This is a genomic window from Streptomyces sp. NPDC091272, assembly GCF_044757485.1.
GTDB lineage: Bacteria > Actinomycetota > Actinomycetes > Streptomycetales > Streptomycetaceae > Streptomyces.
Genome location: NZ_JBIVVC010000021.1, coordinates 1 through 46121 on the forward strand (window position 1 = coordinate 1; position 46121 = coordinate 46121).

General features: G+C 71.7%; 35 protein-coding genes and 2 pseudogenes. 26 read left to right on the plus strand and 11 right to left on the minus strand.

Annotation, left to right across the window (positions count from 1 at the left end; genetic code table 11):
• Positions 1–59: 59 nt before the first annotated feature.
• A complete protein-coding gene (locus tag ACIQM4_RS34090; protein WP_401599441.1) occupies positions 60–449 on the minus strand; it encodes a hypothetical protein in 390 nt (129 codons plus the stop codon).
• A 340-nt stretch (positions 450–789) separates the two neighbouring features.
• Between ACIQM4_RS34090 and ACIQM4_RS34095 the strand changes: the two genes are divergently transcribed.
• The 4 genes from ACIQM4_RS34095 to ACIQM4_RS34110 all read left to right on the plus strand — a co-directional run bounded on the left by ACIQM4_RS34095 (position 790) and on the right by ACIQM4_RS34110 (position 14069).
• Positions 790–11697, plus strand: a complete 10908-nt coding sequence (locus ACIQM4_RS34095) for an amino acid adenylation domain-containing protein (RefSeq protein ID WP_401599398.1) — start codon at positions 790–792, stop codon at positions 11695–11697.
• Positions 11698–11854: 157 nt separating this feature from the next.
• A complete protein-coding gene (locus ACIQM4_RS34100) occupies positions 11855–12061 on the plus strand; it encodes an MbtH family protein (RefSeq protein WP_401599399.1) in 207 nt (68 codons plus the stop codon).
• 95 nt (positions 12062–12156) lie between these two features.
• Positions 12157–13230 carry an ATP-binding cassette domain-containing protein gene (locus ACIQM4_RS34105; RefSeq protein WP_401599400.1) on the plus strand — a complete coding sequence of 358 codons (1074 nt, stop codon included), beginning with the start codon at positions 12157–12159 and terminating at the stop codon, positions 13228–13230.
• Between the two features lie 59 nt (positions 13231–13289).
• On the plus strand, positions 13290–14069 hold the full coding sequence (locus ACIQM4_RS34110) for an ABC transporter permease (RefSeq protein ID WP_401599443.1): 780 nt from the start codon (positions 13290–13292) through the stop codon (positions 14067–14069).
• On the opposite strand, the gene ACIQM4_RS34115 is transcribed toward ACIQM4_RS34110, so the two are convergent.
• Complete coding sequence (locus ACIQM4_RS34115) at positions 14056–15006, minus strand: nucleoside hydrolase (protein ID WP_401599402.1); 951 nt, start codon at positions 15004–15006, stop codon at positions 14056–14058. The two genes, ACIQM4_RS34110 and ACIQM4_RS34115, sit on opposite strands and share 14 nt — an antisense overlap.
• Positions 15007–15256: 250 nt before the next feature.
• Between ACIQM4_RS34115 and ACIQM4_RS34120 the strand changes: the two genes are divergently transcribed.
• Positions 15257–18205: an AAA family ATPase gene (locus ACIQM4_RS34120; RefSeq protein ID WP_401599404.1), complete on the plus strand. Its 2949-nt coding sequence runs from the start codon at positions 15257–15259 to the stop codon at positions 18203–18205.
• A 41-nt stretch (positions 18206–18246) separates the two neighbouring features.
• On the opposite strand, the gene ACIQM4_RS34125 is transcribed toward ACIQM4_RS34120, so the two are convergent.
• Entirely contained in the window at positions 18247–19698 is a 1452-nt protein-coding gene (locus tag ACIQM4_RS34125; protein ID WP_401599405.1) for a hypothetical protein, read from the minus strand.
• 94 nt (positions 19699–19792) lie between these two features.
• Complete coding sequence (gene queC / locus ACIQM4_RS34130; RefSeq protein WP_401599407.1) at positions 19793–20512, minus strand: 7-cyano-7-deazaguanine synthase QueC; 720 nt, start codon at positions 20510–20512, stop codon at positions 19793–19795.
• Between the two features lie 560 nt (positions 20513–21072).
• On the opposite strand from queC, the gene ACIQM4_RS34135 reads away from it, so the two are divergent.
• The 8 genes and pseudogenes from ACIQM4_RS34135 (at position 21073) to ACIQM4_RS34170 (ending at position 28363) form a co-directional block, all read left to right on the plus strand.
• Positions 21073–21438, plus strand: coding sequence for a 6-pyruvoyl trahydropterin synthase family protein (locus ACIQM4_RS34135; RefSeq protein WP_401599409.1), 366 nt, complete (start codon positions 21073–21075; stop codon positions 21436–21438).
• 122 nt (positions 21439–21560) lie between these two features.
• Positions 21561–22214: pseudogene (locus ACIQM4_RS34140) on the plus strand (7-carboxy-7-deazaguanine synthase QueE); the annotation flags it as partial.
• Positions 22211–22873 carry a GTP cyclohydrolase I gene (gene folE, locus ACIQM4_RS34145; RefSeq protein WP_401599410.1) on the plus strand — a complete coding sequence of 221 codons (663 nt, stop codon included), beginning with the start codon at positions 22211–22213 and terminating at the stop codon, positions 22871–22873. The pseudogene ACIQM4_RS34140 and the gene folE, both read left to right, overlap by 4 nt.
• A gap of 88 nt (positions 22874–22961) precedes the next feature.
• Entirely contained in the window at positions 22962–24344 is a 1383-nt protein-coding gene (gene purB / locus ACIQM4_RS34150) for an adenylosuccinate lyase (protein WP_401599412.1), read from the plus strand.
• On the plus strand, positions 24329–25399 hold the full coding sequence (locus tag ACIQM4_RS34155; protein WP_401599413.1) for an adenylosuccinate synthetase: 1071 nt from the start codon (positions 24329–24331) through the stop codon (positions 25397–25399). Before purB ends, ACIQM4_RS34155 begins: the two co-directional genes overlap by 16 nt.
• Complete coding sequence (locus ACIQM4_RS34160; protein ID WP_401599414.1) at positions 25396–25923, plus strand: phosphoribosyltransferase; 528 nt, start codon at positions 25396–25398, stop codon at positions 25921–25923. Before ACIQM4_RS34155 ends, ACIQM4_RS34160 begins: the two co-directional genes overlap by 4 nt.
• A 71-nt stretch (positions 25924–25994) precedes the next feature.
• Positions 25995–26750, plus strand: coding sequence for an HAD family hydrolase (locus ACIQM4_RS34165; protein WP_401599416.1), 756 nt, complete (start codon positions 25995–25997; stop codon positions 26748–26750).
• Between the two features lie 59 nt (positions 26751–26809).
• On the plus strand, positions 26810–28363 hold the full coding sequence (locus ACIQM4_RS34170; protein WP_401599417.1) for a histidine decarboxylase: 1554 nt from the start codon (positions 26810–26812) through the stop codon (positions 28361–28363).
• A gap of 57 nt (positions 28364–28420) precedes the next feature.
• Here ACIQM4_RS34170 and ACIQM4_RS34175 read toward each other — a convergent pair whose 3' ends face one another.
• Complete coding sequence (locus ACIQM4_RS34175) at positions 28421–29374, minus strand: alpha/beta fold hydrolase (protein ID WP_401599419.1); 954 nt, start codon at positions 29372–29374, stop codon at positions 28421–28423.
• Positions 29375–29462: 88 nt separating this feature from the next.
• On the opposite strand from ACIQM4_RS34175, the gene ACIQM4_RS34180 reads away from it, so the two are divergent.
• Positions 29463–30050, plus strand: a complete 588-nt coding sequence (locus ACIQM4_RS34180; protein WP_401599420.1) for a TetR/AcrR family transcriptional regulator — start codon at positions 29463–29465, stop codon at positions 30048–30050.
• 97 nt (positions 30051–30147) lie between these two features.
• Here the strand turns inward: ACIQM4_RS34180 and ACIQM4_RS34185 are convergent, their stop codons facing one another.
• From ACIQM4_RS34185 to ACIQM4_RS34195, 3 genes and pseudogenes are all read right to left on the minus strand, one after another.
• The gene (locus ACIQM4_RS34185; RefSeq protein WP_401599445.1) at positions 30148–31035 is read right to left on the minus strand and encodes a nucleotidyl transferase AbiEii/AbiGii toxin family protein; all 888 of its coding nucleotides are present in this window, start codon (positions 31033–31035) and stop codon (positions 30148–30150) included.
• 131 nt (positions 31036–31166) lie between these two features.
• Positions 31167–31853: a hypothetical protein gene (locus tag ACIQM4_RS34190; RefSeq protein WP_401599421.1), complete on the minus strand. Its 687-nt coding sequence runs from the start codon at positions 31851–31853 to the stop codon at positions 31167–31169.
• Positions 31854–31908: 55 nt separating this feature from the next.
• Positions 31909–32240, minus strand: a pseudogene (locus ACIQM4_RS34195) (transcriptional regulator); the annotation flags it as partial.
• A 170-nt stretch (positions 32241–32410) separates the two neighbouring features.
• Between ACIQM4_RS34195 and ACIQM4_RS34200 the strand changes: the two are divergent.
• From ACIQM4_RS34200 to ACIQM4_RS34210, 3 genes are all read left to right on the plus strand, one after another.
• Entirely contained in the window at positions 32411–32791 is a 381-nt protein-coding gene (locus ACIQM4_RS34200) for an alcohol dehydrogenase catalytic domain-containing protein (protein ID WP_401599422.1), read from the plus strand.
• Between the two features lie 125 nt (positions 32792–32916).
• Entirely contained in the window at positions 32917–33399 is a 483-nt protein-coding gene (locus tag ACIQM4_RS34205) for a zinc-binding dehydrogenase (protein WP_401599446.1), read from the plus strand.
• 52 nt (positions 33400–33451) lie between these two features.
• Positions 33452–34075, plus strand: a complete 624-nt coding sequence (locus ACIQM4_RS34210) for a DUF402 domain-containing protein (RefSeq protein WP_401599424.1) — start codon at positions 33452–33454, stop codon at positions 34073–34075.
• Positions 34076–34305: 230 nt separating this feature from the next.
• Here the strand turns inward: ACIQM4_RS34210 and ACIQM4_RS34215 are convergent, their stop codons facing one another.
• Both ACIQM4_RS34215 and ACIQM4_RS34220 read right to left on the minus strand, forming a co-directional pair.
• Positions 34306–35469, minus strand: coding sequence for a BTAD domain-containing putative transcriptional regulator (locus ACIQM4_RS34215; protein WP_401599425.1), 1164 nt, complete (start codon positions 35467–35469; stop codon positions 34306–34308).
• Between the two features lie 487 nt (positions 35470–35956).
• Entirely contained in the window at positions 35957–36370 is a 414-nt protein-coding gene (locus ACIQM4_RS34220; protein WP_401599426.1) for a MarR family winged helix-turn-helix transcriptional regulator, read from the minus strand.
• A gap of 112 nt (positions 36371–36482) precedes the next feature.
• Between ACIQM4_RS34220 and ACIQM4_RS34225 the strand changes: the two genes are divergently transcribed.
• The 9 genes from ACIQM4_RS34225 (at position 36483) to ACIQM4_RS34265 (ending at position 45587) form a co-directional block, all read left to right on the plus strand.
• A complete protein-coding gene (locus tag ACIQM4_RS34225) occupies positions 36483–37943 on the plus strand; it encodes an MFS transporter (protein WP_401599428.1) in 1461 nt (486 codons plus the stop codon).
• A gap of 564 nt (positions 37944–38507) precedes the next feature.
• A complete protein-coding gene (locus ACIQM4_RS34230; RefSeq protein WP_401599430.1) occupies positions 38508–38828 on the plus strand; it encodes a hypothetical protein in 321 nt (106 codons plus the stop codon).
• 22 nt (positions 38829–38850) lie between these two features.
• Positions 38851–40062: an acyl-CoA dehydrogenase family protein gene (locus ACIQM4_RS34235; protein WP_401599432.1), complete on the plus strand. Its 1212-nt coding sequence runs from the start codon at positions 38851–38853 to the stop codon at positions 40060–40062.
• The gene (locus tag ACIQM4_RS34240; protein WP_401599433.1) at positions 40059–40952 is read left to right on the plus strand and encodes a hypothetical protein; all 894 of its coding nucleotides are present in this window, start codon (positions 40059–40061) and stop codon (positions 40950–40952) included. The genes ACIQM4_RS34235 and ACIQM4_RS34240 overlap by 4 nt, the downstream gene beginning before the upstream one ends.
• Entirely contained in the window at positions 40949–41938 is a 990-nt protein-coding gene (locus ACIQM4_RS34245; protein WP_401599434.1) for a HesA/MoeB/ThiF family protein, read from the plus strand. The genes ACIQM4_RS34240 and ACIQM4_RS34245 overlap by 4 nt, the downstream gene beginning before the upstream one ends.
• Before the next feature lie 89 nt (positions 41939–42027).
• Positions 42028–43068 (plus strand): TauD/TfdA family dioxygenase, encoded by a 1041-nt coding sequence (locus ACIQM4_RS34250; RefSeq protein ID WP_401599435.1) that lies wholly within the window; start codon positions 42028–42030, stop codon positions 43066–43068.
• A 79-nt stretch (positions 43069–43147) separates the two neighbouring features.
• Positions 43148–43402: a phosphopantetheine-binding protein gene (locus ACIQM4_RS34255; protein WP_401599437.1), complete on the plus strand. Its 255-nt coding sequence runs from the start codon at positions 43148–43150 to the stop codon at positions 43400–43402.
• A complete protein-coding gene (locus ACIQM4_RS34260) occupies positions 43399–44613 on the plus strand; it encodes a beta-ketoacyl-[acyl-carrier-protein] synthase family protein (protein ID WP_401599438.1) in 1215 nt (404 codons plus the stop codon). The genes ACIQM4_RS34255 and ACIQM4_RS34260 overlap by 4 nt, the downstream gene beginning before the upstream one ends.
• On the plus strand, positions 44610–45587 hold the full coding sequence (locus ACIQM4_RS34265; RefSeq protein ID WP_401599439.1) for a beta-ketoacyl-ACP synthase III: 978 nt from the start codon (positions 44610–44612) through the stop codon (positions 45585–45587). Before ACIQM4_RS34260 ends, ACIQM4_RS34265 begins: the two co-directional genes overlap by 4 nt.
• A gap of 426 nt (positions 45588–46013) precedes the next feature.
• Here the strand turns inward: ACIQM4_RS34265 and ACIQM4_RS34270 are convergent.
• Positions 46014–46121: 2-oxo acid dehydrogenase subunit E2 (locus ACIQM4_RS34270; protein ID WP_401599296.1), on the minus strand; the 108-nt coding region annotated here is incomplete at its 5' end.

Genomic DNA, 46121 nt, shown 5'->3' on the forward strand with positions numbered 1-46121 from the left:
CCAGACGGTTCAGACGGCGTACGGGGCGCTCCCCGAGCCTGGTGGCACGTGCACGACCGTCAGGGGCGGACGTCGCACGCCGACAGCAGGCACAGATTGAAGCCCTGTGTGTTGCTCGGGCCCTGGCTGCCTGCTGTCCCGCTGCCCACGGTGCAGCGGGACAGCAGGCACAGGTTGCCGCCCTGTACCCCGCGGTAGTTCCAGAGCGCCTGACGGGCGGGGGGCGCTTGACGGTCCGGGAGTGCCTGGCGGCCGGTGGGTGCCTGGCGGTCCGGGGGTGCCTGGCGGACGGTGACTGCCTGCCGGTCCGGGGAGTTGGCCGCGGCAGAGGTCGTCGGCCTTGTTCCGGCCGGGTCCGTCGGCGCCGCGCCGGCCGTCGCCGCACCCGATATGAGCACCATTCCGGCCGCCGCCGTCACGGCGCCGAGGCGAGCGGTGAGTCGAAGCATCTTCACGTTGTCTCCTGATCTCGCTGGACAAGGCTGTTCGGACTGGCATTCGGCGCCGTGTCACCGGCGGATTGGTCATGAGGAGGAGCAACTCGTTCCTCCCATTGTGCAGTTGTGAATCTCCCATATCTGCGTGTGTTGTGGGTCACACGAGCAATCCGGGGCGTGAGTGTCTTCGAACCCCTTGTGTACACAGCGATTTGCTGAGGAACGAGCCAGAGGGGAGACCGGGCATGGCCGAAAGGCGTGCACAGCCTTTGCACCCGGAACCGAAGCCGAATCAGGCGGACGTACCGGACCCCTCGGCCGTCCGGAGGATCCATCACCGAGGTGAACACGCGTGACCCACGCCCCGTCCGGAAGCGACCAGCCGCAGACCCTCGCCCTGACCGCGGCTCAACAGGGCCTGTGGTTCGCGCAGCAGCTCGACCCCGGCAACCCGTCGTACAACGTGGCGGAGTTCGCCGAGATACCGGGGCCGGTGGACGTCGGTCTCCTGCGGGCGGCGGTGTGTCAGGCTGCGGCGGAGATGGAGGCGTTGCGGCTCACTTTCGGTGAGCGGGACGGCCGGCCGTTCCAGAGCGTGGCACCTGAGTGCGACATCGAGGTGCCCCTGGTCGACCTGACGGGGTGCCCGGATCCGCGCGGCGAAGCCCTCGGCCGCATGAACGCCCAGCTCGCGGTCGCGGCGGACCTCACCACCGGGCCCCTGATCCACATGACCCTCTACCGGCTGGCGCCCGACCGGCACCTCTTCCACCAGCAGGTGCACCACCTGGCCCTCGACGGCTACGGCGCAGCGCTGGCACTGAACCGGATAGCGGACCTGTACACGCGAGGCTCGGTGCGCGCGGCCGACGACGCGGCGCTGCCCCGGGCGGACGTCCCGTCGCCGTCCGCCCGTGACCTGCCCCTGGCGCCCCTGGTGGCCGAGGACATCGCCTACCGGTCCTCCGCGCAGAGCCAGGAGGACCGGAGCTACTGGGCGCACCAGCTCGCCGGCGTCCCGGCCGCGGTCGGCGTCACCGAGGCCCCCGCGCGACCCGGACACGGATTCCTGGCGGTACGTCACTTCCTCGGTGCCGCGGAGAGCGACCGGCTGCGCGCTGCGGCGAAACGCGCCGGGGTGGCCTGGCCGACCCTGTTCATGGCGGCCCAGGCCGTCTACCTGCACCGGGTACGCGGACTCGGTGAAGTCGTCCTCGGGCTCCCGGTCACCGCCCGGCGCACCCCGCTCGCCCGCGCGACTCCCGCGATGCTCTCGCAGGTACTGCCCCTACGGGTGGCGGTCTCGCCCTCCGACACGGTGGCCGGCCTCGCGAAACGGATCTCCGGCTCCGCCCGTGCGGCCCTCAAGCACCAGCGGCACCCCCTCGACGCCCTGCGCAACGACGCCGGGCTCACCTCTCCCGAGCAGCGGCTGACCGGGCCGGCCGTCAACGTCCTGGCCTTCGACGGGGCACTGCCGTTCGGCCCCTACCGTGCGACCCTGCACTACCTCTCGCTGGGCCCTGTCGAGGACATGACCCTGAGCGTGCACGCCTCTGCCGCGGACGGGGGTCTGCACGTCGATCTGCTCGGCAACCCGGAGGCCCACACCGCGGCCGGGCTGCGGGGTCATCACGCACGGATCCTCGGCCTGCTCCGGGCGTTCGCCGCCGACCCCGGCCGGCCGGTCGGCGCGCTCCAGCTCGTGGACACCGGGCAGGAGCGCGCCGCCGCGCAGGATCAGGCCCCGGCGCGGGAGCAGGCCCCGGCGCGGGAGCAGGCCCCGGCGCGGGAGCACGCCCCTGCGCGGGAGCAGGCCTCCGTGCGGGAGCAGATCTCCGCGTCCCAGGCAGTCGGTACGGACGAGGACGCCGACCTGACCGTCTGCGCCCAGTTCTCCCGGCAGGTCCTGCGTACCCCCGCGCGCACCGCGGTCGTCAGCGGGGACGTACGGCTCACCTTCGGCGCACTCGACGCGCGGGTGGCGGCCCTGGCCGAGGAGCTGGCCGGTCTGGGGGCGGGGCCGGGGACCCGGGTGGCGGTCGGGCTGCGGCGCTCCACCGGCCTCGTGGTGGCGCTGCTGGCAGTGCTGCGCACCGGAGCCGCCTATGTGCCGGTCGACCCGTCCTACCCGGCCGCGCGTATCGCCCACATGATCGCGGACTCCGCGCCGATCGCGCTCGTGGCGGGCGCGGACACCGCGCCCCTGGTCGACCCGGACGGGCGGCTGCCCCGGGTCGACCCCGCGGACCCGGCAGCCCACCCGCCTGCCCGCCGCGCACCCGCCCGCCACGCGCCCGCCCGCCGTGCGCAGGCAAGTAGTGTGCGCGGCGGCGGGCCGGGGCCCGAACCGCGGGACGCCGCGTACGTCATCTACACCTCGGGCTCCACGGGGCGCCCCAAGGGCGTGGTCGTCGAGCACCGTTCGCTGAGCAACCTGCTCGCCCACCACCGCCGCGAGGCACACGCCCTGGCCGAGAGCGCGCTGGCCGGGCAGACCCTGGAACGCGGTCTGCGGGTGGCCCTCACCGCGGCCATGTCCTTCGACGCCTCCTGGGACCCGCTGCTGTGGATGATCGCAGGGCACGAACTGCACGTCGTGGACGACGACACCCGCCGCGACCCGCGGGCGCTGGTGGAGTTCCTCGGGCGGCAGCGGATCGACGTGATCGAGACCACCCCCACCTATCTCAGGCAGCTGCTGAGCGCGGGCCTGCGATCCGGCGAGGGGCACCGGCCCCGCGTCATCGCCCTCGGCGGCGAGCCGGTGGACGACGACCTGTGGCGTGAACTCGCGGACCAGAGCGACTTGTTGGTGTTCAACTACTACGGTCCCACGGAGGCGACCGTCGACGCCGTCACCGCGCGCGTCACCGGCGACGGCCCCGTCGTGGGCCGCCCTGTCGCGGGGGCGCGGGCCCATGTGCTCGACTCCGCCCTCCAGCCGCAACCGCACGGCATGGTGGGAGAGCTCTATCTGTCGGGCAGGGGAGTGGCCCGCGGCTACCACGGCAGGACCGGGCTCACCGCGGGACGGTTCCTGCCCGACCCGTACGGGGCACCGGGCGCGCGGATGTACCGGACGGGCGACCTGGCGCGCTGGAACGAGGCGGGCGACCTGGAGTTCGTCGGCCGCAGCGACCAGCAGATCAAGGTACGCGGCCACCGGGTCGAGGTCGGCGAGATCGAGGCGGTACTGCGCGCCCAGCCGGGAGTCGCCGAGGCCGCCGTCACGACGGTGGGGTCCGCGGGGCCGCCAGGACCCGCCGCGTCCCCGGACGTCGCGCCGGTGCAGCGGCTCGCCGCCTACCTCGTGCCCGACACCCCCGGCCGGGCCCTCGACCTGGTCGCCCTGCGCGCGGTACTGGCAGGGGCGGTACCCGAGTACATGGTGCCCACCGCCTACGCGGTCGTACCCCGGCTGCCGCTGACCCCGAACGGCAAGCTCGACACCGGACAGCTGCCACCTGCCCTGCCTCTCGCCTCGGACGGCGGCGAGCCGCGCACGCCGCGGGAGGCGCGCCTGTGCGCCCTCTTCGCCCAGTGCCTCGGCATGGCCCGGGTCGGCCGGGACGACAGCTTCTTCCTGCTGGGCGGCCATTCCCTCCTCGCGAACGCCCTGGTGGGCCTCGTCCGCGACAGCTTCGGCGTCGAGATCGGCATCCGCGCGCTCTTCGAGGCCCCCACCCCCGCGGGCCTGCTGCCCCGACTGGACGACGCGGCTCCTGCCCGGCCCGCGATCCGCGTCGTACGCCCGCGTCCCGAGCGGCTTCCGCTCTCGTTCGGCCAGCAACGGCTCTGGCTGCTGGAAAAGATGGGGGAGGCGGGCACCGCCTATCACCTGCCGGTGGCGCTGCGCCTGTGCGGCGACCTCGACCGCGCCGCCCTGACGGCCGCCCTGCGCGACCTCGTACGACGTCACGAAAGCCTGCGCACGGTGTTCCCCGAGGACGAGGACGGGCCCCGGCAGTACGTGCTCGCAGCGGAGAGCGCCGCGGAGCTCCTGGAGGTCGAGACGGGGACGACGGCCACGGCCGCCCCGGACCCCCGGCCCTTCGACCTCGCGCGGGAACTACCGCTACGAGCAAGGCTGTTCAGTCGGGCCCCGCAGGAGCACGTACTGCTGCTCACCCTCCACCACATCGCGGTCGACGGCTGGTCCATGCGCCCTCTGCTGCACGACCTGGCCGAGGCGTACACCGCCCGTCTGCGCGGCGCCGCACCCGGCCTGGCGCCGCTGCCGGTCCAGTACGCCGACCACACCCTGCACGTACGGGAGCTGCTCGGCGACCCCGGCGCGGCAGACACCCCCGCGCACCGCCAACTGGCCTACTGGACAGCCGAACTGCGCGCGCTGCCCGCCGAGCTGACCTTCCCCACGGACCGGGCCCGTCCGGCGCGTCCCACCGGCCGGGGCGGTCGCGTCGGCTTCGAGGTGCCCCCGCACCTGCACCGGGAGCTCCTGCGGCTGGCTGCCGCGTCCGGCGCCAGCGCCTTCATGGTCCTGCACACGGCGCTCGCCGCTCTGATGTCCCGGTTGGGTGCGGGCGACGACGTGGCGATCGGCACGCCGGTCGCCGGACGGGACGACCCCCAACTCACCGAGGTGGTCGGGTTCTTCGTCAACACGCTCGTCCTGCGCACCGACACCTCGGGCGCGCCCGGGTTCGGGGAACTGCTCGCCCGGGTGCGCGACGGCGACCTGCGGGCGTACGCGCACCAGGACCTGCCCTTCGAGCGGATCGTCGAGGAGCTCGCGCCGGCGCGCTCGTTCTCCCGCCACCCGCTGTTCCAGGTCATGCTCAGCCTGAACAACGCCCCGGCGCCACAGCCCGAACTGCCGGGCCTCTCCGTCAGCCATGAGGCGTCCGTCGGACGCGGCGACGCGAAGTTCGACCTCACCTGGGACCTCACCGAACAGCACGACGACAAGGGTGGCGCGCGAGGCATCACCGGTGAGCTGGAGTTCAGCGAGGACCTCTTCGACCGCGCCACCGCCCAGCGGTACGCCGCACACTTCGTCCGGCTGCTGGAGCAGCTGCTGCGTGACCCGCAACAGCCTTTCACCGACGCCGACTTCCTCACGGAGCGGGAGACGGCTCTCGCGCTGGGGGAGGCCGACGCACTCCCCCCGGCGGGCGTCGAGGTGCGCACCCTGGCGGGCGCCGCGCTGCCCGCCGCCGGTGCACAGGCCCCGCAGGCGGGCTCCGTGACCGCCGTTCCCGGCGCGCCCGAGCACCCCACCGTCGTGCACGCCCTCGACGCCGTGGCCGCCGCCGCGCCCGGCCGCACCGCCGTGGTCGCCGACGACGCGACGCTCACCTTCGGCGAGGTCGCCCGGCAGGCCCTGCACTGGGCGTCGGTCCTGCACGCGCACGGCGTACGGCACGGCGACCGGGTGGCTGTCGCACTGCCCCGCACCACACTCCAGATCACCGCGCTCCTCGGCGTCCTGCGCGCCGGAGCCGTCCTGGTACCGCTGGACGCCACACACCCCCGCTCCCGCAACGCGCTCATCCTGGAGTCGTCCGCACCCCGGATGCTGCTCACCACCACCGCGCTGCGCAACGAACTCCCTTACGCCGGTGACGCGTTGTGCCTCGACGATCCGGACCTTCGGGGGTCAGGAGCAGCGGGGGTAGCGCCCGGCCCTCCCCGTCCGCGCGACGCGGCCTACGTGCTCCACACCTCGGGTTCCACCGGGGTGCCCAAGGGTGTCGTCGTCGAACACCACAGCCTCGCCAACCTGCTCACCGCACACCACGAGCAGCTCATCGGCCCCGCGGAGGCCGACAGCAACGGTGTCCCGCTGCGTGTCGCCCTCACCGCGGCGATGACCTTCGACGCGTCGTGGGACCCGCTCCTGTGGATGCTCGCGGGACACGAGCTCCATCTGGTGGACGACGTCACCCGACGCGACCCCGAGGCGCTCACCGCCCTGCTGCACGCACGGTCCGTCGACGTCCTGGAGACCACCCCCTCCTTCCTCGAACAGCTCCGCGCCTGCGGCCTGTTCGCCCCGGGGCGGCCCCGGCCGCGCGTGCTCGCCCTGGGCGGCGAGGCCGTCGGGGAGTCGCTGTGGCGTGAACTCGCGGCGCTCGACGACGTCGCCGTGTGGAACCTCTACGGCCCCACCGAGGCCACCGTCGACACCCTGACCGCCCGACTGCGCCCCGGCACGGCACCGCACCTGGGCCGGCCCGTCAGGGGCACCCGCGCCCGGGTCCTGGACGCACGGCTGCGGCCGGTGGCCCCCGGTGTCACCGGCGAGCTCCACCTCACCGGGCCCGCACTGGCCCGCGGCTACGACCGCCGGTCCGGGGCGACCGCCGCGCGGTTCCTGCCCGACCCGTTCGGGCAGCCGGGGGAGCGCATGTACCGCACGGGGGATCTCGTACGGCAGCGGGCCGGCCGCCTCGAATTCGTCGGACGCGCCGACGGCCAGGTGAAGGTGCGCGGCTTCCGGGTGGAGACCGGGGAGGTCGTCGCAGCCCTGACCGCCCACCCCGGTGTCCGCCGGGCCGCCGCCGCGGTACGCCGGGGCCCGGACGGCGCTGGCCGGCTCGTCGCCTGGGTGGTGCCCGCCGACGCGGGCCGCCAGGACCCCCGCGAGCTGCGGGCGCTCGTCGCCGCCCGGCTGCCCGCGTACATGGTGCCCGCGGCCGTGGTGGCGGTGCCCGAGCTGCCGCTCACCGTGCACGGAAAGGTCGACTTCGACGCGCTGGCGGAGACCCCGTCCGAGTCCGTGGCCCGCGACCGGGAAACCGAGGACACACCGCACAGCGCGCAGGAGGAGATCCTGTGCGCCCTGTTCGCCGACAGCCTCGGCCACGAGCGCGTCGCACGCACCGACGACTTCTTCGAGCTGGGCGGTCACTCGCTGCTCGCCACCCGGCTGATCGGCCGGATACGGGCCGCGTTCGGCGTCGAACTGCCCGTCCGTGCGCTCTTCGAGAACACCACCCCGGCCGCCCTCGCACAGCGGCTGGCCGACGCCGCCACCGCGCACCCCGCGCTGCGTCGCGCCGAACGCCCCGTACACCCGCCGCTCTCGCCCGCGCAGCGGCGGCTGTGGTTCCTGCACCAGCTCGACCCGGCGTCCGACGCGTACCACATCTCCGTGGCCGTACGACTGCGCGGCGCCCTCGACGAAGGGGCGCTGCGCGGCGCGCTCGCCGACGTCGTCACCCGGCACGAGAGCCTGCGCACCCTCATGGGACAGGACGAGTCCGGCGAGCCCTGCCAGGACGTCCTGGACCCCGGTGACGCGCGCCCCGACCTGCCGGTGACGCAGGTGGCCGAGCGGGAGCTGGCCGATGCCGTACGCGCAGCAGCCGCCGGGCCCTTCGACCTGACCCGCCGGATCCCGCTGCGCGCCCACCTCTTCCGGCACGACGACGCCCACCACACCCTGCTTGTGACGGTCCATCACATCGCGGCTGACGGCTGGTCGATGGGCCCGCTGGCCCAGGACCTGGCCGGTGCCTACGCCGCGCGGCGGTCCGATCGCGCGCCGCACTGGGAGCCGCTGCCGGTCCAGTACGTCGACTACACGCTGTGGCAGCGCGACCTGCTCGGCGGCCCGGGCCGCCCGGACTCGCTGGCGCAGCGTCAACTCGCCTACTGGTCGTCCCAGTTGGCGGACCTACCGGAGGAGACGGCGCTGCCCGCGGACCGGCCGAGGCCCACCACGCCTGGCGGGCGCGGCGGGAGCGTGCCGCTGCGGCTCCCCGCGACGGCGGGCGCCGCCGTCGCCGCGCTGGCCAAGGCGACCTCCACCACGCCCTTCATGGTGCTGCACGCCGCGCTGGCCGTCCTGCTCGGCCGCATCGGCGGTGACGACGACATCACCGTGGGCACCCCGGTCGCCGGCCGCACCGACGAGGCGCTGGACGGGCTCGTCGGCTTCTTCGTCAACACCCTCGCGCTGCGCGTGCGGCTCACCGGCGAGCCCACCTTCCGGGAACTGCTCGACCGGGTACGCGAGACGGACCTCGCCGCGTACGCCCACCAGGAGCTGCCCTTCGAGCGACTGGTCGAGGAACTGCGGCCCGCGCGCTCCCTGGCCCGTCACCCGATGTTCCAGGTCATGCTCGCGCTCAACAACACCCGCGCCCCACAGCTCGAACTTCCCGGTTTGCAGGCCAGGTTGGAGGGCGTCGGCACCGGGGGTGCCAAGTTCGACCTGTCCTTCAGCGTCCAGGAGAGCGCGCCCACGGGCGCGCCGTCGAAGGACGCTCCCGGCGCGGGAGACGCCGCGCGGCCGGCCGGTTCCGGCCACGAGCTTCCGGCCCCGGCAGCCGACGCGATCGCGGCGCGGCTCGACGGCACCCTGGAGTTCAACCGGGACCTCTTCGAGGAGTCCACCGCACGCCGCATCGCCGACTGGTTCGGCAGGCTTCTCGTCCTCGCCGCCGAACGGCCCGGCGCGCCCGTCCGGGACCTGCCGCTCCTGAGCGACGAGGAGGAAGCCGGGCTGCTCGCGCTCGGTGCGGGCCCCCGGGCGGCCGGCGAACCGCCCTCGCTCCTGGAGCGCTTCGCGGCCACGGTCGCCGCGTCCCGCAGCAGCGACATCGCGGTCCGGGCCCCCGATGGACAGCTGTCCTTCGCCGCGCTCGACAGCCGCTCCGACCGGATCGCCGCGCTCCTCGCCACCACCGGCGTCACACCGGGCGACCGGGTCGCGGTACTGCTGCCGCGCTCCACCGACTCGATCGCCGCCCTGCTCGGCGTCCTCAAGCGGGGCGCGGTGTACACGGCCGTGGACCCGAGCCTGCCACAGGGCCGCGTCGACAGCGTCCTGGCGGACGCCGCTCCACGCGTGGTCCTGACGGCGAACGCCACGGACGCACGCGTGCCGGCCCTCTGGACACACGTCAACCTCGAAGGGGACGCCGCCGGGGAGGCCCTGACGGCCGCATCGCCGGGTTACCCCGGGCCCGAGGCGGCGCGGGACACGTCCGTACCCTCGCAGGCGCGGGATGCGCTCGTACCTGGGCAGGCGCGGGAGACGCCCGTACCTGGGCAGGCGTGGGACACGCCCGTACCTGCGCAGGCGCGGGACACGCCCGTACCCCCGCAGGCGCGGGACGGGCAGTCGCCCGCCTATCTCATCCACACCTCCGGCTCCACCGGAAGGCCCAAGGGCGTGGTGGTCGGGCACAGGTCCCTGGCCCGGCTCCTCGACCACCACCGGCAGCACGTGTTCGCCCCCGCCGTGCGCGCGGCGGGGCGGGCCAGGCTGCGGGTCGCCCTCACCACGGCCCTGTCCTTCGACGCCTCCTGGGACCCGGTCCTGTGGATGGTCGACGGGCACGAACTGCACCTCGTCGACGACACGACCCGCCGGGACCCCGAAGCCCTCGTCGACCACGTCAGGGAACGGCGCCTGGACGTCCTGGAGTCCACCCCCACCCACGTCCGTCAACTCCTCGAAGGGGGCCTCCTCGCGCACGACGCACCGCACCGCCCGTCCGTCGTCGTCCTCGGCGGCGAAGCCGTTCCCACCGACCTGTGGCACACCCTGCGCCGCGCCCCCGGCGTCCGCTGCTGGAACTTCTACGGCCCGACCGAGGCCACCGTGGACACCCTCGTCGGCCCGCTCGACGCTGCCGACCGCCCCGTGCTCGGCAGCCCGGTCACCGGCACCAGGGTCCTGCTGCTCGACGCCGCGCTGCGTCCGGTGCCGCAGGGTGTCACCGGGGACCTCTACCTCGCGGGCGACAGCCTCGCCCTCGGCTACCACGCCCGGCCCGGCGAGAGTGCCCGTGCCTTCGTACCCGACCCGTACGGGCCGCCGGGCGGACGGATGTACCGCACCGGGGACCGGGCGCGCCGGGCCGCCGACGGGGAGCTGGAGTTCGCAGGACGCGCCGACGGCCAGATCAAGGTGCGCGGCTTCCGGGTGGAACCCGACGAGACGGCCGCCGTCGTCGCCGCACACCCGTCGGTCGCCGAGTGCGCGGTGACCGCCCACGAAGGACCGGCAGGCACCCGGCTCGTGGCCCACGTCGTACCGGTGAACCCGCTCGATGCCGACGACCTGACCGCACTGCGCGAGCACACCGCGAGCCACCTGCCCGCGTACATGGTGCCCGCCGTCTTCCGGACCCTGGCGGCGCTCCCCTTGACCGCCGGCGGGAAGGTCGACCGCAGGGCACTGCCCGAGCCGGAGCCCGCACCCACCGGGACCGGCGGCCGGACGGCCCGCAACCCGCGCGAGGACGTCCTGTGCGGCCTCTTCGCCCAGGCCCTCGGCGTCGAACGCGTCACCATCGACGACGACTTCTTCGCCCTGGGCGGCCACTCGCTCCTCGCGACCCGCCTGATCGGCGGCCTGCGTGGCGCCCTCGGCGTCGAGATCAGCATCCGTACCCTCTTCGAGGCGCCGACCGTCGCCGCCCTCGCGGCACGGCTGGCCGACGGCACCCAGGACAACCCGCTCGCCACCCTGCTGCCGCTGCGCACGGCGGGCGACCTGCCGCCGCTGTTCTGCGTCCACCCCGCGGGGGGACTGGCCTGGGCGTACGCGGGACTCCTGCCGCACCTGGAGCGGGGCCGGCCGCTGTACGGACTCCAGACACCGAACCTCGACGGGACCGGCGCCTTCCCGGACAGTATCGAGGCGATGGCCGCCCGCTACCTGGCCGAACTCCGCGCGGTCCAGCCGGACGGCCCGTACCACCTGCTCGGCTGGTCCTTCGGCGGCAACGTCGTCCAGGAGATCGCCGTCCAGCTCCAGGAGGCCGGCCAGGAGGTGGCGCTGCTGACGATCCTGGACGCGTTCCCGGTGGCACCGCGCGACGACCTCGACGCGGCGCCCCGCGACACCGTCTTCCGCGCGCTGCTCGCCAACCTCGGTGTCGGCGACGACACCCTCGACGCGAGCCGCCCGGTCGAGGCGGCGTCGGTGCGCGACGCGTTCCGTGACGCCGGCAGCCCCCTGGGCAGCCTGGAGCCGCGGACCATCGACGCGATGGTCGACAACTTCGCGGGCCAGGCACGCCTGATGCGCGCCTACACACCCCGCGTCTTCCACGGCCGGGTGCTGTTCTTCGAAGCCGTCGAGGGACGCCCGCGGGACGCCTTCAGCATCCGGCTGTGGGACCCGTACGTCGACGGGACGATCGACGTGCACGAAGTGCCGTACGCACACGCGCAGTTGATGTCACCGGCGGCCAGGGAGCAGATCGGTCCCGCCGTGGCAGACGCCCTGCGCGCGCTCGACCGGACACACCCACCGGGCCACCGCGGCCACTGACCGCACGGGCGGACCCGCCGGACGCCCGGCACGGCAGCAACTGATCGCACGGGCATCCCGCCCGACGCCCGGCACGGCAGCAACTGAGCGACCGCACGGGGCGGGACCCGCCCGGACACCCGCACCATCCGCGCACAGCCACCAGAGGAGCACCGTCATGACCAACCCCTTCGACGACCCCAGGACCGAACACCGCGTCGTCGTCAACGACGAGGGACAGCACGCACTGTGGCCCTCGTTCGCCGTCGTGCCCGCCGGCTGGAAGGACGTGTACGGGCCGGCCGCACAGGCCGACTGCCTCGCCTACGTCGACGAGAACTGGACCGACCTCACCCCGCTCAGCGCCCGCGTCGCCGTCTCCTGAACGGCGCCGGGCCCGGCAGCACCACCGGACCTGCCCGCATCCCGCCCCTGGCCGGCGCACGACCGACACCCACGCCCCCTCGAAGGAAGGACCCCATGGCCGAGCGAGCGCGCCATGCCCTGCGTGCCGAAGGCCTCACCAAGGCCTTCGGCGGCCGAACCGCCCTCGCCGGCGTCGACCTGGAGGCGGAGCCCGGCACGGTGCTCGGCGTGCTGGGCCCCAACGGCGCGGGCAAGACCACCACGGTCCGCGTCCTCTCCACCCTGCTGCGCCCCGACGCGGGGCGCGCCTGGGTGGCAGGGAAGGACGTCCTGCGCGACCCGGAAGGGGTACGCAGGAACCTCGGCCTCTCCGGCCAGTACGCGGCCGTCGACGACAAACTCACCGGCCACGAGAACCTCTACCTGGTCGCCAGGCTGTACGGAATGAGCCGGCGCGCCGCCAGGCGCAGGGCGGCCGAACTCCTCGGCGCCTTCGACCTGGAGGACGCCGCCTCCCGGCCGTGCGGAGGCTACTCCGGTGGCATGCGCCGCCGGCTCGACCTGGCCGGGGCGCTCGTCGCGCGGCCCCCCGTTGTCGTGCTCGACGAGCCCACCACCGGCCTCGACCCCCGAGGCCGGGCCGACACCTGGGCGGCCGTGCGCGCCCTGGTGGACGAGGGCACCACCGTGCTGCTCACCACCCAGTACCTCGAAGAGGCCGACCAGCTCGCCCACCGCATCGTCGTCATCGAGCACGGCCGGGTCGTGGCGCGCGGCTCGGCCGCCGAACTCAAGGCCAGGGTCGGAGGTGAACGCCTGAGCCTGACCGTGCCCGACAGCGGGTCGCACCCGGAAGCCCTCGACATCCTGGGCTCGCTCGGCGCCCACCGTCCGGCCCTCGACAGGCGCTCCGGCCGTTGCACGGTCACCACCGACCACGGCGCGTACACCCTGGAGCGCGCGCTCGGCCTGCTGAGGTCGGCGCGGATCGCCGTGCACGACGTCCAGCTCGCCCCGCCCACGCTGGACGACGCGTTCCTCTCGCTCACCGGGGGACCCGACGGTGGGCAGCCACTCGTCGCGGACGGCGGGCAGCCACCCGTCGCGGACACCGGGCAATCACTCGTCGTGGACACCGCCCAGCCACCCGTCGCGGACAGCGCGCAACCGAGGGAGTTCACCCGATGAGCCACGCCGCCGAGGGAGTTCACCCGGTGACCCACGCATCGACGTCAGGACCCGGGCTGATGCGGTACGGCGCCATCATCGCCTGGCGCAACCTGCTCAACCTCCGCCGCACCCCGGGTTCGTTGATCGCGGCCCTGGTGCAGCCCGTGATGTTCGTACTGCTGCTGTCCTACGTGTTCGGCGGCAGTCTCGGCGGTGACGACTACCGCACCTTCCTGATGGGAGGCATCTTCGCCCAGGCGGTCACCTTCAACGCGGCGTTCACGGCCCTGGGGCTGGCCAACGACATGGACAAGGGCATGATCGACCGGTTCCGTTCGCTGCCCATGCCGAGAATGGCCGTGCTGCTCGGACGTACGCTCTCCGACCTGCTGATGAGCGCGGTGACCCTCGCCGTCACCTCGCTGTGCGGTCTGCTCATCGGCTGGCGGATCGACGCCACGTTCCTCGACGCGCTGCTGGCCTATCTGCTCGTCCTTCTCCTCGCCTTCGCCATGTCGTGGGTGGGGGCGGCGATCGGGCTGATGGCGCGCAGCGTGGAGGTGGCCCAGAGCGCCGGGCTGATCTGGCTGTTCCCGGTCACGTTCGTGTCGTCGGCGTTCGTCTCCACGGACAGCATGCCTGGGCCGTTGCGGACGGTGGCGCAGTGGAACCCGGTGTCCGCCACCGCCACCGCCGTCCGTGACCTGTTCGGCAACGCCTCGCCCGCCGGGCTCGCGGCGGGTGACGCCTGGCCGGTCGTGCACGCACTGCCGTACGCGCTGCTCTCGGCGCTCGCCCTCACCTGCGTCTTCATGTTCCTTGCCCTGACCCGCTTCCGGCGGATCACGCTGGGCTGAGGCCGTCGGCGGGGAACCGTGCCGCCACGTTCGCGTAACACCCCGTCACGTAGTCCCAGAATCCGTCCGTGTCCAAGGTGGTCGGTACCACCGCGTTGGGCCGGGTCGACCTGAAGTCGACCACGGTCATGCCCGCGGTCAGGGTGCCGGCCGTCTCCACGTCCACTCCCGCCCGGCGCGAGGAGAACAGGTCGGGGCGGGACACGTAGGCGACGGCGCACACGTCGTGCAGGATCTGGCCGCCACCGTCCACACTGTCGTGCTTCGCGAGGTACGTGGCCAGCGGGACCACCAACTCTTTGCCCAGATCTCCCAGTTCGGTGAACCTGGTCAGAACCGTGGGCGTGGCGCGAGCCTGCCGGGTCAGGTCCAGTCCCACCATCGTGACCTCCCAGCCCGCAGCGAAGACGATTTTCGCGGCCTCGGGATCGACGAAGATGTTGAACTCCGCCGCCGGAGTGACGTTGCCACGGCTGAAGGATCCGCCCATCACCGTGAAGGACGCGACCAGTTCGGCGATGCCCGGGTCCTTCGCGAGGGCGAGGGCGATGTTGGTCAGGGGCCCCGTGGCCACCAGATGCACCGCGCCGGGGTTCGCGCGCAGCGTCTCGATCAGCAGGTCCGAGGCGTGCCGCGGCGACGGGGGGAGTCTCGGCGCCGGAAGCGAGAGCGCCCCCAGCCCGCCCTCGCCGTGCAGATGCGGAACGTGCAACGGCTGCCGCAGCAGGGGAGCGGCGGCTCCGGCCGCGACCTCGACCCCGGGGAACCCCAGGAACTCGCGCAGTGACAGCGCGTTCCTCATGGTGTCCGCCAGGCCCACGTTTCCGCTGACGGCCGTCACCGCCACGAGGTCGATCTCAGGATCCCCGTGGGCGAGCAGAAGGGCGAGAGCGTCGTCCAGGCCCGGGTCGCAGTCCAAGAACATTTTGTACGCCATCCGACGAAGATGCCACGAGGGGCAGAACGAGTCCACCGGCAGATCCTGCGGACCCGGCTCTTTTTCATCACACGTCCTGCGGCATGAATGCGGGGCAACCGGGGACTTTCCTTCCAGCACATTCGGTGAGCAGTGCCCTGTGGTTGGCAGGTAGTTCAGTGCCGGGTTTACGTCAAGTGAACTGTTTCAGTCGTGCGCGCATTGATTCCGGCCATTCACATCAAGGCCAGTTTTCGGAAGGTGACTTTCCATGAGGCAGGTTGATCGGGACGACGCGGAGCGGTTCGTCGGGCGGCAGGCGGAGTTGGGCACGCTCATGGCCGCGCTCGCCGAGGCCGCTCCAGGGCGCGTCACCAGACGCATCCTCACCGGCGAGCCGGGGGCCGGGCGGACGGCCCTGCTGAACCGGTACGTCCGGCTGGCCGAGGACCGCGGACACACCGTGGTGCACCTGACCGGACAGCCCGGCGTGGCTCCGTGGCGGCACGCCATCGCGGCACAACTGGGCCTGTCACAGCGGATATTGGCTGAAGGCGAGGTCGAGGACGAGGGCGACCGCGAGTCGGTGACCGCGGGTGCAGCCGGTGCAGCCAGTGGCGGCGGCGGTGGCGGAGGTGCCTGGGGCGGCGGGGGCGTCGGCTGTCGGCCGATGGGCGCCGATGTCGACGGTCATCGGTCGCTGCCCGCCTCCGCCGCCCTCGCCATCGACCGGGCGCTGGCCGGGCTCGCGCCCGCCGGGGCACTCGTCCTCGCGGTCGACGACCTGGATCTCGCGGGCCCCGAGGCGCTGCCGTTGCTCGACGAGCTCGCCAGGGCGCGTGATGGCGTCCCGGTCGTCCAGGTGGTGACTCTGCAAGAGGGCCGCTCCGCGCGGCTGGAGCCGGAGGTGGCGCGACTCCTGGTGAATTCGCGGACAATTCATCTCGGCGGTCTGTCCGCGCCGGATTCCGCACTTCTTGTGCAGAGAATGACCCGGCTGAACATCAGGCCCGCCACCTTGACCGCATTCCATCGGGTCTGCGCGGGGAATCCCCGTCTGCTCGTGGAGTTGTTGCACGACTTCGCCGCCAATTCGCGGGAGTACAACGTCAAGGAGGTCGAATCGGCCACGCTGCCCGCTTCGACCGAAAACGTGATGCGGCTGTTGGCGCGAAATCACCCCGGCGCGGCCGGCGTGCTGACGGCGGCGGCAATCGTCGGGGACAGGTCCGAGCCCCGCCTGCTGGCCCACCTGAGCGACCTGGACCTGCCGGACGCGATGCGGGCGGCGGACCGGCTCGTGCGCATGCGCCTCCTCCAGGACGACGGAGGGCTGCAACTGCGCCACCCGGTACTGCGCAGTTCCCTCCTCGCCGCGATGACGCACATGGCCAGGGACGCCGCCCACCTCAAGGCCGCCGCCTACCTCCACCAGATGCACGCGCCCGTCGAGGACATCGCGGCCCAGCTCATCGCCTCCGGCACCCCGCTGGACGCCACCTGGTGCACCCCCCTCCTGCTGGAGGCGGGACGCCTGGCCTCCGCGGACGGGCGCGGGGCCGCGGCCCTCGCGTACGTCGAGCACGCGGCCAGGACCGCGTCAGGTCCGGAACGCGACCGCACCCTCGTCGTCCTCACCGACGTCAGGATGGCCGACGGCCTGCCCGAGGGCATCGAACAGGGGCTGACCGCCCTGAAGAGCGTCACCGAGGAGGAGAGCCGCTCCAAGCTGCTGGCGAGGCTCGGTGCGGGCCTCTACCTGAGAGCGCCGCAGGACAGCGGCGCAGATGCCCTGCAACTGGTCGTGCGGACCGCCGCCTCGCACGAGAGGAACGCCTGGGCCGCCCTGCACCGCATCCTCGTCAACGAGGAGCACCACGCGCCGACGGACCTGGCGGAGCGCACGCGAAGGCTCCGGTCGTCCGGGCACCTCACGGCAAGGACACTGGGCGTGCGGGTCCTCCCGGAACGGCTGCGGCCCGCGGCCGACGCGACTGCTCTGTACCAGCGCTACCTCGCCGGCGCGGACCCGGGCCCGCTGGTCACGGAGGTGGAGCGGCTGCTCGTCGACGAGGAGCGGGTGTGCACGCACCCGGTCGCACTGATGAACGCGCTGATGGTGCTGGCGTGGACCGGCAGGTACGACTCCCTCGCCTGCCACGTGGAGAACTTCGAGAACTGCGGACTCAGCCGGGGCAACGCCCTGCAGGGAACGCTGCTGCTGTCGGTGAAGGCCCGCGTCTCCTTCGCGCGGGGCAACGTCCGCGAGGCCTGCGAGCAGTTCGCCGAGTGCCTCGAACGGCTGACCCTCATCCGTACCGCCGCGCACAACCCGCTGCGCCTGGGCGTGGTGGCCGCGTACGTGCAGGCGTTGCTGGAGTCCGGTGACCACCGGGCCGCCGAACGGCTGCTGCGGGAGAACACCGCCGCCGAGGAGCCGCCCGGCTGGAGTTACGGCACGGTGCTGCTCGCCAGGTCCGCGCACTGTCTCACCGTCGGGGACTTCACCGGAGCACTGCGGCACCTGTACGAGGCGCGGCGCCGTGCGCAGTCGGCGGGAATCGCGGCACGGGCGGTGGTGCCGTGGCGGTTGCACGGCATCTCGGTGATGGACCAGCTGGGCCGCAAGACGGAAGCCAGGGCGTGGGCCACCGAGGAGGTCGCCGGGTCGGCCGCGGCGGGATCCGACCTGGAACACGGCGTCGCACTGCGCGCGTTGGGCTCCGTGCTCGGTGGGCCGGAGGGGGAGAGGTCCCTCCGGCACGCCGTACGTCTGCTGGAAGGAGCCGGAGCGCGGCTGGAACTGGCCCACGCCACGGCCGACCTCGGCACCGCGGTCGCCGACGAGGGCCGCTGGGACGAGGCGGGCGCCATCCTGGCGTCGGCCCTGTCGCTCGCGGACGCGTGCGGCGCCGCGCCGCTGACCGCGACGGTACGTCAGCGGCTGACGGCGCTGGGCGGCGATTCCACCGGCCAGCTCGCGCTGCGGGCGGCCGCCGCCCTGACCGTCAGGGAGAAGCAGGTGCTGGTGGGGGCGGTGCGGGGCCACAGCAACACGTCGCTCGCGGCGGACCTCCACATCACCAAGCGGACGGTGGAGATCCACCTGTCGAGCGCCTACCGCAAGCTCGCCATCCGGGGCCGCAAGGACTTCGATCGCATCTTCCGGGTGCCGGGGCTCTGGGCGGTGCTCCTGCAGGGAGAGGGCCCGCTCACCTGACGCGCGCAGCCCGAGACGGCCATGGGCCCGGGCGGCGGGGGTCAGGGCGCGGGGGCTCCGGCCGGCGCCGGGCTTCCGTCGTCCTGTACGGGAGGGCGACGGCCGGCCCGGCGTATCTGCGGTTCGTAGCGCTCCCAGAGCAGGGCAAGCAGCCGGTCGGGTCCGCCACGCACGTCCGCGAGAGCACGGGCCACCGGGTCGGGCCCGGTGGCCGCCCCGTCCCGCTCCCGGCGCGCCCACATGCTGGGTGCCGGGGGCAGCACCCCGCCCAGGCGACGCATCTCGTGCTCCATCGCCTGTTGGTACGCCGCCGCGGACCTCTCCTCGGTGACCACCTCACCCGCGTGGTTGAACAGACTCCCCACACTCATGGTGAGCGCCACCAGGTACACCGCCTCCGGGGTGCCCCGCAGCGCGGCCCGCAGCGTGTCGTGGGTGCGCCCGGTGAACACCGAGTCGTCCAGGTGGACGACGACCTTGTCCTGCGCGGGAAGCTCTCCGGTCTGCCAGGTCCACGACGACACCCTGTCCATCGCCGCCTCGTGGAACGAGTGCCGGCTCAGCGCCAGTTCGGTACGGGCACGGCGGTCCGGGGTCAGCATCCCCGCCCACAGGGGGCCCACCGCCATCGCCCCGAACGCCTCGCTCACCAGGACGACGGGACTGTCCGGGTGGTTCGTCCCGATGCCCGGCCACCGGGCCTCGAACGCCGCCAGCACCTGCCACAGGACGTCCCCCTCCCGAAGGCTGCGGACCATCGACGCGGGGGCGTCGCGGCGGAGCAGCTCCGCGCCGATTCCGCGCATCACTTCCGCGACCCGCGGATCCGCCAGCACGCCGTGTGCCCGCGCGCCCCAGGTCGAAGGCTCGCACGGGCCGCCGCGCCAGAGGTTGTGGCCGGCCTCCGCCAGCAGCGCGCACAGCGCCTCCAGTGCCCGGTCTAGGACCAACTCGCCCGTGGGGTCGTCCAGATGGGCGACGGTCCAGCGTGCGCAGCAGAGGTCGTTCACCGCTGATTCGAGAAAGGCCAGCCAGGCCAGCCACGGGTACCACGGTGCCGGGGACAGTGACGCGGGGGCGGCCATCGCCTCGGCGTGGTCCGCGTAGGTGGGCCACCTGCCCGCGGCCACGGACCACCGGGCGGCGGCGGTCGGACACCTGTCGGGCAGGTACATCGACCCGTCCGCCGCGTAGTAGCCGAAGCCGCGCAGATAGGTCCAGCCGTCCCGGCTGACCCTGTCGTGGAAGAACGCGAGTGCGGCGCTTCCGGCGCGTTCCACCTCACCGTCGGGCAGCCGGAAGCCACCGCCAGGGGCCAGGTGATCCGCCTCGGGCACCTTGGAGTCCGGCGGCAGGAGAGCTCCCGAGGCACGTAGCTCGGTGGTCCAGCGCGCGCGCAGCCCTTCGGCGTTCCGGGAGATCTCGCGGGCCCAGGAGTGCAGACGCCGGCGTTCGGCCGTGCCCAGGCGGTGCTGCGCCGCGGCCGTGCTCATCGGTCGCCTCCTTCGGTGCGGGTGCGGGTGCGGATGTGGGTGTGCGTGCTGGTGCGCGTGCCGGTGCGGGTGCCGGCGTGCTTGCGAGGAAGGTTCACGGTGCGGCGAACTCCGTCACGTCGTCGATGTACTCGGTGGGATCGTGCAGGCCGGCGTCCCGGAAGGCCTCGCGGCGTTCGTAGCAGGTCCCGCAGGTGCCGCAGTGCAGCTCGCCGCCCTTGTAGCAGGACCAGCTGAGCTCCAACGGGGCCCCCAGGCGGGTGCCGTGCGTGGCGATGTCGGACTTCGCCCAGTGAATGAACGGGGCCTCGATCCTGGGCGTCGGGAAACCCTCGTTGGCGACCGCGACCAGCGCGTCGAGGGCGGTGACGAAGGCGGGGCGGCAGTCGGGATACACGAAGTGGTCGCCCGCGTGCATGCCGAGCGCCACCACGGACGCGCGCTCGGCCACCGCGACCGACACCGCGACATTGGCGAGGACGGCGTTGCGGTTGGGGACCACCGTGGCGCGCATGGACTCCTCCGCGTAATGGCCGTCCGGCACGCTGACTTGACTGTCCGTCAGTGCCGAGCCCTTGAGGAGCGTGCCCAGGCCGCTGAGATCCGCCACGACGTGACGTGCGTCGAAGTGGGCGGAGACCGCGCGGGCCGCGTCGATCTCCCGGCGGTGACGCTGACCGTAGTCGACGGTGACCGCCACGAGATCGCTGCCCAGGGCCGCGTAGTGCGCCAGGAGGGTGGACGAGTCCAGACCTCCCGACAGTACGACCACGACGCTGAAGGGATCTGCTTTGTCCTTGATGTGCTGACCCATGAGACGTCTCCGTAGAGGTGAGAGAGAGGCGGTTCGGCCAGGGTGGGTGGCGGGTCGATCCTGGGGCGCGCCCCCTACCCGGCACATCACGGCACCCGCCGAGAGCGCGCCGCGCCGCCACCGAGAGGACCGGGTTCCGCTACCGCGACGGGGGCCGGCACACGGCCGCGGGCGACCCGGCGCCCCGTACCCGGCCGGCATCCACGCGTCCCCGCGCCCGGCGTCCCGTACCCCCCTGGCATCCACCCGCCCCCGCGCCCGGCGCCCCGTACCCCCTGGCACCCACCCGCCCCGGCCCGGCCCGAGCGCCGCGCCTTCGGCCGGGGCGGGCCGGGCTCTCGGTGGGCCGGCCGATATTTCGCGGCAGGTGCCGTGACGCGGTGCGGCGCCCCCGGCACGCATGGTGGCTCCAGTCCGTCCGCCGGCCCCGTCCGGCCGACCGCCGCCGTGCACCGTGCCGGCGGGCCGGGCCGGGCCGGGACCCGTCCCGGCCCGCCGCGCCGGGGCCGTCCACCGGGCGTGAGCTCGGTCAAGACATCCGCGAACCGGGAGTTGCCCACATGGCATTCACCATCAGCAAGGAGTTCCACTTCTCGGCCAGTCACCGGCTGGAGGACCTCGTGGAGGGCCACCCCTGCGGCAGACTGCACGGGCACAACTACACGGTGGAGATGGAACTCGCCGCCCTCGACGACGCACTCGACAAGACCGGCTTCGTCCGCGACTACGGCGACCTCTCACCCTTCAGCAGCTGGCTCGACGCGGAGGTCGACCACCGGCACCTCAACGACCTGCTGACCGACCGCAACCCGTCCGCCGAGAACCTCGCGAGGTGGATCTACGAGACCTGGTCGGACCGCTACCCCGAGCTTTCGGCGGTACGGCTGTCGGAGACGCCCAAGACCTGGGCGGAGTACCGGCCGTGAGCGAGCGCGTGACGAGTGACGAAGCGACCGCGCTGCGGGAAGGCGGTGATGCCGCTGTGGACCCGACGCTCGTGGTGAACGAGATGTTCGGCCCCACTTGAACCGTTCAGGGCGAAGGCCCCTCGGCCGGCCGGCGGTGTGCCTTCCTGCGGCTGGGCGGCTGCAACCTCTCCTGCCGCTGGTGCGACACCCCGTACACCTGGGACTGGACGGGGGTGGGCGACACCGGCGTCGCCTACCGCCCGCGGGACGAGCTCACGGTGCTGCCGTCGAGCGAGGTCCTGGACCGGCTGCTGCGTTTCGACGTACCGATGATCGTCATCTCCGGCGGAGAGCCGCTGAACCAGCAGCGGCGTCTGGTGCCGCTGGTGGAGCGTCTCCTGGCGCGGGGCCTGCGGGTGGAGTTCGAGACCAACGGCACCGTGGTGCCGGACAGCCGGCTGGTCACGACGGGCGTGCGGTTCAACGTGTCGCCGAAACTCGCGCACTCGGGCGACCCCGAGTCCCGGCGGATCGTTCCCGAGGCCCTGCTGGCACTGGCCGAGGCCCCGGGCACGGCGTTCAAGTTCGTCTGCCGCACCACGGAGGACCTGGCAGAGGTAGACACGATCGTCGACCGCTGGGGGACCACACCCGTCTGGATCATGCCGGAGGGGCGCACCACCGGCGAGTTGCAGCACCGTCTCGCGTCGCTGGCCGACGCGGTGATAGCCCGCGGCTGGAATCTGACGACGCGGTTGCACATCGACATCTGGGGCGAGAAGAGGGGCGTATGACCACCGAGCACACAACGCAGCAGCACGACGCCGTGCCTGCCGCGGCAGCGGCACCCGAAACTCGGACCGGGCCCGGCAGAACCGGCCCCGGTGGTCCGCCGGCTCCCGTCGATCCGCTGGAGGACGTGGGACGAAAGCTGCTGCTGGCGATCGGGGAGGACCCCGACCGGGCGGGGCTGGCGGGTACCCCCGCGCGATTCGCCCGCTGGTGGCGGGAGTTCAGCAATTACGAGGCGGGCGACGTGGACTCGCTCTTCGAGCTGAAGACCGACGGGCAGATCGTCGTGGTGTCGGACATCGAGGTGTGGTCGCTGTGCGAGCACCACCTGTTGCCGTTCTCCTGCTCCGTGACCATCGCGTACCGGCCGGGGAGCCATGTGCTGGGGCTCTCGAAGTTCGCCCGCATCGCCCACCGGCACGCACACCGGCTCCAGGTGCAGGAGCGGCTGGTGCGTGACATCTCCGACGAGATCAGCGCGGTGTCCGGGTCACCCGATGTCGCGGTGATCGCCCGCGGTGAGCACCTGTGCATGAGCATGCGCGGCATTCGTACGGCCGCGACCATGACCTCGTCCGTCTTCAACGGCATCTTCGCGGACTACGGACCGCCGCGGGAGGAACTGATCGCGACCATCGCGGGAGCGAGGTCCACCCGGTGACCCGCCCAAGGCCACGCCCGGTGGCCCGCCCGGCGACCCACCCGGTGACCCGCCCGGCGTGCCGTCCGTCCGAAATCGGAGGGACGCCGTGACGACTCCGCTGGACCGGGGCCGCTACGGCAGCGACGAGATGCGTTCCCTCTTCACCGATCGGGCGCGCTACCGGTTCTGGGTGCGGGTGGAGGGCGCGGTGGCCGCCGTACAGGGAGCCCACGGGGTGATTCCGGCCGACACCGCCGCGGTCATCTCCGCCAAGGCCGAGGAGTACGAGCCGCACTTCCCGCGCATCGCGGAGATCGAGGCCGAGAGCCGGCACGAACTCGTCGCGGTGGTGCAGCAGTTCGCGGAGACCTGCGGACCGCACCGCGGCTATGTGCACCACGGGCTGACCAGCAGCGACGTCCAGGACACCGCGATGGCGCTCCAGTTGTCGGCGGCGATCACCCTCATCGGGCGGCGGCTCGCCGAGCTGATGCGGGTCCTGCGCGACCAGGTGGTCAAGGGCAGGGGACAGGTCATGATCGGCCGGACGCACGGCCAGCACGCCCAGCCCGTCACGCTCGCCTTCAAACTGGCCGTTTTCCTCGATCAGTTGACCAGGTGCCTGGAGCGGCTGGACCAGCTGACCTCGCGCGTCGTGATGGGCAAGGTGTCGGGAGCCGTCGGGTCCCTGGCCGGCCTCGGTCCGCAGGGGGCGCAGGTCCAGGCCGAGGCACTGGAACGGCTCGGCCTGCCGGCGGCCCGGATCTGCACCCAGGCGGTGGCCCGCGACCGCTTCGCCGAGTTCGTCGGCTGGGTGGCGCTGACCGCGGCCTGTCTGGAGAACACGGCCACCGAGGTACGCAACCTCCAGCGCACGGAGATCGGCGAGGTGAAGGAGCACTTCGTCGAGGACGCCCAGGTCGGCAGCTCCGCCATGCCGCACAAGCGCAACCCCGTACTGAGCGAACGGGTCTGCAGTCTGTCGCGGCTGCTGCGCTCCCTGGTGGGCCCCGCCCTGGAAAACGTGGTGACCTGGCACGAACGGGACCTGGTGAACTCGGCCAACGAGCGGTTCGTCCTGCCCGAGGCCTGTGTGCTGCTGGAGGAGGCGCTGCTCACCGCGACCTCGGTACTGGGCGGACTGACCGCCTTCCCCGAGCGGATGGCCGAGAACCTGCGGCTCTCCCGGCACTCCCACCTCAGTGAGGCGGTCCTCCTGGCGCTGGTCGACCGGGGCATTCCCCGCCTCGACGCGTACCGGATCGTGCAGCACGCGAGCGCCGAGGCCACGGGCGGGGGGCACGACCTGCTGGACGTGCTGAAACGCGACGCACGCGTGGCCGGCGTGCTCGGGGCGGCCGAACTCGCCGCCCTCACCCGTCCCCGGGCCGACACGGGCCGGTGCGACGAACTTGCCGACGAAGCGGTACGGCGGGCCGAACAGGCCCTGGCCGCCGAAGAAGGAGATGGACGATGCCAGGAACGATAGTGGTGGGCGGACAGTGGGGCGACGAGGCCAAGGGGAAGATCTGCAGCTATCTGGCCATGCGCGACGACCCGGCGATCTCGGTCCGGGCGGGGCTGGGGCCCGGCGCGGGCCACACCGTCGTCCATGAGGGCCGCACCCTGCGGATGCGCCAGCTGCCCAGCGCTGTGATCAACCCGCGGACGCGGCTGCTCCTGGGAGCGGGCGTGCTGATCCGGCCCGAGGTGCTGCTCCGGGAGATCGACGAGCTCCAGGTGCAGGACCGGGTGGGCATCGACCACCGGGCGAGCGTCATCGAACCCGAGCATGTGGAGGCCGAGGCGCGGGACGCGTTCCTCACCGACCGGGTGCGCAGCACCGGCAGCGGGCACGGCCCCGCCCTCGCGGCGCGCGCCATGCGGACCGGGCGCCGGGCAGAGGACGTCCCCGAGCTCGCCCCGTACCTGGTCGACGTGGCGGCGCAGGCCAACACCGCGCTGGACGAGGGGCGGCACGTCCTGGTGGAGGGGACCAACGGCTACGGCCTGTCCGTACTCTTCGGCAGCTACCCCTACACCGTCGGCAAGGACAGTACGGCGAGTACGGCCGCCGCCGACGCGGGTCTCGGGCCGCTGGCGATCGACGAGGTGGTGCTGGCCTTCCGCACCTACCCCATCCGGGTCGGCGCCGGGCCGCTGCCCACCGAGATCCCGCAGTCCCGGGCCGAGGAACTGGGCATCGTCGAGTTCGGCACGGTGACCGGACGGCGCCGACGCGTCGGCACCTTCGATCTGGACGAGGCGCGCGAGTCGGTCAGGGTGAACCGCCCCTCCCGGATCGCCCTTACCTTCCTCGACTACATCGACCCGGCGTGCCGGGGCATGACCGGTGGCACGCTGCCCGAGGCCGCCGCCGAGTTCGTCGCGTGGGTCGAGGAGGGGCTGCAACGGCCGGTCGACCTGATCGGCACCGGCCCCGACACCAAGGACCTCATCGACAGGACCGAAGGGAGCCCGGTGTCCCGTACGGCCGGGACGTCCGTCGCCTCCCTGCTGCCGGCCGGGGGAGAGGCACGATGAACGACCTCCCGCTCTGGCGCAGGGAACAACTGCTGGTGCTCGGCTGGGAAGAGGCGGGCAAGGCCCTCGGCCGGCTGGCAGACGAGATCCGCGCGAGCGACTTCCGTCCCACCGTCGTCGCGGGCATCGCACGCGGCGGTCTGCCTCCTGCCGTCGCCCTGTCGAACCTGCTGGGTGTGGAGGACTTCCGCATCCTGGGCATCCCGAGGAACACCTCCAACTCCCGTTACAGCGAGCGTGCGGAGCCGGTGCTCCGGTACGTCGTCCCCGACGAACCGATGACGGACGCGCGCGTGCTCCTGGTGGACGACATCATGGGCGACGGCGGAACGATGGCCCTGGCGGAGCGGACCGTGCGGGAGCTCGGCGCGGCCGCCGTGCGCACCGTGGTTCTGGTCCGTAACGTGCACGCGGCCGGCCGCCCGGACCACCTGGCGCTGGAGGTCGACGACTGGATCGTCTTCCCCTGGGAACGCCCGCCGGAGCACGGCGAGAACCACCGCCCCGCGCCGGGCCCGGCATGACGGGCCACCCCCGGGAGGAGGCACCGCGGTTCCCCCGGGAAGGGGAGCCGCGCCCGGGCCGCATCTCGGTCGTGCTGGACCGCGACGGAACCCTGGTGGACTACGCCGGGATGTTCCTGCGGTTCATCCACGAGCTCCACCGGGAGGAAGGGCTGAGCGCGCCCTCCCGGGACGAGCTGCTGGGGGCCGCGTACTGGGAGGCCATCGTCAGCGGTGAGCTGCACCTGGGCCGGGTGCGCGTCCGGGACCGCGTCGACGAGGTGGTACGGCGCCACATGCCGTACTCCGGACTCTTTCCGGGGGTGCCCGCCGCGCTGTCCGCGCTCGCCGCCCAGGGCGTCCGCCTGGCCCTGGTCAGCGCGTGGGTGGCCACCGACAGCACCACCACCCTCCTCGAACGCCACGGGGTGCGGCAGCACTTCACGTCGGTGCTCACCCGCGACGACCTGGCCGGCCACGAGAGCGGCCTGGACGACGTGGCGGCGAAGGCGGCCCTCTCCCGGCGTGCGCTGGCGGCGATGGGGCACGAGGCGGCGGACAGGCTCTATGTCGTCGGTGACAGTCCCGCCGACATGAGGCTCGGCCGCCTTCTCGAAGCCGTCGTGGTGGGAGTGCGTACGGGCAACGGCCCCCGCCTCCCCACCACAGGCCCCGACAGCCCCGACCTCATGCTGCCGTCCGCCGCCGCGCTCGCCCCGCTCCTCCTGCCGAAGGCGCACGACGACGGGAGCGGCCCGCTGCCCGCACAGTCGTGCGAGGGGAATGTTCCGGGACCGAAGGGGGCAGATTCTGGACCCGGCCAACTCCCCGGCGTCCCGCGCGGGTAGCGGCCGACACCACGCTCCGGTCTGCTCTCGTCGAACTCATTACGGTGCGGAGGCATTCCATGTGCCCCAGCGATTCGTTCGAACTCCCCGTACACGGCCTGCCCCGGGAACGGCGCGCCGCGGCCCTGGAAAGACTCGCACGCGAGCAGGGAACGGCAGGCCAGGAGCTGGGCTGGCAGGTGGAGTGGCAGACGGACTACGGGGAAGCGCTGTCGCGCGTGCTGAACGGCCATGTGAACAACATCGGCGACCCCTTCGCGGAGGCCGACTTCGCGGCGCAGAGCAAGGACGTGGAGACGAGCGTCCTCGACTACCTGGCCCGGCTCTGGAACGCCCGCCACCCGTACGAGCCGGACGACGCGGACTCGTACTGGGGACACCTGCTCACTATGGGCGCCACGGAAGGCAACATCTACGGCCTCTGGAGCGCACGCCACTACCTCACCGGCGGCCCCCTGACCCACCCCGCCCCCGCCGACGACCGGGAGGCAGGGACCGAAAGCCGGGAACCGGCGGGCCCGAGCGAGGCAGAGACCGACGGCCGGGCAACGGCGGGCCCGAGCGAGGAGGAGGTGCGGGAGCCGGTCCTGCTGTTCTCCGGGGAGAGCCACTACTCCATCGCCAAATCCGCCGCCGTGCTGCAGCTGGAGACGCCGCTGGCCCTGGGCGGACGGCTCTACCCCGGCCAGTGCCCCCTCGGCGGCGAGTGGCCCGCCGCCCTTCCCACCCGAGGGGGAACGTCGGGCCCCGGCATCCTCGACCTGGACGTGCTGGCAGCGCTCGTGGAATTCTTCGCCCGGCGGCGCCACCCCACCATCCTGGTGCTCAACGCGGGCAGCACGTTCAAGGGCGCGTTCGACGACGCGGACGCGGCCCGGCAGGTCCTCACGCGCGCCTACGAATCCATCGGGAGCGGCAGCTGGCGAGCCTGCCCCGAGGGCGGCGCCGCAGACCGGCGGGACTGGCACTGGATCCACGTCGACGGAGCCCTGGGCGCCGCCTACCACCCCTTCCTGCGGATGGCCGTGGAGCAGGGCGCCCTGCCACCGCAAGACGCGGGAGCCCCGCTGCCCTCCTGCACCTTCGAGCTTCCCGAGGTGAAGTCACTCGTCGTCAGCACCCACAAGTGGATCGGCTCACCCTGGCCCGGCGGGGTGTACATGACGCGCAACCGGCACCGCATGACCCCGCCCCCGTTCCCGCAGTACGTCGGGGCCCCCGACACGACACTCGCGGGCTCACGCAACGGCCACTCGGCGGTCGTCCTGTGGGACTTCCTCGCCCGGCACTCCTACGAGGACCAGATCCGGGGCGTGGTCGAAGCCCTTCGGCTGGCGCAGTACGCCGAGCGGCGACTGCGGGAGATCGAGGCGGACCGCGCGGACGGACTCGACCTCCGGGTGGGGCGTTCCCCCTGGTCACTGAGCGTGTGGTTCCGGGCCCCCGCCCAAGCGGTCGTCGAAAGGGCCGGCCTGGCCCGCCAGACGTTGACCGAAGACGGCGAGGAGCGCGACTACGTGCACTTCTTCGCCATGCGTGAGACCCCGCGCTCCCGCGTCGACGCGCTCCTGGAGGACCTCGCACGGCCGGACGCGTTCAGCGAGGAATCCTGAGGCCGTACGGCGCGGACCGCCGGCCGTTCCGCGACCGCGCACGGACCGGCCGGCGCCTCACGACCGACTCGGCACGCTCGTGCGATCGATGAACGCGGTCAACGCGTCCACGGTCGCGCCGGGCTGCTCGTCGGGAATGAAGTGTCCGGCCTGCGGGATGAGGACTCCGGTCGCGTTCGGTGCCCACGGGCCGATGGAGGCGGCCATGTCGGGGATCGAGCCGTGGGAGCTGGAGATTCCGAGGACCGGGACGTTCAAGTGCCCCTGTTCGAGAGCGTCATGATTCTTCCGCGCCGATTCCGCGGCGTCGCGGTAGTAGGCCAGGGACGCCGAAAGACCTCCCTCGGCCGCGACGGCGGCGCCGTAGTGGTCGACCTCGGCGTCGTCGAAGGTGTCCGGGGACAGAGCCTTGGCCCTCAAGAACCAGTCGACGTACTCACGTTCGCGACCGGTGAGCAGGGTCTCCGGCAGTTCGCGCACCAGGTGGAAGGCGAAGTGCCAGGTCTTCCACGCCCGTTCGGGATCCGTCGGAACGGAATCCGGGAGGGTGATGCCAGGAATACCGGCGTCCAGCAGAGCGACACCGTGCAGGCGGTCCTCGTACTTCAGGGCCATCGAGAAGGCGACCCAGGCGCCGATGTCGTGCGCGACGAGCCAGTACTTCGCTACGTCGAGGGCGATCAGCGCGGCCTGGACACGCGAAGCGACGGTGTGCGTGTCGTAGCTCCCGCGGGGGCGTTCGGAGTGGCCCTGCCCCGGCAGGTCGACCGCGATCACACGGAACCGCTCGGCAAGGCCGGGCATCACCTTCCGCCAGGCCCACCAGGTCTGCGGGAATCCGGCGAGCAGGACAACGGCGGGACCGCCCGGCCGACCGCCCTCCACAGCGTGCAGCCGGACCCCCGCCGCGTCGACCCAGCGGTGATTGAAACCCGCAAGGTCGTGCAGCGGCAGTCCGGGGACCGGGTTCTGGTCGCAGGAGCGCTTCAAGGTGATGGCGTCGTCGGTCATGGCTGGAGGCTACTCCATCCTGGACCATTCAGTTCAAGATAGGATGGTGAAGACCGCCACAGCTGGTCAGTAACGAGGTGCACGCGTGATGGCAGGGAAGAAGCAGTTCGACGTGGACGTCGCGCTCGATGCGGCGATGGTCCAGTTCTGGCGGGCCGGACACGCCGACACGTCTCTCGACGACCTCTGCGGGGCGACCGGCTTGAACCGCAGTTCCATCTACTCCTCGTTCGGCGACAAGGACTCGCTGTACCTGCGCTGCCTGGACCGCTACGCCGCGCGGTACGGAAGCAGGTACGACCAGGCACTCTCCGCCGCGTCCGAGGAACCGCTCCAGGCGGTACGGGCGTTCTTCGAGGTCACCCTGCAGCGCATCGCGGACCCTGACGTACCTGACGGATGCCTGATCGCCCAGACCGCGATGACGGCACCGGCACTCAGCCCCACCATCGCCACCCGCGCAACCGAAGCCCTGACCCGCCAGCACGCGCGCCTGCGGACCGCCCTGAACGCAGCGAGGCTGACCGAGCGCGAGGCCGAAGACTTCGCGATTCACCTGACGGCGGTCAACCAGTCGCTGGCCGTGCTGAGCAGGTCGAGGACGAGCCAGAGGCAGCTCCGCGCGGTCATCGACATCAGCTTGAACGCGCTTTCGGGGGCTTTGGGTAGGGGGTAGGCAGGTGGTGGCGGTGCTGGGGGGCCATGTGGGGGGTGTCCGGCTTCGGCTGTGCCGTCATCGGGACGACCACGGCTCAGGTCCCCAGGTCGTCCACTTATGGGGTCGTGTCGTCGGCGAAGGTGGGTGCGAGCGCGGTGCGCAGACGTCGGACGAACTCACGCTCGCGGCCGGCGAACCCGGGGTACTCGTCGGCGAAGTGGTGCCACTCGACGTACTGGAGGGCATCGGCGAGATCGCTGCCCAGGACCCGTTCGCGGCTGGGCTCGGGCCACTCGCCTCCCAGCCGGAAGACCTCCTGCAGCAGTGCGTTCGGCAGCGAATGGCGTTCGGCCAGCAAGGCCGCGTCGTACAGGTCCTTGCCCTGGGCGTAGCCGTCGACGACGAGCCACATCACCTTCCATGCCAGGGACAGGGCAGGGGAGGCCGCCTGCAGCAGCCCGCCCGAGGGGAGGACGACCGATACGGGTGGTTCAGGGAGGGACTCGCCGAAGACGAAGTCGAGCTGGAGCCAGCCGCCGGGCGTGCCCGGGGCGCTCCACGGCAGCATCATGCGGCGGCCCGGGACCCGCTCGTAGGTCCAGATGTCCTCGTACACAGTCCCTCGGGCGTCGATACGCAGGCCGTCGGCGCGGGACGCGGCCATCAGTTCGGCCGCTTCGGCGACGCCGGACAGTAGTCCGCTCGTACGCGGCTCGGCCATGCCCCAGGAGGAGGGGACGACCACAAAGTCCAGGTCCCCCGGTTCGCGCGCCGACGCACCGAACCACATGGCCATGAGCATGCTGCCGCGCAGCACCAACGACGTTGACCAGACCGAGGCGGCCACGCCGTCCCTGACCGTGATCAGGGCCTGGGACCTGGCGGTCTGCCAGGCGAGAGTGGCCTCGGGATGGGGGAAGACCGGGTCGGCGGCCCGGTAGGCATTGGGGAACTGCTTGAGCGCAGGGTCGAAGACCGCCTTTTGAATGGCCTCGGCGTCCATCACACGCAGCAGCGTGCGGGGGAACACGCCCTCGCGACGCGACCAACGCGGCAGTTCGGGCAAGGGCCTGTCCGCCAGGGAACTGTCCTGGGGTCTACCGTCGGCCGGCGAGCTTGCCTTCTCGTCCCCGGTCATATGCTCTTCAACCACCCTTCGTCCAGTTGCGGTCCGTTGTCGAGCAGGACGTATTCCCGCTCGACGTCGATGACCTCGTACGAAGCCAGTTCCGCGAGCAGTCCGTCGAGGGCCCGCTGCGCACGGTCGTTGCCCACTCCGTGGCAGCGTTGCGTGACAAATCGCTCCTGTTGTCCGTCCGCCCGCCGTCGCCTGGCGTTTCGGGAGACGTGAGCCCCGTGGCGTCCGGCAATGCCGGCCAAGGCGCCCCGGTTGTACGAAGGTGGCAGGAGCAGCTTCACGTGGTGCTCGAAGTGGCGGCCGGCGTGGGGGCCGAGGCGCACCGCCGACGCACCGGCATCGTTCTGCGGCACCTCGACCGCGCCGGGCGTGCACTCCACCTTCCGGCGGGCCACCGTAAATCCGTTACGGGTCAGGCAGCGTTCTGCCGCACGGACGGCGGCCAGCTCCGACCCGTAGGTCGGTCGCGAACCCCGTAGGGACAGCATGGGCTGGGAGGGGGTTCGGCCCCGCTCCAGTGCGATGTGAGCAAACTTCACGTCGTCACCGTGCGCGCGGGACCAGTTCTCCAGCCTGCGCAATTCGTCGCCGTCGCAGAGTACGGTCAGATGGCTTTCATACACCGGCACAGCATGCCGTGCCTGCGCAGGGGAGGGCACCCGGATATTTCGCGCGGCGCGCACGCCTCCGGCGAAGGGCCCAGGTGCGCGCGTTCGGCGGAGGACGGAGCTCGGCTCATCAGGGTGTGGGGTGGCCCGCGGCCCAGGAGACGAGGATGCGCAGGCCGTCGTGGGTGGGGGAGCCGACTTCGGCGGTCCATACGACCAGTTGCTGGTCGGGGTCGGTGCTGGCGGTGAGGGTGTCCCAGTCCAGAGGCAGCTCGCCGGCGACCGGGTGCAGGAGAGTCTTGGTGCCAACCCCGCGGGTGGCAACGTGGTGGCGACGTGATGGGCGGTCCACCAGGTGCGGAAATCCTCGTCCTGCACGCAGAGTTCACCCACGAGGGCAGTAAGCCGCGGGTCGTCGGGATATTTGGCCGCCTCCATGCGCAGCTGCGCGACCGCCGTGCGGCACGGTGACCGGCCGGCCTTGGGATCGCCCCCCCCGGCACCGTCGGCACGCTGACCGGCGGCCCCCGGAACCCCACCCCAACGCCGCCGCCACAGCGACCCTCCGGCCCTGGAATCACACCCCACCGCCGCCGCAACAGTTACCGCGACCGAACCGACGGAGCACCGACATGACCGACACGATGAAAGCGCTGCTTCTCGGCCGCGGACCGCAGTGGGCCCTCGACGACGTCCCGGTCCCCGAGCCCGGCCGCGGCGAGGTCCTCGTCCGCAACCGTGCCGCGGCGACCAACAATGCCGACCTGCCCATGCTCGCCGCCGCCGACCCCATCCACGGCGGCACCGGCGAGGAATCCGTCGCCGGGTTCGAGTACGCCGGCGAGATCGCCGCGGTCGGCGGGGACGCCGGCCGGTGGAAGGTCGGGGACCCAGTCATGGGAACCTTCCCGTCCTCGTTCACCGAGTACCTGGTTGCCGATCACCGTTTCGTGCTGCCCCGCCCGAAGGATCTGGCCCGGAAGTTGCCTGCGCGCTGCCCACCGCGCTGCTGACCGAGTTCGGCGCGCTCACCGCGGCCGGCTTCCGGCCGGGACAGAGCGTCCTGATCACCGGGGCGTCGACCAGCACCGGCACGATCGGCATTCAGATCGCCAAGACCCTCCGCGCCTCACGGATCATCGCCACCACCCGCAGCGCCGACAAGAAGGACCTGCTGGCGAGGCTGGGTGCGGACACCGTGATCATTGCAGGCCCGGCCGGCGACCTGACCGACGCGGTGCTCACCGCCACCGGCGGCGAGGGGGCGGACGTGGTCCTCGACCACGCCGCCGGCGACACCTTCGCCGCCTGCCTGCCGGCGACCGCGCTCGACAGGCAGGTCGTCAACATCGGCCGCCTCGCCGGTCCCGCAGCCACCGTCGACCTGGACGCCCTGCCCTTCAGGCACCTCACTGTCCACGGAGTCTCCTTCGGGTTCTCCCAGGACTGGGAGACGGTCCCCGTCCCGGAAGGGCTCAGGGCGGAGGTACTGCCGGCGGTCGCCCGCGGAGACGTCGCACCCGTCATCGACACCACCTTCACCATCACGCAGCACCAAGAGGCCGCTGCCCGACTCGGCGCAGCGAACACGGTCGGTAAAGCCGTCCTCACCTTCGCGTGACCAGCTTCGCCCACGCGCTGGTCAAGGGCGGGTGGCGCCTAGGGTGTTCCGTATGAATTCCCACTTCTGTGCAGGTCAGGTCATCGTCAGGCGTGAGATCCTGGATGACCGTGAATGGCTGGTCTACCCCCTGCGGGTGGTCGCCGACGACGGTGTCACCCTCGCCGCCCACTTGGCGCAGGGCACCCCACTGACCTTCGGGAGCGGGGAATTCAAATGGGGATTGCACCCGTGGATCGAGTTCGACCACTCCTGGCAGTCCAGCGGTGTTCTTCAACTCCAGCGCGCGGGGGACGGATACGCGGTGTGGGCCCGGTGGGAGGGCGCCCGGCTCTCGGACTGGTACGTCAACTTCCAGCGGCCGATGCGGCGTACGGAGCGCGGCTTCGACACCCTCGACCAGGAACTCGACCTGGTGATCGCGGCGGACGGTTCCGGGTACGCCTGGAAGGACGTCGACCACTTCGAGGAACGTGTGCGGACGGGCGGCTTCGAGCCGGGAGAGGCCGAGGCCGTGCGGGCCGCAGCCGCCGAGGTGGTGAACCTCGTCGAGCACGGCGAGTGCTGGTGGGAGCAGTGGCGCGACTGGCAGCCCCCGGCCGCGCCCGCCGTACCGGCAGCGGTGGAGTTGTCGGCGCCGCACGCGGGGCGGGTCATGGAGGCGGGCAGGGCCTGACCGAGTGACCCGTCGGCACACAGCCTTCGTCGCACCGCGGGCGGCGGTGCGACGAAGGACCGGTACGCCTCGGTGCGCAGCGGCCCCAGGTACTCGGCGCGCACGTCCCGCGCGGGGCCGTTCGGGATCGATTGATGCGTCCGCCGCTGACGCCTCACCGCCAGCGGACCGGGCTGGGTCAGCAGCCCTCGACCGCAAACGGCGGCGGCACCGGTACGTGGCGCGGAGCGTCAGACCACGATGGTGGTCGACCAGGGCACGGCTGCGTTCCAGCCGGGCCAGAGGACTTCCGGTGCTGCTCGGGCGGTCAGGACCACGAGCAGCGGAACGCGGCCTGCGGTGCGGATCACCTCGCCGACGCACTCCGGGACCGCACCCCCGACCAGGTGGAGGTTCTCGGCGACCACCACCAGGGGCCGGTGCGGGGTGGCGCGGCGCAGGGCCGCGCGCAGGTCGTCACCGAGTGCGGTGCCGTCCGGACCGCTGCGGAGGTGCCAGACGGTGACCAGGCGGTCCTGGTGGAGCCTGCTCGTGAGCTCGGAGAGAAGCCAGCCCTGGCCACCCCCGGTGTCGCCGGCGAGCGTCACCACATGTGGGCGTTGCTGGCGCTTCACCAGGGACAGCAGCGCGAACATCAGGTCCAGTTCAGGGTCGGCCTGGGAGCCGCAACCGGTGTCGTCCTCGGGCTGCTCGGCGGGGAGCAGGGAGGGGTCCTGGTCGATGATCGACTGGTGCAGCTGCCGTACCTCGCGGCCCGGCTGCAGACTGAAGTCCTGGCTCAGGTGCTGTCGGAGCCGCTCGTACACCCGCAGGGCCTCGGCCTGGTGGCCGGCCCGGTAGAGGGCGAGCATGAGGAGTTGGCAGGAACGTTCGCGGGAGGGCTCAGCCGCCGTCGCGGCTTCCAGGGTGCCGATCACCTCATGGTGTCGTCCGCTGCGCAGTTCGGCGTCGCCATAGTCCTCGAGGGCCGTGGTCCGGGCGGCGTCCACCGCGGCCAGCTGGGGCCAGTCGACCCCGGATTCGGCGAGTTCCTGCCCCGCCGGGCCCCGCCAGAGACCCAGCGCGGCGCGCAGGACACGGGCCGCACTTTCGGGCTGGCCGGCGGCCAGCGCACCACGGCCCTGGTCGGCGAGCAGGCGGAACCTGGCGAGGTCCAGGGTTTCCGGCGCCATCCGCAACATGTACCCCGGGGCCTGGCTGACCAAGGTGGCGACATGAGTGGGAACAGCCCCGCGTGCCAGTACCCCGCGCAGTGCCGAAATCGTGTTCAGCAGCACCTTGCGGGCCGTGGGCGGGGCGTCCCCATCGGGCCAGAGGGCCTGCATGAGGTCGCTGGTGGCGACCACCTGGTTGGCGTGGAGCAGGAGAAAAGCAAGGACGGCGCGCTGATTCATGCCTCGCAGGGGCAGAGGACCTGCGGCAGTGGCGATCTCCAGCGGACCGAGGAGGCGGAAGGACACTCCGGGATTCGCGGGGCCCGACGGCCGCCCTTCGACGGGTGGGCCGGATCTGGCGCGTGTCACTCCCGCGGTCCATGAGCCAGGCTGTGCGACCCCGCGTGGCCGGAGAGTTGCCGGGCGGCGGGTGACTGGTCTGGGCGTCGTCCGATTGAGCATGTTTCCCCCGTACTTGGCTGGCGTCGGCGGATGTGCAACCGACAGTGGAGCAGCCCTGCGTATTCGCTTCCTGAGGGGGTTCGAGCCGGCCCAGGCGCGCAGGGCAGGTGGTGAATGAAGAGCCCGACCGGCCGTCGTGATCACGCGGCCGCTCCCCCCGGGTCGGCCATCCGCCGGCTGCCCGTAACCAAGGTGAAGGGCAGCCGGCGGAAGTGCGTTCGACCGGGGACGGTACCAGAAAGATCATCGCCACCAGCGAAGAGTTCTACCGGCGAGTAACAGTAGGCGTCATGACTTCCCGCACCTCTTGGCTGGATTCTGCTGCTTCGCGCAGCACCGTTTCCATCGTGGTGACCGACTGCGAGAAGAGCAGCCGGCCGGCCGGTGTGAGCCGGACGTCGAACCCCCTCCGGTCGTTCGGGCAGGGCTCGCGCTCGGCGTAACCCGCGTTGACCATCTGGGCCAGCAGTCGCGACACCTGTGGCTGGCTGCGGCTCACGCGGGAGCTGAGTTCACCCGCCCGGAGGTAGCCGTCCTCGCGCGCCAGCACGTCCATGATCTCGAAGGCGCTGGCGCACAGGCCGTGGTTCTCGGCCAGGACGCGCTCGGCGACCTGATTGATCTGCGCGCAGGCGCGGGTCACGGCCACCCAGCGATCGGTCAGAGCTGTTTCTGTCACGCCTCCCATCGTAGGTTTGCCGTCGCCTCTTGTCGATACATTCGCATGCATGTACTGTGCCGCTCGTTCAATGCATTCGCATACATCTTTATTCACAGGTGAAGGAGACACGGTGACCGAGCAGACGCTGACACCTCAGTCAGTCGAGCAGGGCCCGGAGCAAACGCCCGCACCGGCCCCCGGCAAGGCCCCCTGGAGCACCCTGGTGGTGGTCGGCGTCGCCCAGTTGATGGTCATGCTCGACTCCACGGTCGTGAACGTGGCGCTCCCCTCGATCGGCACCCAACTGCCCGCCGACCAGACCGCCCTGCAGTGGACCATCAGCGCGTACGTCCTGATGCTCGGCAGTCTGCTGCTCTTCGGCGGCCGCGTCTCCGACGTCTTCGGCCGTCGACGCACCTTCCTCACCGGCCTCTCCCTCTTCGCCGTCGCCTCTGTCCTCTGCGGCATCGCGGGCAACCAGGAACTGCTCGTCGCCGGCCGCGCCGCCCAGGGCGCCGGAGCCGCACTGCTCTCGGCCGCCGCCCTGTCCATCATCCTGGCGGTCTACCAGGACGAGGAGCAGCGCAAGATCGCGCTCACCGCCTGGAGCGGTCTCGGTGTGATCGGTGCGACCATCGGTGTGGTCCTCGGCGGCCTCATCGTCACGGCCATCAGCTGGCGCTGGGCCTTCCTCATCAACATCCCGGTCAGCATCGCCGCCTTCATCGGCGCCCTGCGCACCATGCCCGCCCTCAGTACGAGCAACGGCCGCAAACTACGGCTGCCTTCGGCCATCGTCTCCACCGCCGGCCTCGCCGCCCTGTCCTTCGGCCTGATCCAGCTGCACGAGGGATTCGGTGACCGGAACGCCTGGATCAGCATCGCCGCCGCCGCCGTCCTGCTCACCACGGTCACCTTCATGGAGATCGGCCAGAGCGACCCGCTGCTCCCGCTGCACCTGCTGCGCAAGCCCACCTACTGGCTGTCCAGCGTCGGCCTGCTCCTGGTGGCCAGCGTGATGATCAGCAGCTCCTTCCTGGCCAGCATGTACTTCCAGCGGGTCCACGAGATGAGCGCCTTCGCCACCGGTCTCTCCCTGCTCCCCATGGGTCTGGCCGCTCTCGTCGTGGCGATGGTGGCACCTTCCCTGGCCAACGCCCTCGGTCTGGGCGGCATGTACGCGGCCGGGGGCCTCCTGCAGCTGGTCGGCACCGGCGTCCTGGCGACCGGCACCGACAGCGTTCCACTGACGATCGCCGCACTGGCCGTCATCGGCGCCGGCCTGCCCGCCTGCTTCGTACCGCTGTTCGGCATCGGCACCTCGCACGTCAAGCTGGAGGAATCCGGCGTCGGCTCCGGTCTGCTGAACACCTTCAACGAGACCGGCGCCGCTCTCGGCATCGCCGTCATCGGAACCATCCTCGCAACCACCGTCGACAGTGGCCTGGGCGGCGGGAGTTCGGCCGCAGAGGCGACCACCGCAGGCATCGGAAACGGCTTCCTGGCTCTGGCCGTCTGCTCCGCCGTCGCCATCGTGATCGCCCTCGTACTGCGGGCGCTGACCCGTGCTCCGCAGGGGGCTGAGGCCTGACCGCCCTCGTGCACCACCAGGACCTTCAAGGATGCCGATGAAGCCGGCCGATGCCGGACCCGCCGCACGCAAAACCACATAGTTCCAACCCATGAACGTGGGCTTGCAGACCTCCCCCGCCTGCAAGCCCACTTTGCGTTGCCCAGGATGTGCCCGACAGCCCCCGGAGCCGCCACGGCCTGGCCCGAGGAACGGGCGCCGCAGAGCGCGCCACCCGGCGGAGCAGGCCGTTCGGCCCGCCCAGGACCCCTGTTCTGCCCAACAAAGGACGGCCGATTACCGTCCGCTGGAACACGTGTTCCGCCCCTGTGGAGGCGCAGTTGAATACGTGGACATGGCCGCTCGGGGGTCTGTAGCTTATTGATCAAGCGCTTGTCCGGGGCTGCGAAGAACAAGCCCCAGAAGAATTCGTCCGGGCCGACCCAGGCCGGCCCGCATTCCGAGCGTCTTCATCTCCTCGGTAATAGGCCCAGGGTCTAAAGGCGATTTCCGCCTGCCCTGCTGCCGGTAGCCAATACGTGCGTCCGCCCCTCCCGCACGCCCTCCCACACGAAGGAATTCCGCATGGCCACCTCGCCCGAAGAACTTCCGAACACGCTGTCCGCAGCTGCGAAGGCAGCGCCCTCCTGGCAGGCCGCGGGTGCCACCGTCCGTTTCGTGATCTCCGAGCCCGATGTCGAACTCACCCTGGACCCCCAGGGCGCCCTGACCGACGCCGAGCCCACGCATGTGTTCCGCATCAGCAACACGGACCTTCACGACCTCGCCGCGGGCCGCCGCACCTTCCTGCGGACAGTCACCAGCCGACGCGTCTCCTCCCACGGCCCCGTACTTCAGACGTTCGCCGTCGGACAGGCCCTGACGACCTTCGACCTCCAGCGCTGATCGCCCCAGAGAAGGAATCACCATGACGTACACGCACAACCCGGCCGCCCACCCGCTGCTCGACTCCTTCGAGGCCACCTTCCTCAACGACGTCGTCGCCTTCGCCCGCGAGGAGGTCGGCCCCGGGGCCGCCGAACGCGACGGGATCGAGAAGGGCCAGATCGACTGGGACACCGTCCGTAAGGGGCATGCGCTCGGTCTGCTGCGTATGGCGATCCCGCGCGACTTCGGCGGCCTCGGCCTGAGCCAGCTCGCCCTTGCGCTGACCATGGAGGAACTGGCCTCCGCTGACCCGGGCATGGCACTGGTCTTCGGCGCCACCGGCCTGTTCCAGACCCCGCTGCTGATCTGTGGGAACCCGCGTCTCCAGCAGAAGTACCTGCCCGCCTTCATCGGTCCGGACCCGGTCCTCGCGTGCAACGCGGTTGCCGAGGAGCTGAACGGAACGGACCTGGTGCTGCCGCAGCAGGCGCCCTACGCGCAGGAGATGACGACCGCCCGCCGCTCCGGCAGCGAATACCTGCTCACCGGCACCAAGCGCTACATCACCAACGCGCCAGTCGCCACGTATGCCACCGTCATGGCCAACCTGGACGAGACCCCCGGCTCGACCGGGCTGACCTGCTTCGTCACCGAGCTGGAGCAGGATGGCGTCGCCCGTGGCGAGATCCACGACAAGGTGGGCTACCGCACCGCCCCCGCGGGCGAACTGATCCTCGACAACGCCCGGGTGCCCGAAGAAAACGTCATCGGGGACGAGCGCGGCGGCTGGGACCTCAACGTCGCCATCGGCAACCTCACCCGCGTCACCTGCGCGGCGGTCGCAACCGGCATCGCACGTCACGCACTCGATCGCGCGGTCGCGTGGGCAGGCACCCGCCGTCAGGGCGGCCGGCTGCTCTTCGAGCACCAGATGTCCGCGCGCAAGCTCGCCGACATGTCTGCCCGCGTCTCCGCCGCACGCGCCCTGTACCTGGACGCCGTACTGAAGGCTGACACCGTCATCCCGACCCCGGCCTACGAGCCCGCCGTGGCCAAACTGGTCGCCGACCGCGCAGCCATCGACAACGCCGACGCCGCCATGAGCCTCATCGGGGCCGCCGCGTTCCAGCGCGAGGACGGCATGGACCGGGTGCTGCGCGACGCCTACGGCCCCCGGATCTACGAAGGCAGCCCCGAGGCCCTCGCACTGGTCATCACGGGCGAGCTGTTCGACGTTCCGGAGGTCCGGTGACCACCGCGACCCCCACCCGGCCCACTGCCGTCGGCGGCCTCTACCGGGAGCGTGTACTGCGGGACTCCGCCGCGATCGTGCTGCCGGACCTGGACAGTCGGCTGGACGGTGCGCCGCTGTTCCGCTCGGCAAGCCCCGAGGGTCTGCTGACCTTCACGGTGCGGGGGGCACAACTGCCCGCCGAGTACCTCGAGAACGTATACCGGTTCCGGCTGGCCCAGTACCTGAAGCGCGGCTGGCTCAACGAAGAGCTCGCGGCCGAGGCCGGCCTCACCGCCGAGCCTTACGACGCCCACGCTCTCCGGGATCAGCACACCCTGGTGGTGGAGGAGGAGTCCGGTCAGCTGCGCGGCTACGGCACGCTGGCCCACACCCGCAGTCCCGAGAACACCCTGCTGGGGGACGACGCCCATCTGCCGTTCGTCGTCGAACGCGACTACGGCCTGCGGCTCGCCGACGAGCTCGGCGCGACCACGCCCTCCAGCCGTGTGTGGGAAGGCAAACGGCTGGTCCGTGACTACTCCATGGGCCGCTCGCAGGCCGCCGTCTCCGTACCGTGGTGGGTCTACCGAGGCTGGGCCGAAGGCTGTCTGCAGGCCCTGGCCGAGGACGGAGCGGCGGTCGTCGGCGACGGCAAGCCGAACGGAGCCATCCTCCAGCTCTCCCTGCTCGGCTTCCGCACCCGCACCCTCGACGTGCCCGCACGACCGGCCGACCCCACCGACCTGTTCGCACCGATGTGGGACCAGCAACAACGCTCGTTCCCCTTCGTCCTCACCGACGAAACCGCGCTGCGCCCGACGCTGTCCCACCTCGACGCCGTCCTCGCGTCCGGCGAGAGCGGATCGGTCGCCGCCCGGCTCACTGCTTTCCAGGAGACCAGGACATGAGCCCGTACACGGATCGCAGCAACCCGCCCGATGTGGGCACCCCCGCGGAAGCCCGCGAGCTGGACGAGGAGCTCTACTACGCCTCTCTCACCCAACGCAACCGGGGCCTTGTCCCCGCGGCGCTCCAGCAGCAGATCCGGCACACCCCCCTGCTCATAGCCGGCTGCGGCTCGATCGGCGGCGCCACCGTGCAGCCACTGGGCCGCATGGGATACCGCAACTTCGTCCTCGCGGACGTCGGTACCTACGAGCTCAACAACCTCAACCGCCAGCACGCGACCGTCGACGATCTGGGCCGCAACAAGGCCGAGGTGGGCGCCGACGCCCTGCGCGCCATCAATCCGCACGTCAATGCCGAGGTGGTGCCCGTCGGCATCACCCGTGAGAACGTACGGCAACTGGTCCGCCAGGCCGAGGTGATCGTCGACGGAGTCGACGTGACCACCCCCTCCGGACTGCGTGCGAAGATCGCGCTGCACCAGGAGGCGTGCCGTCAGCGCAAGCCGCTCGTCACCGGCTGGGACATGGCGGGGATGCTGGCCGCGCAGTGCTTCGACTACCGGCTGATCCGGCGAATCTTCGACGGCCAGTTGCTGGCCGACGACGCCGATGTGCTGAGCACCTGGGAAGTGATCTTCCGTATCGCCCCCCGGGCGTACATTCCCGGTGAGATGTTCCGCGAGCTGCGTCAGGGACTCGGCCGCCCCGACTACAGCGTGCCGCAGCTGACCGAGGCTGCGACCCAGTTCGGCTCGCTCGCGGTCCACATGGTCAACCAGTTGGTCGCGGGAGAGGACGTGCCGCGCACTGTCGCGGTCGACGTCCACCACATCGCCCTGCCACCCGCGCGCCGGGTGCTCGGTCGGATCAGCCGGCACTGGGAGAAGGCCCGCTTCCTGAACCACCTGCCGCGGGAGCAGGCCTGGCACGGGTTCAGCCCCGCTGCCGTGTACCGACTCGGCCGCCGTTCCACACCGTCCGCATAGCCACCCCGTCCGACGCCGCTCGACCTGCCGACCACCGGTGGAGGGCAGCTCATGAGCGCGCGGCACAACCGCAGAAAGGAAAGCCCCGCATGAGAAAAGAATTCGCATACGCCGATGCGCGCACGACCGGAATCGTGCTGAGCGAGACCGAGTCAGAAATCATCGAAGCCGCCGCACTGAGAATAGCCGCGCAGTACGCGGGATACTCCCTGCACAGTACCGATCTCCTGCACACCGTGGAGCTCGCGGCGGCCGCGCTGCCGAGCGAGGTCCGCCGCGCGCTCATCTGCTTCCGCGACGAGGGCAACACGAGTGGCACCCTCCTGCTGCGGGGACTTCCATTGGGCACCCTCCCGGCCACCCCCGACCGGGTGGAGGACGAGCCCGACTGGACAGAGGTCTCCGTGGCCACACTCAGCCAGCTGATGGTGATGTCGGTCCTGGGGCGCACGATCTCCTACAGCGACGAGAAGAACGGCAACCTGGTCCAGGACGTCAGCCCCAAGCGTGGCGCCGAGACCCGTCAGGAGAACGGGGGCTCCATATTGCTGGAACTCCACACGGAGGACGGCTTCCACCCCGCCGCCCCGCACTTCCTGAGCTTGATCTGCCTGCGCGGCGACCGCGACGGACTCGCCGCCACCGTGACCGGCGGGATCGGCGACGTGCTGCCGGAGTTGAACGAGGAGACCGTTGCCGCCCTTCGCAGACCGGAGTTCAGAACCAGGTTCAGCACATCCTTCGTACACGACACGGACGAAGAGGTGCTGACCCCGTCGGTACCGGTGCTCTCCGGAACGGAGAGCAACCCGGACCTGCGGGTGGACTTCCACGGCACCGTCGGAACCACTCCGGCAGCGCAGGCGGCGCTCGCTGCGTTGGAGAAGGCCGTACTCCGCTCCCTGCGCGGCCTCGTGCTGGAACCCGGTGAACTGATCATCCTCGACAACCGCCGCACGGTGCACGGACGGACGGGCTTCTTCCCGCACTACGACGGCGCGGACCGCTGGCTGCGCCGCTCCTTCGCACTGGCCGACCTGCGACCGGTCCTAGACCACCTCGGCGAGGGCCGCATCCACAACGCGATCACTTCGCAACACCACACCCCCGGCCTGGTGACGGCAGCCTGACGGGCGTCCAGCCACGGTCCGGCCGCCCCCGGCCAACCCCTTCTGCTGCACCCACCGCTCCATCTGACAAAGGAACATCATGAGCGCAGCCCTGCACGCCACCCTGACCCGGATCGTCGTCGAGGACCTGGAGGCCGACCCCGTCACCCTGACCGACGAGTCGACCCTGGCGACCCTTGACCTCGACTCTCTCGCCATCGCGGAGCTGATCGTCCTCATCAAGGACGAGACCGGCGCGGACCTCAGCAGTGAGGAGACCAGCATCGGTGAACTCACCATCCCGGCCCTCGCCAGGTTGGTCACCACAACGCTGGACGCCGAGAAGTCCGCATGAACGCACCCGCCATCGTCGTGACCGGTACGGGCATGATCACGCCTGTCGGGACCAGCACGGACGCAGTCTGGGAGGCGATCCGACGCGGCGAGTCGCCGGCCGGTGCCGTCCCCACGCCGGGAGTCTCCGGGGCCCTGCGGTGCCGCACCGTGGCACCGTTCGGCCTCGACCTGCTACCTGGCAGGGGCAACGCGAATCTGGACCCGTTCATCCGGTTCGCTCTCGTCGCGGCGGACCAGGCCATCTCCGAGGCGGGACTCGACCCCGCCACCTGGGAGGGCGGCCGCGTCGGCATCGTCGTCGGATGCGGCCTCGGCGGCTCGGCCACCCTGAGCACGGCCCACAGCCGCCTCGCCGAACGCGGCCCGGACGCCGTCTCACCGTACGTACATCCTCGTTCCCTCATCAACATGGCGGCCGGGATGATCGCGATCCGGCACCACGTCACGGGCCCCAGCCATACCGTCGTCGCGGCCTGCGCCTCCGGCGCGGTCGCCGTCGGTGTCGGCCGCGACCTGATCCGCAGCGGCGCCTGCGACATCGTGATCGCGGTCGGTACGGATGCCGGGGTGGTACCTGTCATCGCTGCGGGCTTCGCCGCGATGGGAGCGCTCGCCGACAGCGCGGCGGACGATGCTTCCCGGCCGTTCGCCGCGGACCGTTCCGGCTTCGTGCTCTCCGAGGGCGCCGCTGCCCTCGTACTGGAGCGGGAGGACTCCGCACGGGCCCGCGCCGCAACTTCGAAGGGCCGCGTGCTCGGCTATGCCTTCACCACCGACGCACATCACCCGGTAGCGCCGCACCCCGATGCCGTCGGCGCCGAGGCGGCGGTACGGGCGGCGCTGACGGACGCCAGTCTCTCTCCGTCGGCCGTGGACCACGTCAACGCCCACGGCACCTCGACCCCCTACAACGACCGTAGTGAGGGGAAGCTCATCAAACGGATCTTCCCGCACCGGCCCAGCGTCACGGCCAACAAGGGGCTGCTGGGGCACAGCCTGGGCGCGGCGGGTGCCATCGAGGCCGTACTGACCTTGCGGAGTCTGGCCACCGGCATCGTCCCACCGACCGCGCACACTCCCGCTGTGGACCCGGAGCTCGCGGGCCTGGACCTGGTGCTGGACAAGGAACGGCACCAGAACCCGACGGTCGCGGTCAGCCACTCCTTCGGGTTCGGAGGCTCCAACTGCGTACTGGTGATGGGTAAATGAGCAACCACCGCATTCCCGCCGTACTGACCGGCCTCGGCACCTGCCTGCCCCCGCGGGTGGTCACCAACGAGGACCTGGCCCGGCGCCTGGACACCTCGCACGAGTGGATTCACAGCCGCACCGGGATTGCCTCCCGCCGCATCGCGGACGCTGGTACGAGCACCGCCGAACTGGCGGCCGCCGCCGGCGGTGCGGCCCTGGAATCGGCGGGCCGATCCTCCTGCGACCTGGTCCTCGTGGCCACCACCACCCCGGACCGTGCCTGCCCCGCGACCGCTCCGCAAGTGGCTTCGGCCCTGGGACTGACCGGCGCCGGCGCCTTCGACCTGTCGGCCGTCTGCTCAGGTTTTGTGTACGGCTTGTCCGTCGCCGCAGCCATGATCGGGGCCGGTACCTGCGCCGGCGTGCTGGTGATCGGTGCGGAGCGCTATTCGGCGATCGTCGACCCTCAGCACCGTGGCACGGCTGTCATTTTCGGAGACGGGGCCGGCGCGGTTCTGCTCGAGAGAGGTGAGGTGGCGGACGGATATGGGGCCGTCCTGCACACCGAGCTGGGCAGCGACGGCACCGGCAACGAAATGATCACCGTGCCGCCCGGCGAACGGTATCTGCAGATGAGGGGGCGCGAGGTCTACACCCGGGCCGTGCCGACGATGACCGATTCGGCCCGCCGCGCCGCCGCGGCGGTCGGCTGGCAACCGGCGGACATCGACGCGTTCGTCGGACACCAGGCGAATCTGCGAATCCTGGAGTCGGTGGCCAAACGGATCGGAGTGCCGCCCCAGCGTGTGATCACCAACATCGAGGACGTCGGCAACACAGCAGCCGCTTCCATCCCGTTGGCTCTGGCCGCTGCTGCGGACGAGGGCCGGCTCACCCCCGGGGACCGTGTCGTCCTCACTGCCTTCGGGGGCGGCCTGACCTGGGGTTCGGCGGCCCTGCGGTGGCCGGACGTACGACCGGTCCACCGTTGACTCCTCCCACGCCCCGCATCCGAGCCCGGACCGGAGACAGCGATGCGGGGCCTGATGCAAGGTGGCAACCATGACGCACGCAACCGCACCAGTGCCACCCGCAGTTGCGGTGCCCGCATCAGCCGCCGAGGATCGGTACACCCGGTATCGGAGAACCCTCGACTCCGGCGCCGGAGCCTCCCAGACTCTCGCCGCATGGCTTCCGTTGGCCACACTGGGGATTTCGGACCACACCCTCCTCAGCACCACCGGCCGTACCCAGAAGGTCTCGCACGGATCGGGCACACGTGGGGCGCAGTCGGCGGTCGAGTAACGGACGAGCTCACTGAGTACGGGCAAGGACTGCCAAGTGCTGTTGGTTGGGCCGCGGAAGCCCGTGGGCACCGTCGGTTCACGGAACCGACGGCGCCCACGGGTTCGCCGGCTCTACAGGCCGAGTTCGACCTCGAACTCGCCGGCCTCCAGGATCGCCTTGACCGCCGTGAGGTAGCGGGCGGCGTCGGCGCCGTCCACCAGGCGGTGGTCGTAGGAGAG

Coding starts and splice junctions, on each gene's coding strand:
- ACIQM4_RS34250 (WP_401599435.1), top strand. CDS start 42,028: ATGAGAAAAGAATTCGCATACGCCGATGCGCGCACGACCGGAATCGTG.
- ACIQM4_RS34125 (WP_401599405.1), bottom strand. CDS start 19,698: ATGAGCACGGCCGCGGCGCAGCACCGCCTGGGCACGGCCGAACGCCGG.
- folE (WP_401599410.1), top strand. CDS start 22,211: ATGACCACCGAGCACACAACGCAGCAGCACGACGCCGTGCCTGCCGCG.
- ACIQM4_RS34175 (WP_401599419.1), bottom strand. CDS start 29,374: ATGACCGACGACGCCATCACCTTGAAGCGCTCCTGCGACCAGAACCCG.
- ACIQM4_RS34185 (WP_401599445.1), bottom strand. CDS start 31,035: ATGGACGCCGAGGCCATTCAAAAGGCGGTCTTCGACCCTGCGCTCAAG.
- ACIQM4_RS34230 (WP_401599430.1), top strand. CDS start 38,508: ATGGCCACCTCGCCCGAAGAACTTCCGAACACGCTGTCCGCAGCTGCG.
- ACIQM4_RS34255 (WP_401599437.1), top strand. CDS start 43,148: ATGAGCGCAGCCCTGCACGCCACCCTGACCCGGATCGTCGTCGAGGAC.
- ACIQM4_RS34100 (WP_401599399.1), top strand. CDS start 11,855: ATGACCAACCCCTTCGACGACCCCAGGACCGAACACCGCGTCGTCGTC.
- ACIQM4_RS34260 (WP_401599438.1), top strand. CDS start 43,399: ATGAACGCACCCGCCATCGTCGTGACCGGTACGGGCATGATCACGCCT.
- ACIQM4_RS34265 (WP_401599439.1), top strand. CDS start 44,610: ATGAGCAACCACCGCATTCCCGCCGTACTGACCGGCCTCGGCACCTGC.
- ACIQM4_RS34110 (WP_401599443.1), top strand. CDS start 13,290: ATGCGGTACGGCGCCATCATCGCCTGGCGCAACCTGCTCAACCTCCGC.
- ACIQM4_RS34245 (WP_401599434.1), top strand. CDS start 40,949: ATGAGCCCGTACACGGATCGCAGCAACCCGCCCGATGTGGGCACCCCC.
- ACIQM4_RS34135 (WP_401599409.1), top strand. CDS start 21,073: ATGGCATTCACCATCAGCAAGGAGTTCCACTTCTCGGCCAGTCACCGG.
- ACIQM4_RS34215 (WP_401599425.1), bottom strand. CDS start 35,469: ATGAATCAGCGCGCCGTCCTTGCTTTTCTCCTGCTCCACGCCAACCAG.
- ACIQM4_RS34180 (WP_401599420.1), top strand. CDS start 29,463: ATGGCAGGGAAGAAGCAGTTCGACGTGGACGTCGCGCTCGATGCGGCG.
- ACIQM4_RS34160 (WP_401599414.1), top strand. CDS start 25,396: ATGAACGACCTCCCGCTCTGGCGCAGGGAACAACTGCTGGTGCTCGGC.
- ACIQM4_RS34200 (WP_401599422.1), top strand. CDS start 32,411: ATGACCGACACGATGAAAGCGCTGCTTCTCGGCCGCGGACCGCAGTGG.
- ACIQM4_RS34115 (WP_401599402.1), bottom strand. CDS start 15,006: ATGGCGTACAAAATGTTCTTGGACTGCGACCCGGGCCTGGACGACGCT.
- ACIQM4_RS34210 (WP_401599424.1), top strand. CDS start 33,452: ATGAATTCCCACTTCTGTGCAGGTCAGGTCATCGTCAGGCGTGAGATC.
- ACIQM4_RS34155 (WP_401599413.1), top strand. CDS start 24,329: ATGCCAGGAACGATAGTGGTGGGCGGACAGTGGGGCGACGAGGCCAAG.
- ACIQM4_RS34170 (WP_401599417.1), top strand. CDS start 26,810: ATGTGCCCCAGCGATTCGTTCGAACTCCCCGTACACGGCCTGCCCCGG.
- ACIQM4_RS34090 (WP_401599441.1), bottom strand. CDS start 449: ATGCTTCGACTCACCGCTCGCCTCGGCGCCGTGACGGCGGCGGCCGGA.
- ACIQM4_RS34120 (WP_401599404.1), top strand. CDS start 15,257: ATGAGGCAGGTTGATCGGGACGACGCGGAGCGGTTCGTCGGGCGGCAG.
- ACIQM4_RS34235 (WP_401599432.1), top strand. CDS start 38,851: ATGACGTACACGCACAACCCGGCCGCCCACCCGCTGCTCGACTCCTTC.
- queC (WP_401599407.1), bottom strand. CDS start 20,512: ATGGGTCAGCACATCAAGGACAAAGCAGATCCCTTCAGCGTCGTGGTC.
- ACIQM4_RS34105 (WP_401599400.1), top strand. CDS start 12,157: ATGGCCGAGCGAGCGCGCCATGCCCTGCGTGCCGAAGGCCTCACCAAG.